The following is a 56761-nucleotide window of genomic DNA, read 5'->3' as shown; positions in this document are numbered from 1 at the left end:
GCGCCGGGCCCGGCTGCGGCTGCGCTTCCGGTGCAGGCCTGGCCCCGTCCGGGCCGGTCAGGCCCTCGTCCTCCGCCGCCATCGCGCGCCTTCCTTCCGATTGCCGCGGTCGTCGCCCCGGCCGGGCCGTCCGTTCCGGGCCCGGGCGCGTGGAGCGCTGTCGGAGCGCAACCGTACCGCCGTGGACCGACGGCACCGGGCGCGGGCCCTCGCTGGACGGATCCGGGCCGCTCGCGCGGGTGGTGCACGCGCCGTACAGAGCCCGGGGCCGACCCGGCGCCCGCCCGGGGCCGGACGCACTCGTGGGCGGTGCCGATGGCGGCACCGCCCACGAGGCCGGCTTCACGGTGACCCATTCCGCTGGCCGGTTGAAGCGCTTGTCCGATCTCCCCGGTCCGTACCCGGACGGTCCTGCCGCCCGGCGACCGTTGCGAACCCCTCCGCGGATGTTCAGCCCACCCGCGTCCGACCACCTCCGGCGCCCCCGCCGGTGATGGTGCCGGGAGGGGTCAGCTGAAGATCGGGGCGAAGATGACGTTGATGTTCTTGTTGCCCTGGCCGGCCAGGATGTTGCCCGCGTTGTCCTTCGACGCGAGGGTGTTGCTCTGGTTCGAGGCGCCGGAGCCGGTGGCCGTCTGCTGGGTGGAGACGTAGTTGCCGTCGACCCCGCCGAACACGTTGCCGGAGCCGGTGTTGGACACCACGCCGGCGTTGGAACCGGCCGCGGCACCCGCGCCGGAGTCGGCGGCGGCGGCACCGGCGCCCGCCAGCAGCAGACCCGCCGCCAGCGGAGCGGCGAGCAGGAACCCGGTCACCCGACGGGTGTTGATGCGAGCCATCTGAGCCTCCAAGAAGCTGTTAATCGTGCATTGGTCGAGCATGGATGCGGGGGTTCGCCGGCCAGACGAACTCCTGCGGGCTGCGACGCCGGGAGACAGACTTCCGCAACAAATCGACAAAGCACTAGCCAGCGGAGCAGTTTTCGCCCGTTCGCGTGATATCCACCGAGGCCGCGCATAACGGGAGGCGATCCGGAAAGTGCGCCGACACACCGCCACTGACCTGGGATTTCGCCCGAACGGTGGCTCTTTCACGGCCGCCGGGAAGCGGCGCGACGACGCCGAGGCGAACCACCGGGCGCACCACCCCGGCGCAGGGCCTCGTGGAACACGCCCCCGAAAAGTTCGACCACCCTTCCATGTCGACTTTCCAGCCATTCCCGGACCATCGGACAGTCATACCGAAAAGGCGGGCGCCATCGGGCGCGGAAATCCAGTTCCCCTGGAAATCTGCTTGCTCTGAAAATCAGACCATCTTGCCCGGATTGAGGATTCCCAGCGGGTCGAAGACCGCCTTCACCTGCCGCTGCAGCTCCAGTCCGACCGGACCCAGCTCCCGGGCCAGCCAGTCCCGCTTGAGCAGCCCCACCCCGTGCTCCCCGGTGATCGTGCCGCCCAGCTCCAGCCCGAGCGCCATGATCTCGTCGAAGGACCGCTGGGCCCGGGCCGTCTGCTCCGGATCCGCCGCATCGAAGATCACGATCGGGTGGGTGTTGCCGTCCCCGGCGTGGCTGACCACCCCGATGGTCAGCCCGTGCCGCTCGGCGATCACCGCGACGCCGTCGAGCATGTCGGCCAGCCGGGAACGCGGCACCGCCACGTCGTCGATCATCGTGGTGCCCAGCCGGTCCAATGCGGGCAGCGCCGACCGCCGGGCCGCCAGCAGCAGATCGGACTCCGCCTGGTCCTCGGCCGGCACCACCTCGGTCGCCCCCGCCACCCGGCACAGCTCCGCGACCCGTGCCAACTCGGCCACCCGGTCCGGCCCGTCGAAGGCCACCAGCAGCAGCGCCTGGGTCGACTCCGGCAGGCCCATCTGTCCCAGTTCGTTGACGGCCCGGACCGAGACCGCGTCCATCAGCTCCATCAGCGAAGGGGTCAGCCCGTGCTCCATCACCGCGCAGACCGCCGCACCGGCCGTGGCCGCGCTCGGGAACTCCGCCGCCAGCGCCAGCTGCGGAGCCGGCGCGGGCCGCAGCGACAGCACCGCCCGGACCACCACCCCGAGCGTCCCCTCCGAGCCGACCAGCAGCCGGGTCAGGTCGTACCCGGCGACCCCCTTGGCCGTCCGACGCCCGGTGGACAGCAGCCGCCCGTCCGCCAGCACCACGTCCAGCCCGAGCACGTACTCGCTGGTGACGCCGTACTTCACGCAGCAGAGCCCGCCAGCGCCGGTGCCGATGTTGCCGCCGATCGTGCAGGACTCCCAACTGGACGGGTCCGGCGGGTAGTGCAGCCCCACCTCCTCGACCGCACGCGACAGTTCGGCGTTCACCACGCCCGGCTCGACCACCGCGACGCGATTCACCGGGTCGATCTCCAGGATCCGGTCCAGCTTCACCAGCGACAGCACGATGCAGCCGTCGATCGCGTTCGCCGCCCCCGACAACCCGGTCCGCGCCCCCTGCGGCACCACCGGCACCCGCAGCTCGGTGGCGGTGCGCAGCACGTGCTGCACCTGCTCGACGGTCTCCGGGAACACCACCACGGCGGGCACCCCGGCGGCGCAGAAGCCCGCCATGTCATGGCTGTAGGCGGCGGTCACGTCCGGATCCACCACCACCGCGTCCGCCGGGAGGCCCTGCGCCAGCCGGTCCGTCAGATCACTCATCGCCGCCTCCACTCGCCGCCCGCCCCGCCACCTCCGCACTCTGCCCGGCGGGCAGGGGGCGGGCAAGTGGGCCTCGGGGCGGAACGGTCGCCGCGGGGAGCGGGCGGCGCCCCGCCGCGGGGTCACGGTGGGGCGCCGCCGAGGAGCTACCTCCGGGTGACCGGCTCCTGGAGCTCGACGACCCAGCCGGACACGTCGTCCGGGCACTCCAGGTAGCGCTCGCGCGCGTACCCGGCCGTGCGGTAGCCGTTCTCCTCGATGAAGCGGGCCAGCGCCTGGAAGCTGCCGAGCGCGTCCTCCATCGAACCGCGGTGGACGATGGTCACCGCCTCCTCGATCGGCGCCAGGTCCACCACCTCGAAGTCGTCCCGGCCGCCGCGCACCGAGGGCGCGACCTGGACGGCGGCCACGACCACCACCGAGCCGTCCCGCTCCGGCGAGTCCTCGTACCGGGCGACGGACGGGCCGACCTCCTCGATCCCGGCCTCCGCCAGCCGCCGGCACAGCTCGTCGAACAGCGGGCCGACCACCGGCGTGATGTCCTCGGGCGCGTAACCGGCCGCCACACCGGACAGTTGGGCCACCCTGACGGACGGCACGGGCTTCACCACGACATCGTGCTGGGACATGTTCCCCTCGCTCTCGATCGTTCGGAGCCTCGCCTCCACCCGGGCCAACCGCCGCTCGTCCGCGGCGATCGCCTCGGCGAGTTGGGCCCGTCGCAGCCGCAGCATCCCGCGCAGTTCGACGGCCTCCGGCCGCTCGTCCAGAACGGTCCGGACCTGCTGCAGCGTGAAGCCGAGCTCCTTGAGCGCGATCACCCGGTTCAGCCGGGCGAGTTGACCCGCCTCGTAGAAGCGGTACCCGGTGGCCGGGTCGACCCGGGCGGGCCTGAGCAGCCCGATCGCGTCGTAGTGGTGCAGCATCCGCACCGACACCCGGCCGTGGCTGGCGAAGTCTCCGATGTTCAACATGGTGCTCCCACTCCACTGCCTCCCACGGTGTCAGGGTCAACCCCGCCCGGGAACCGCCCCGGGAAACACCGAAGGCGGGTGCCGAGTGGTCTCGGCACCCGCCTTGAGCAGGTGGTTCTCCTACCAGCGGAGAGCGTGGGATTCGAACCCACGGTGACGGGTCACGCCACGACAGTTTTCAAGACTGTTCCCTTAGGCCGCTCGGGCAGCTCTCCAGGCGGAGGTCAGCCTAACGGGTCCGGCGGGCTTCGGTGCACACGATTGCGTGCACCCGGGGGTCACCCGCGGGTCACTGGTCGCCGTCCCGCTGGCCGAGCGTGACCTTGGTGTTCATGGTCTGGCCGTTGCGGGTGTACTCGACGTCGACGGTCTCGCCCGGCTTGTGCGTCCAGATCCGGCTGACCAGGGCCGGGCCGTTCTCGATCGGGGCACCGCCGAGCTTGGTGATGACGTCGCCCGGCTTGAGGCCGGCCTTGTCGGCCGCGCCGCCGGGGGTGACGGCCGGCTGGCCCTGGACGTCCTTGGTCTGGATCTGCGCGCCGTCGCCCTTGTAGTCGTCGTTGCGCAGCACGTCGAGCTTGGCGTAGACCGGCTTGCCGGTCTTGATCAGGGTGTCGGCGACCCACTTGGCCTGGTTGATCGGGATGGCGAAGCCCAGGCCGATGCTGCCGGCCCGGCCGTTGGCGGAGGCGTTGGACTGGATCGCCGAGTTGATGCCGATCACCGCGCCGCTGGAGTCCAGCAGCGGGCCGCCGGAGTTGCCGGGGTTGATCGAGGCGTCGGTCTGCAGGGCGTTCATGTACGACGCCTGCGAGCCGGTGTCGTCGCCGGAGGCCACCGGACGGTCCTTGGCGCTGACGATGCCGCTGGTGACGGTGGACTCCAGGCCGTACGGGGCACCGATCGCCACGGTGGCGTCACCGACGTTGACCTTGTCGGAGTCGGCCAGCGGCAGCGGCGCCAGCTTGGCCTTCGGCGGGTTGTCGATCTTGACCACGGCGACGTCGTAGCCCTCGGCGTGGCCCAGCACCGAGGCGCTGTAGGAGGTGCCGTCGGCGAACTTGACGGTCAGTTTGCCGCCGCTGCCGGTCAGGGTCGGCGCGACCACGTGGTTGTTGGTGAGGATGTGGCCCTCGGTGTCGAAGACGAAGCCGGTGCCGGTGCCGGACTCGCCGTTGCCCTGCGCCTTGATGGTGACGACGCTGGGCAGCGCCTTCTGCGCGATGCTGGCGATCGAACCGGGGACGGGCTCGTTCTTCTGGGTGTTGCTGGCCTGGACGGTGGTGCTGCGGTGGTCGTCCGCCAGGCTGGGGCTGCCGGTGCGGTCGGTGGCGACCACGCCGATCGCGCCGCCCGCGACACCGGCGACCAGGGCGACGGCGGCGAGCAGGGCCACCAGGCCACCGCGCTTCTTGCGCGGGCCGCCGGGGCCGGTCGGACCGCCGGGGTACTCGGCCGGGTAGCCGAGCGGGCCGCCGGGACCGCCGGGGTAGCCCGCGCCGCCGGAGCCGGTCTCCTGGCCGCCCCAGCCGCCGAGCGGCTGGCCGGCGCCGAAGGGGTGGTGGGCGGGGCCGGCGGGCGCGCCGGGGGCCGGGGCGCCGTACGGCTCCTGCCCGTGGGCGGCCGGGGCGCCGTAGCCGTCCTGGGCACCGGCGGCGGGGACGCCGTGGGCCGGGGTCGCGTACGGGTTGGTGCCCGGGACGCCCGGCGCCAGGGCGGGCGCGGCCGGGGCGGCCGGAGCCGCGACCGGGGCGGGCGCGACCGGCGGCGCGGGCGGCAGCACCGGCGGCGGGGCGTCGATGTAACCGGTGACCGGGTCGACGGCGGGCTCCTCGACGGCCGGCGCGGCCGGGGCCTCCGGCGCGGGGACCTTGGTGAAGGCCATCGTGGGCTGGTGCCCGCCCTCGGCCGGAGCGGCCTCGACCTCGACGGGCTCGGCCACGACGGGCTCGGCGGCCGGCTCGGGCACCCGGCTGAACGCCATGGTCGGCTGGTGACCACCGTCGACGACGGGCTCCGCGTCCGCCGTCGGCCCGGCCACCGGCTCGGCGACGACGGGCTCCGCGGCCGGCTCCGGGACCCGGCTGAACGCCATGGTCGGCTTGTGACCGCCCTGAGCGGTGCCCTCGGACGCGGTAACGGCCGCCTCCGGCGCCCCCGCGGGCTGCTCCCCCTGCGGCCCGGCGGGCCCAACCTCGCGCTCGGTGCTCACGGACGACCTCCATAGCTGACAGAACCAAGGACCATAGTTTTTCGCACTGCCGATTCGATTGCCGTAAGGACCCCTCTGAAGAACTCATAAGAATCCTTAGGCGGCACCGACGACCGGGGCTCCCCACCCCCGCCCGGCGTCCCGCGATGCGGACCGCGCACCTGGTGGCCTTTGGCGTTCGTACCCGTGCCGGTTAGCCTGTCGCTCCAAACTGACACGCGGGAGCTTGGACCGACCAGGCTGAGAGTGCGCATGTCGACCGTACGCCAGGCGAGTGACCGGCGGACCGTCGAGGGGGCGCTGACCGCCGGAACCTGTCCGGGTAATGCCGGCGTAGGGAGTATCGGCCATGCCGCCTGCTTCGTCATCCTCTTCTCCGGGCGCGCCCGCGTCCAAGGATTTCCCGCCGGCCTCCGGCGCGACCGCGGTACTCGACTATCGGGTCGAGGCGCCGCTGGTGCTGGACACCGAGCCGCCGCGCACCCTGCGCTTCCGGGACCACTTCGCGCTCTGGATGAACCTCGGCGTCAGCCTGATCGGCTTCTCCACCGCGGCCACCGTGCTCGGCACGAAGGGCAGCGAGCTGTCGCTGGCCGCCGCGGTGACGGCGATCGTGACCGGTACCGCGGTCGGCACCGCGATGCTCGGCGTCGCCGCACTGATCGGCGCCCGGACCGGCGCCCCGGCGATGGCCAACCTGCGTGGCCTGTTCGGCACCCGGCTGTCCTACCTGCCGACGGTGCTGAACATCGTCCAGTGCATCGGCTGGGGCGTGTTCGAGCTGCTGACCATCGCGGCGGGCGCCCAGACCGTCGCCCACACCACCGGCTACCGCTGGCTGTTCGTGCTGCTCGCGGGCGCGCTCACCACCGCGCTGACGATCTGGCCGCTGGGCTCGATCGCAGTGCTGCGCCGCTTCGTGGCCGGGGCGGTCGCGGTCGCGATGGTGTACTTCACCGTCCAGCTGGGCCGACAGGGCGTGCCGGACCCGGGCGCGGGCAACTGGCACGGCTTCCTGGGCGCCACCGACGCGATGATCGCGGTGTCGATCTCCTTCGTCCCGATGGCCGCCGACTACACCCGGCACTCGCGCACCCCGCGCTCGGCGTTCTGGGGGAGCTTCTCCGGCTACACCGTCGCCCAGGTCTGGTGCTACGTGCTGGGCCTGATGGCGCTGCTGCAGTCCGACGGCGACCCGAGCCGGATCTTCGACTCCTTCCTGGGCGTCTGGGCCGGCTGGCTGTTCCTGCTGGTGCTGGTGCTGCGCGAGACCGACCAGTCCTTCGCCAACGTCTACTCGACCGCGATGTCGCTGCAGAACCTGCTGCCGCGGGTGGACCGCCGGGTGCTGAGCGGCGGCATCGGCGTGCTGACCACCGTGCTGGCCCTGCGGATCGACCGGTTCACCGACACCTACAGCAACTTCCTCGGCCTGATCGGCTCGGTGTTCGTGCCGCTGCTCGCCGTACTGGCGGTGGACTACTTCTTCGGCGCCGGCCGGCTCGGCTGGGACCTCTCCGAGCGGGCGCCGTCCCGCTGGCCGATGCTGCTGCCGTGGGTGCTGGGCTTCGCCGTCTACCAGTTCATCGCGCCGACCGCGGTGGCCGACTGGTGGGTGGACTTCTGGACCTCCGCCCAGCAGGCACTGCACTTCACCCCGCAGGAGTGGACCTCGGCCTCGCTGTTCGCCTTCCTGGTGCCGGCCCTGGCCACCTGGGCGCTCACCCCGCTGACCCGGCGCGCCGCCCGGGGCTGAGGCCCGGTGGGCCACGGGGCCGGGCCCTCCCGTCCGGGAGTCGGCCCGGCCCCGCAGGTTGGCGCCGTCTTCGCCCCCGCTTCACCTGCGCCCCCTATCGTTATGGCCGTGACCAGCCAAGACCCGTCCAAGCCGCGCACCGTGCCGTCCGTCCAGGTGATCGCCCACCGCGGTTCCTCCCACGCCCTGCCCGAGCACACCCTCGCGGCCTACCGGCGCGCGCTCGACGAGGGCGCGGACGCCGTCGAGTGCGACGTCCGGGTGACCGCCGACGGCCACCTGGTCTGCGTGCACGACCGCCGGATCGGCCGGGTCTCGAACGGTCGGGGCACCGTCTCCGCGATGACCCTGGCCGAGCTGGAGGCGTACGACTTCGGCGCGTGGAAGACCGGCCGGCCCAGCACCGACCCCGAGCTGCGCGGCGTGCTGCGACTGGAGCGGCTGCTGGAACTGGTGGTGGACTGCGGGCGCCCGGTCGACCTCGCGATCGAGACCAAGCACCCGGTGCGCTTCCGCGGCCGGGTCGAGGCCGAGCTGCTGCGGACGCTGGAGCGGTACAAGATCGGCACCGCCCCGGACGGCGAGCGCCCGTCCGCCCGGATCATGAGCTTCTCCTCGATCGCGCTGGACCGGGTGGCCGCCGCCGCGCCCGACTACCGCCGGGTGTTCCTGATCGAGCGGATGCTGCCGCTGCTCGGCCGGCTCCGTCCGGGCCGACCGCTGCCGGGCGGGGCGCGGATCGCCGGTCCGGGCATCGAGCTGATCAAGGCCAAGCCGCAGCTGGTGCCCCGGCTGCGCGAGCTGGGCCACGAGGTGCACGTGTGGACGGTGGACGAACCGGCCGACGTCGAACTCTGTCTGGAGCTCGGGGTGTCCGCGATCATCACCAACAAGCCGGCCGAGGTGCTGGCCCAGCTCGGTCGGTGACCCGGAACGGGGTCCACTCCCGTACCGGTGGAACCTGATCGCTCCGGTCGGCAATCAAACCTTCCGCGCACGGTATTGCCGGAATTCTTGCGTTCGGGCGACGGAGGGTGAGCACGGAATGACCTCTTGTCGACCCTGAGTCGCGCCGCTCGAAATGGGCTCGCGGGATCCCCCGATGGTCGTTTCCGATGCATTACCAAGGGGCATCCATCCCTCGGCATACGCTGAAGGAGGTCCGGGGGTGGCGTTGATGGTGGCGCGTGAAGTGCCGACTTCATCGACCATGGCAGTGCCGCACGGCCCAGCGAGTGTCGGGGTCGCACGGCGCCGACTGCGTCGAGATCTGGGTGACCGGCAGATACCGGAACCGGTCATCGATGATGCTGTTCTGATCCTTTCCGAACTGTTGAGCAACGCCTGTCGATATGCCCGTCCGCTCGGCCCGCTGCCCGCCCTGGGCCGCTCGGCCCGGGCCGAGGTGGTGGACCAGCTGCTGGTCGGCGTACCCGCCGGGACGCACCCGGCGCCGGGCGGCCGGGAGCGCGAGGACGGCGCGACCGAGCCGGACGGCGGCGTGCTGGTCCGCTGGCAGATGCACGCCGACGGCCTGCTCACCCTGGAGGTCACCGACGGCGGCGCGGCCACCCGGCCGCTGCCCGCCAGTCCCTCGCTGACCTCCGGCGGCGGCCGCGGCCTGAGCATCGTCGACCAGCTGGCCAGCGACTGGGGCGTCCGCGACGCGCCGGGCGAGGTCACGGTCTGGGCGGCGCTGCCCGCGCGCGCCCGGCACGCCCGGCGCACCGGGGGCGACACCGCCCGCAGCGCGTAGGGCGCGTCCCGCCCCGCCCGACGAGCCGATCCGGAGGCGCGTCGGGCCCGGCCGGGCGCGGTCGGGCACGCGCGGGCCCGACCGGTCCCAGCTGGGCGCAGTCGGGCGCGGAGAACTGTCAGTAGGCTTCCCGGTGAAAAGGACCACCGTCCCCGGGAGAGCCGCAGCATGGGCAAGAAGGCCGCCAAGAAGGCGCCGCAGCGCCAGTCCACCACCGCCGTCACGGGCGAGATCCCCGTGGTCGGGGCCCGCGAGGACTGCCCCTGCGGCTCGGGCCGCCGCTACAAGGCGTGCCACGGCCGGGAGGCCTCGCACGCGGTGCAGGAGCTGGTGCACCGCCCGTTCGAGGGCCTGCCGGGCGAGGCCGACTGGGTCGCGCTGCGCGAGCTGGTGCCGGCCGCCACGGTGCCGCTGACGCTGGCCGCCGGCGTGGCCGCGACCGCCGAGGGTGACGTCCCGTCGGTGACCCTGGCCACCGTGCTGCCGCTGGCCTGGCCGGCCCTGCGCCGCCAGGACGGCTCGATCCTGCTCGGCCTGCAGACCCAGTCCTCCTCCGGCGACCTCAGCCGGGACCTCGCGGACGCCCTGGAGCTGGCCCTGGCCACCGAGCCGGGCAGCCCGGTCCCGGCCCGCCGGACCGTCCCGGGCGGCCGCCGCCTGCAGGACCTGCTGGACGCCACCGCCGCGTTCGCGCCCGCCGTGCACACCGGCTTCGAGTTCTGGCTGGAGGACGCCGAGACCGCCACCGGCGAGGTCGCCGCCTCCCTGGAGCGCGCCAACGCCTCCGCCATCCCGACCGAGAAGCTCGCGAGCGTCGACGCCGCCTACTGGTGCGGCACCCCGGACAAGAACCACCTGCGCTGGGTGATGACCGTGCCCGAGGAGCAGCTGCTGGACGCGCTGGCCCGGCTGAACGCGGCCGGCGAGGCCTCGCTCGGCCAGGACACCCGTCTGGTCGGCTCGTTCCGCGCGCACGGCCTGACCGTCCCGGTCTGGGACCTCCCGCTCGGCATGACCGCCGCCGACTGCGAGAAGCCGGCCGCCGAGTTCGGCGAGCGGCTCGCCGCCGTCCTCTCCGACGGCACCCCGCTGACCGCCGAGGAGCGGCGCGCCCGCGCGAACCTGGTGAACCGTCAGGTCACCTTGAACTAAAGCGCACCGGATCCGGGTGATACGCGTCACATTGTCGCCGCGAAGCCGCAATTTCCGGGCCTGGAGGGCGTCTTGGAAATTGGCGCCGGCGCGGATCCTTGTTACTGTCTAAAGAGTCCGGCCGCTGGTGCATCCCCCGTCGCCAGCGGCCGGATCTTTTGTTTTCCGGAACGCCCCGCACCGCGGGGCCCGGAGTCCGGCTCCGGCCCGGCGGTCCGTCAGTACGCCGAGCGGCCACTGTCCAGCCGGACCGTCGCCTCCACCAACTCGCCCAGCAGCGGCCCGACCTGCGGCAGCCGGACCCCACCGTCCGCGGCCGGCCGCGGTGCCAGCACCCAGCGCACCCTCCCGGCCCCGCCGCCGGGCGGCAGCGGCAGGAAACCGCCCGGCCCGTGATAGCGCAACGAGCCCGGCACCCAAGGGAGTTGGGCGAGCATCTCGCCCAGGGCGTCCAGCGAGTACGGGGCCACCAGCAGCGCGTAGCGCCCCGGCATCGCGAGCACCGGACCGAGCGGCAGCCGCAGCGCGCCCAGGTAGACCAGCGCCCGGGCACCGGCCGCCGCGGGCAGGCTGACCGCGGAGACCGCGGTGCCGGTGGCCGCCAGCACCGGCGCGTCCGGGTTCTGCCGCTCCCACCACCAGCGCACCATCCGGGCGTCCGTGGTCGCGGCCAGCAGCGAGGGGTCGTGCGGATGGGCGCCGGGGGCCGGACAGTCCGGCTCCCCGCAGGAACAGCGGCCGCCGCACAGCACCGTGCCCGGCACCACCGGCCAGCGGTGTTCCACGGCGGCCGTCAGGGCCGCGGCCAACCGGGCGGACGACTCCTGCGACTCCCGGGACTCCTGCACCTCGTGCGACCGGCTCTTCGGGCTCTTCGGGTTCTCACGCATGGCGCTCGTTCCTTTCCCTGACCGCTCGGTTCGCTCCGCCCCACCGACGTCCGTCGGGACTCGCCACGCGGGCCCGCGGCGGCACGGCCCCGGGAGGACGCGAAGCGGGGCGGGCGGCATGGCGGACGGCGCGGCTACGACGTGGAGCACGGTGTGGAGCACGACATGAGAAGGGCCGCGCACTGGAACAGCCCTTGGAACGAGAATCCCGTATGCGACCGGATGGACGCCGCCCGGGCGCGCTTGGTTCCACCGTACGAGTGAGAGACTTCCGGCCAGCCGGGAGCGCGGGCGGCGCGGACATACGATCCGGACGGCCGCCCGGTCCGTTCCCTCCGTTCTGCCCGCTCCCGGCTCCCTCCATGCCTCCGGCCCCGACCGGCGCGCGCACGAACCGTGCACGCCCTCCGACCGGGTCGCGCCGATGTGGAACCGGCCACCGCGTCGTCCTGGATCTGGACATGCCCCGAATGGCCTGTGTAGAAGTGGTGGCATTGCTGTCGATCAATGACGAGTAGTAGCGAATCGAGGCGAAACACGCCCTTCGGCCGTACTCGCTCCACATTGGGCCGTTATCTGGGGGTTCCGCATGGCACGTAGCACCGCGTCAGGAGTGGCGGCATGACCAAGTCCCACCCGTCGGCGTCCCAGCCGTCGACGCCGACCGCAGAGCCGGGTGAGACCGGCTGCGCGGGCGGGCTCACCGTCCTCGACCCGGTCCTCGACCCGCCGCCGGGCCTGCCCGGCCCCGCCGACGCGCCGGAGGCCGGCGCCGACGACCCCACGGCACCCTCCACCGCGGTGCAGGACCGTTTGGCCGGACGCCTGTCCGATATCACCAGCCTGCACGAGCACACCGAGCGGCTCGCCCACGCCCGCGGCCTCACCGCCACCCTGGACGCCGTGCTCGCCTCCGGCGCCGCCCTGCTCGGCGCCGGCCGCGGCGTCCTGGTCACCCTGCTGCCCGGCGGCGGGCCCGGCCAGCCCGTCGGCCTCGGCCTCGACCGGGCCAGCCTCGGCGCCCTGGAGACCGTCCCGACCGAGCAGAGCCTGCTCGCCCGGCTGCTGCGCGACCAGGACCGGCCCGAACAGCTGCACTCCGTCGACCTCGCCGAGGACCCGGCGGTCGGCAACCGGCTGCGCGAACTCGCCGTCCACCTCGGCCTCGGCGGCGCCTACGGCCTCCCGCTCGCCACCGCCGAGGAGGGCCCGCTCGCGGCCGCCGTCTGGTTCTACGACCGGCCCGCCGAACCCACCGAGTGCCAGCGCGAACTCGCCCGCCACTACTGCGGGATCGCCGCCCCGCTGCTCGCCAAGCAGCTGGAGGCCGACCGCACCCGGCGCACCACCGAGGCGCTGCGCCGCGGCCTGCTGCCGGACCACCTGCCGCAGACCGCCGGGCTGCGGCTGGCCGCCCGGCTCCTCCCGGCCGGCCTGGACCGCTCCAGCGGCAGCGACTGGTACGACGCCATCCCGCTGCCGGACGGCACCGTCGGCCTCACCGTCGGCTCGGTCTCCGGCGACGGCCTGGGCGCCGGACCCGGTTCCGCCCCCGGCGCGGCCGCCGCGATGGGCCGGATCCGGGCCGCGCTGCGGGCCTACGCGGTGCTGGAGGGCGAGGACCCGGTCTCCGTCCTGGGCGACCTGGAGCTGCTGCTCAAGACCACCGAGCCGACCCGCACCGCCACCGCCGTCTACGCCTGGGTCGAGCCCGAGGAGCGCCGGGTCACCCTCGCCGGCGCCGGGCACTGCCCGCCGGTCCTGGTCGGCCGGCACGGAGCCGAGTTCGTCGAGACCTCGCTCTCCGCGCCGCTCGGCATGCTCGCCTGCTGGGAGGCCCCCGGGGTCGAGTTCACCGCCGGGCGCGGCGACACCCTGCTGCTCTACACCGAGGGCCTGGCCCGCCGCTGCGGCCCCACCCTGCACGCCGGCCAGGCCAACCTGCGCCGGGCCGCCGCCGACGCCCCGCGCGACGTGCGGATCGACCCGGACCGGCTCTGCGCCCACCTGCTGGCCGTCTGCCCCGCCCCGAACGCCGCCCCCGCCACCGACGACCTGCTGTTGCTGGCCGCGCGCTTCGAGTGACCGTTCGAGCAACGGTTCGAACCCGGAACGAACGGGCGGCCGGGCGTCCGTACCATGGACGCACGGCCGCCCACGGGTGTCGCGACCCGACACCTCCCCGAGGGCGGCGGTACCACCCCCAAGGAGGCGTTGCACGTGACCGAGGACCGGACCCCCGCGGTGGCCGAGAACCCCGAGGCCGAGGGCGGCGAGGAGTCGCCGCAGTTCAAGGGCCGCAAGAACGGTCTCTACGGCGAGATCTCGGACGAGCTGGCCGCCTCGATGAAGTCCGGCTGGGCCGACACCGAGCTGCACGGCCTCGCTCCGCTCGCCCAGGCCCGGTACGCCGCCGCCCGCCGCGCCGCGCTGTCCGCCGCCCACCCCGGCGTGCGGCTGGTCGTCCCGGCCGGCAACCTGCGGGTGCGCTCCAACGACACCGACTACAACTTCCGCGCCTCCAGCGAGTACGTGCACCTCACCGGTGACCGGACCGAGGACGCGGTGCTGGTCGGCGAGCCCACCGGCGACACCGGCCACGAGTTCACCCTCTACCTGCTGCCCCGCTCGGACCGCGAGAACGGCGAGTTCTGGCTGGACGGCTACGGCGAGCTGTGGGTCGGCCGCCGGCACAGCCTGAGCGAGCAGGAGCAGCTGCTCGGCCTGCCCGCCCGCGACGTCCGCAAGGCCGCCGAGGAGCTGGCCGAGCGCGCCCGGGACACCGCCGTGCCGACCCGGATCGTCCGCGGCTACGACGCCGGCCTGGAGGCCGCGCTCGCCGACGTGCTGGACGCCGACCGGGACGCCGAACTCAAGGAGTTCCTGAGCGGCCTGCGGCTGGTCAAGGACGAGTGGGAGATCGGCGAGCTGCGCGCCGCCTGCGACGCCACCGTCAACGGCTTCACCGACGTGGTCCGCGAGCTCGGCCAGGCCGTCGCCACCTCGGAGCGCTGGATCGAGGGCACCTTCTGGCGCCGCGCCCGGGTCGAGGGCAACGACGTCGGCTACGGCACCATCGCCGCCGCCGGCCCGCACGCCACCACCCTGCACTGGGTCCGCAACGACGGCGACGTGCGCCCCGGCGAGCTGCTGCTGCTGGACGCCGGCGTGGAGACCCACACCCTCTACACCGCCGACGTCACCCGCACCCTGCCGATCAACGGCTCCTTCACCGAGCTGCAGCGGAAGATCTACGACGCGGTGTACGACGCCCAGGAGGCCGGCATCGCCGCGGTCAAGCCGGGCGCCCGCTTCCGCGACTTCCACGAGGCCTCGCAGCGCGTCCTCGCCGAGCGGCTGCTCGCCTGGGGCCTGCTGGACGCGTCGGTGTACGACGTCGAGAAGGTCCTGGAGCTCGGCCTCCAGCGCCGCTGGACGCTGCACGGCACCGGCCACATGCTCGGCCTGGACGTCCACGACTGCGCCCACTCCCGCACCGAGGAGCACGTCGACGCCCTGCTGGTGCCCGGCATGGTGCTCACCGTCGAGCCCGGCCTGTACTTCCAGCAGGACGACCTGACCGTGCCGGAGGAGTACCGCGGCATCGGCGTCCGGATCGAGGACGACATCCTGGTCACCGCCGACGGCAACGAGAACCTCTCGGCCGGCCTGCCGCGCCGCTCCGACGAGGTCGAGGCCTGGATGGCCTCGCTCGCCTGAGCCGGCCGCGAACCCCGGGCGAAGGGCCCGGCCTCCCCGTGCGGGGAGGCCGGGCCCTTCGGCGCTACCAGACCAGCTTGAGCGAGATGTCCTGGTGGCCGAGCGCGGTCAGGTCACCGCCGTGGTACGGCAGCACGGCCTGCGCCCGCAGCGGCATGTCCCCCGGCCCGCTCTTGGGCCCCATGGTCAGCCGGTAGGTCAGCGTCCTCCGCTGCCCCGGAGCGAGCGCGAACAGGTCCTGGTCCGAGGCCTGCGCGTAGGCCATGCCGGCGTCCGGCGACATCGGCTTGGTCGTCCAGCCGCTGTCGGTCTGCCGCTCCAGCTTGCCGTCGTTGGGCAGCTGCGTACCGGGCAGGGTCGGCGTGCCCGCGTAGCGGTCCGTGAAGACCAGGGGTTCCACCTGGGCGTACGCGTGCTGGCTGGTGTTCTGGAAGGTCACCGTGAAGGTGGCGACCGCGCTTCCCACCCGCAGCGACTGACCGGTCGTGAGGCCGTCGATGCTGACCGCGATGTCGTTCGCGGTCGGGGCCGCGCTGTCGTTCGCCGCGGGGGTCGCCGACAGCGTGGACTCGCGATCGCCCACGTCCAGGCTGTCGACGATCGACGCCAGCCCGGCCTGGTAGTCGTCCTTGAGACCGACCGCCGAGACGAACACCTGGTCCTGGGGCACGGCCCAGACCTGCGCGGTGAAGGCGTCCTGGCCACAGGTCACCTGCCACTGCGACCTGACCCCGGGGCGGCCGGCGACCGTGGGGGTGCTCTTCGTCGGCCCGACGGCCTTGACCGACTCGCCCGCGGCCGGCGGGTGCGGGTTGCCCCAGACCGGACAGTCGGGCTGGTGGCCCCAGCCGCTCTGCGCGTCGAGGTCCTCGACCGCCGGCCATCCCGGCGACCCCGGGTCGAAGACCGCCAGGTCCACCCCGTACGGCCGGCAGTCCTGGGCGGTGGCCGTCTGCGGGGCGCCCGGGCTCAGCACGCACAGGTGGAGGTCCGCCTTGCCGTAGGGCTGGACCCGCCAGCCCGCCGGCACCTTCAGCTTGACGCCGCGGAACTCGACCGGCGTGCTCGGCCCGGTCGGCGCGCCACCGGTCGACCGGGACGCCGTCGAGGGGGAGCCGGCGGCCGGCGTGTCCGTCCCCGCCGCGGCGCTCCCGGTGGCGCTCGGCGTGGCCGTCGGGGAGGCGGTGGCCGTCGGGCTGGGGGAAACCGTCAGGCTGGCGGCCGGGGGCGGGGGGACGTCCCGCTTGGCGACCGGGTCGCCGTGGAAGGCCAGCAGGCCGATCGCCGCGGAGGCGGCCAGGGCGAAGATCGGCACGGCGGTCAGGTACACCGGGCGCAGTCGCCGCACCCGGCCCTTCGGGGGCGCGGCCGGGCGCAGGCTGTGCGGGGTGATCACGGACGTCCGTGCGGCCATCGCCTCACGGAGCAGCCGTTCCATCGGGGTCTCGGCCGGGCCGTCGCGGTCAGCGCCGCCCGAGCGGGGGAACTCGTCGGTCATCGAACCTTCTCCAGATGCTTTTCCAGGGCGTCCAGGGCCCGGCTGGCGGTGGACTTCACGGCGCCCCGGGACAACCCCAGGGCCTCGGCTATCTGCGCCTCCGACATGTCGGACCAGTAGCGCAGCACCAGCACCTCGCGCTGGCGGGGGGTCAACTCCTGCAGCGCGACGAGCACCCTCCGGTGCTCGTCGTTGAGCACGGCGTGGTCCTCGGCGGAGGGCGCGTCCGCCTCGTGCGGGGGCACGTACTCCCGGGCGGTCCTGCGGCGGCGCAACATCGAGCGGGCGCCGTTGACCACCGCGGTGCGGAGGTAGCCGAGCGCGTTGTCGAGGTCGTCCAGGTTCTCGCCGTAGCGCTGGTAGAGCTGGGTGAAGGCCTCCTGCACGACGTCCTCGGCCAGGTCCTGGTGGTCGACCAGCAGAACGGCCATCCGGACCAGGCCCAGCCGGTGGGCGTGGTACAGGTCGGTCAGGGTGGGCCGCTCCTCCGCGGGCTTGCGGCCGCCGCGCAGCAGCCGGAAACCGGAACGGCGCTGCGCCACCTGCTGTTCGGCGGCGGGCACGGTGCCCGGCTCGTCGACCTCCTGGGCGCCGAACAGTGCGACGACCACGCCGCGGACGGCACGGAGCCCGCTCGCTCCACGGAATCCGCGGACGGAGGGGCCGCGTCCCGGCCGTGGCGCGGCGAACGGCCCGATGGCCATGGACATGTGCGGTTCTGCTTTCCCCCGGGACGGTGACGGCGCCTTCGCCGGACCGTCGATTCACCTGATCAAGATCGTGATCGGGGAGATCCTCGCAGCCGCCCTCGGCCCGGTTCCCTCCACCCCCGTACTGATGGACGTGTGACGGGGGTGGAGGTTGCAGGCGGGTTCGAAGAACTTTCCGGGATGGCCGCGACGGCTACACTCACCGGGATTCCGCCACCCGTGAGCAGGGGGTTCGCATGGCCGAGCAGACCACCGAGCAGATCGCCGGACCGGCCACCGGCCGGATCGCCGAGCAGACCGCCGAGGACCGGATCGCCCGTCCCCGCCCGGTGCCGGTCACCATCGGCCGCCGCCCGGAGCCGGTGCACGACGTCGCGGTGTACGCCTTCGAGGGCATGGCGCCGTTCGAACTCGGCGTGGTGGTCGAGGTGTTCGGGCTCGCCCGGCCCGAGCTGGGCGGGCTGCTGGCGGCGCCCTGGTACGGGCTGCGGGTGTGCGCCGACCGGCCGGGGACCCCGCTGGACACGGTGGGCGGCTTCGCGCTGACCGCCCGGCACGGCCTGGACGACCTCGCGGCGGCCGACACCGTCGTCGTCCCCGGGGTGCGCAACGCCTTCAGCGGCGAGGTCTCCCCCGGACTGGTCGAGGCACTGCGGACCGCGCATGAGCGCGGCGCCCGGATCGTGTCGATCTGCTCGGGCGCCTTCGCCCTGGCCGCCGCCGGACTGCTGGACGGCAAGGAGGCGACCACCCACTGGCGGTACGCCGAACTGCTCCAGCAGCGTCACCCGCGGGTGCGGGTCAACCCGGACGTGCTGTACGTGGACAACGGCGACGTGCTGACCAGCGCGGGCAGCGCCGCCGGGATCGACCTGTGCCTGCACCTGGTCCGCCGGGACCACGGCGCCAAGGTGGCCAACAGCGTGGCCCGGCGCTTCGTGGTGGCGCCGCACCGGGACGGCGGGCAGGCGCAGTTCATCGAGGCGGCGGTCCGCCCGGTCGAGGAGGACGAGGACGGGGTCGCCCGCAGCATGCAGTGGGCGCTGGACCACCTGGCCGACCCGCTGACCGTCTCGGTGCTGGCCCGGAGCGCCCGGATGTCGGACCGGTCGTACCTGCGGCACTTCACCGCCCGCAACGGCACCAGCCCGATGCGCTGGGTCGTCACCCAGCGCATCGCGGCCAGTCTGGCGCTGCTGGAGTCGCCGGAGGGGTCGGTGGAGGAGATCGCCGCGGCGGTCGGCTTCGAGAGCGCGGCGACCTTCCGGCACCACTTCGGCCGGGTGATGCGGACCTCGCCGACCGCGTACCGGCGTTCCTTCGGGCGCGGGGTCGCGTAGGCCCTCCCCTCCGAGGGCCTTCCCTCCGGGGGCCTTCGCCGTTACGCGTTCTCGCGCCGGTCGGCGTTGGCGACGATGGCGTCGTGCAGCCACTGCGCCAGGCCGGGGGCGAGCTCCTCGTAGGTGTTGGTCCAGCGCGGGTCCTGGACGTACAGGCTGCCCAGGCCGCGGTGGATGGTGAACGTGCAGTCGTAGAAGTTCCGGCTGATGTGCTGCCGGTGCTCCTCGGCGAGGTCCGTGGCCACGGTGCCGTCGGCGGGCTCGCCGGCGGTGAGGGCCTCGACCAGGCGGGTGTTGAGCGCGGTCATCTCGCCCTGGATCCGCTGCCAGTCCTCCTTGCCGTAGGCGCCGGTGCGGCGCTGGGACTCCGCCCAGGCCTCGGTCCGGCCCCAGCGCTGTTCGGCCTCCTGCTCCCACTCCTCCCGGTAGCCCTCACCGAAGATCTCGAACTTCTCCTCCGGGGTCAGCTGAACGCCCATCCTGCGTGCCTCCATGGCGTGTTCGACGGCGGTGGCGAGTTCCTGGAGGTGCCTGATCCGGTCGGTCAGCAGCGCGTGCTGCCGCCGGAGGTGCTCGCTCGGGCTGACCGAGTCGTCGTCCAGGATCGCCGCGATCTCCTCCAGGGCGAATCCGAGCTCGCGGTAGAACAGGATCTGCTGCAACCGGTCGAGGTCGGCGTCCACGTACCGGCGGTAGCCGGACCTGGTGCGGCCCGCGGGGGACAGCAGCCCGATCTCGTCGTAGTGGTGCAGGGTGCGGACGGTCACCTTGGCGATCTTCGCCACGGCGCCGACCGGGTAGCCCTCGTCCCCGTTCATCCGGAACTCCTCCCTGGTGGTGACCACCACCCTCCGCTCTCACGTCGCGTGAGGGTCAAGCCGTGGCCCCGGGAGGTCGGCTCAGGCGCCGACCAGCTCCCGCTCGCGCCGCCGGGCGGACCGCCGGCGGCCGTCCCCGCCGCGCTGGGCCGGTGGCCGGGGCCGACGGGTCTGCTGGGTGGGCCAGAGCAGCACGTAGGCGGCGGAGACCACCACGAAGGCGAGCCGGACGAAGCCGCGGGCCGCGTCGGAGGGCAGCAGCAGCGTGCCACCGTACAGTGCGACCAGCGCGATCCAGCTCCACCACGGCACCAGCCGCTTCTGCCCGACCGCGTCCCAGAGCAGGGTGCCGAGCAGGATCGAGGCCGTGTAGTACGTGTAGACGCTCGGGTCGAGCAGGATCCGGGCGTCCGCGCCGAGCAGCACCACGGCGGGCCAGCGGCCGCGCCAGACCGCGATGCAGCCCAGGCCGATGCCGAGCGCGAACTGGGTCGGGCGGTCCCACCAGGGGGTGGACGGATCGGTCACCCCGAACCAGCGCAGCGCCGAGGCGGGCTGGTTCGGGATGGTGAACTTGGCCGCCGCCATGGTGTCCAGGTTGCCCAGGTAGAACGGCAGCCAGGCGATCGCGACCAGGAAGCAGAACCAGAGCACGGTGCGCAGCCAGGCCGGCCGGGGCAGCGCCAGGATCAGCGGCGCGAAGGCCAGCGCCCAGGGCTTGGAGTCCACCGCCAGGGCCAGGAAGATCGCGACCTGGACGGGCTTGCCGCGGGCCAGCGCGTGTGCGGCGAGGGTGGTGAAGAACAGCGCGAGGACGTCGTCCAGGTGCGCGAAGCGGACCGACACCTCGACCCACATCGGGATGAACGCCAGGCCGGCGATCAGCAGCCGCTGCTGGAGCCGGCGGTGGTTGGTGCCGGTGCCGAGGTAGTACAGCGCGGCGGTGCGGCCGACCAGCACCAGCATCACCAGGCCGAGCCCGGCGCTCACCGCCTCGGCGATCAGCTGGCCGATGTGCGGCGGGAACGGGGCGGTGAGCCGGGCCGCGGCCAGGCTGACCGGGCCGATCTGCAGCTCCGGGTGGTGGGCGTAGAGCGAGAGGCCACCGTCGGACTGGTGGCTGAAGAGCAGTTGTTCACCCTGGCGCAGGTAGTGCCAGGAGAAGCCGCCGCTGGGCTCCACCAGGAAGAACCAGAGCACGGTCCATGCCGTCAGCAGCACATGGTGCCTGCGGAGTGGCAGGCCCGCGATCCGACCGGTCGCGGACTCGTAGTCGGTGGTGGTCTGTGCCGTGCGCAGTCCCCGCACTTGTCCCTCTCCCCGCCGTTCCGCCCCCTCCGGCCGGACATCCTATGTGACGGAGGAGAACGGCCCGCGCCGCCCGAAGGTTCGACCTCGTGGACGGCACGGGCGGCGTGGCCGGGCCCTGGTCAGCCAGGGCACGGCCGCGCCGATCGGGCTCCGGTCAGCCCTGCTGGGCCGACTTGCGACGACGCAGCACCACGAGGGTGCCGACACCGGCGAGCAGGACGGCGCCGCCGGCGGCCGCGATCGCGGTGGTGTCGTCACCGCCACCGGTGGTGGCGAGGGCCTTGTCCGCGCTGTCGGCGGCGGTCTTGGCCTTGGTGACGACGGCCGGGGTGATCTTCGGCGGGGTGACCTTCGGCACGTCCACCGGGAAGTCGATCGGCTGCTGGGCGCCGTCGGTGCTGCTGCCGGACGGGGCCGGGGTGGTGGTCGTGCCGGAGCCGGAGTCGGTCGGGGAGGCGGACGGCGAGGCGGTGCCGGTGGCCGGGGTGGTCGGGGTCCCGGTGGTCGGGGCCGCGCTGGTGGGCGCGGTGGTCGGGGTCCCGGTGGTGGGCGCGGTGGTGGGGGTCCCGGTGGTGGGCGCGGTGGTGGGGGTCCCCGTGGTGGTCGGGGTCGGGGTCGGCTTGCCGGTCTTGGTCGGGGTGGGGGTCGGGCTGGGCTTGCCGCCGCCACCGGCCTTGATGGTGAAGCCGGCGCCCTTGATCCCGTCGCAGCTGAAGTGGCCGTTGTCGGACTCGTCGTCGGCGTTGGCCTCGTAGACCACCGGCACGACGCCGGCCTTGCCCAGCGGGGTGTCCTGGGTGAAGGAGACCCGGATGTCGATGTCGATCCGCTTGCCGGGGGCGACGTACAGCAGCGCGTCGTCGGCGGCGTCACCGGCCTCGTTCACGCCGCCGAGCAGGATCAGCACCGCGCGGTCGTCACCGTCACCGCCACCGGGCGCTATGGAGCCGGTCTTCCAGGTGCCGCCACCGGGCAGCCCGGACGGCAGCTGGTACTCGACCTTGAGGTCCTTGGCCTTGAGCGTGCCGGCCTTGTTCTTGAACTTCAGCAGCGGGAAGGCGACGAAGTCGTTCTTGGTGGAGTTCTGGATCCGGTAGGAGAAGACGCGGGCGTTGCCGCCGGCGACGAAGGTGTCCGGAACACCGCGCACCGAGAGGTCCAGGCTCTGGTGCTTCGCCTGCGCGGCCTGAACGGCGGCGGACGGGGCGGCGGCAGACGGGGCCGCGGCGGACGGGGTACCGGCGACGCCGACGGCCATGGCGCCCTGGGCGCCGGCCAGTACGAACGAGGACGCGAGCGCGGCGGCGCCGGCAAGGGCAAGACTGCGACGAATCGACAAGGAGACCTCACGGAAGTGTCCGGGCGAGGCCCGGGCGCGAGGGACGGGCGCAGACGCCGCATGCCCCCCGCGAAGCTGAAATTCCGACGGAGAGTACCGAACGTTTCAGCCACTTCGGAAGGCAGGTGCCCTGTTGTGGGTCGTTATCCGACCGGGGACGTCCGAATCGCCCAACTCCGTCCTGCGGTAGGGCTTTTGCGCTGGCCCGAAGATGGCCGCAAGGTGACGGGTACACGTCCGGAGGACGGTACCGCACGGGCGGGGATGGCGTGAATCCATCGGTCCGCCCGTGCGGTCGGCCCGCGAGGGTCGGTTCGTGGCGGTCAGTTCGCGGAGGTCAGCTCGCGGAGGGCAGTTCGCGGAGGTCGGTTCGCGGCGGTCAGCTCGCGAAGAAGGACTTGGCCGCGATCAGCGCCTGCTCGTCGTTCAGCACGTCGCCCGGGCGGGTGCCGTTGCCGATCAGCGCGCCGCCCCAGCGCATCTCCATGTAGTCGGCGATCAGCTTCAGCGTGCCGATCATCGGCTCGGCCTTGTCCTCCGTGCCGGCCAGGACGGTGACGTCCCACAACGTGCCCCCGCGCAGGGCCGCACGGAGGTCCACCCCGGGCACCCGGAACCAGGCCGACCAGTAGTCGAGGTAGAGCTTCACGCTGGTCGGCAGGGTGTACCAGTACACCGGCGCGACGAAGACCAGGTCGGTGGCCGCCTGGGTGGCCTCCAGCAGGGTCCGCTCGTGGCCGACCGGCTCCGGGTAGCTGCCGTCGCCGGTGTGCCGCAGGTCCTGGAAGGGCGGCAGCGGGTGGTCCGCGAGCCGCAGCCACTGCTGCTCGGCGCCCTCGGGCAGGCTCGACTCGGCTGCCAGCCGGGCGAGTTGCTCGGTGTTGCCGCCGACGCGCGAACTGGCGTCGAGGAACAGGAAACGGCGCGGCGCCTCGGCGCCGGACGACTGCTCGGTCATCGGGTACTCCCCCTCGTCAGGTACTGCGGACAGAGGGGCGAGCGTCCGTGGCGCGCCGGGTATTCCGCGCGCCCTGACCGGGTCCGGTCAGGGCGTCCGACCATGATCCGGACCGGGCGTCCGGTCGGGATCCGGCCAGGGCGTCCGGTCGGGATCCGGCCAGGGCGTCCGGTCGGGATCCGGTCCGCGGCTCAGTCCGGCAGGCCGGCCCGACGGCGGGCGACCTCGGCGACGGCAGCCCAGTCCTTCTCTCCGTCGCCGTGCGCCAGCGCGTCCAGGAAGGCGTCCCGCAGGATGCCGCCGAACGGCAGCGGGACGTTGCGCGCGGCCCCGGCCTCCAGGGCCAGGCCGACGTCCTTGAGGCCGAGCGGCAACCGGAACCCGGCCGGTTCGTAACGGCGTTCGGCCACCATCGAGCCGTAGCCGGAGTAGACCGGGCCGGGGAAGAGCGTGCTGCTGAGCATCTCGACCAGGTCCGTGGGCCGCACGCCCTGGGCCTCGGCCAGCGCGCACGCCTCGGCCATCGACTCGATCGCGCAGGCCAGCAGGAAGTTGGTGCTGATCTTGGCGGTGTTGGCCTGCCGGGGGTGGTCACCGAAGTGCCAGACGCGCTCGCCCATCGCCGCGAACAGCGGCCCGGCCCGGTCCAGCAGTTCGGGCGCGCCCGCGACCAGGATGTTGAGCTTCCCCGCCGCCGCGACCGGGGGCCGGCCGAGGACGGGCGCGGCGACGTACCCGATGCCGTGCTCGGCGTGCAGCTCCTCGGCGCGCTCGGCCAGCGCGAGCGAAATGGTGGCCATGTTGACGTGCAGCGTGGCCTTGGCGCCCGCGAGCAGCGCGGGGTCGAGCAGCAGCCCTTCCACCGCCTGGTCGTTGGCCAGCATGGAGACCACCGTGTCGGCCGCGAACACCTCGGCGAGCGAGCCGGCCGCCTCGGCGCCCTGGGCCACCAGGGCGGCCACCGGCTCGGGTGAGCGGTTCCAGACCCGTACGGCGTGACCGGCCCGCAGCAGGCTGCCCGCCATGCCCTGGCCCATCGCGCCCAACCCCACGAAACCGACCGTCGCCCCGCTCATCCGCGCACTCCCGTCGCCGCAGCCATCCGTACGTTGGTCCGTCCGGAGCCGACTGTACGTCAGGTGAGCGAGCGGATCTGGGCCCGGCGAGCGGCCGGGGTCCGGCACGCGGGGCGGGTACCGCGCGCCGGTACCGCTAGGCGACCCGGACCGGGCGGCGGAGGCGGCCCGCGGCGGCCCCGCGCTCCAGCTCGGTGACCACCCGGTGGCGCAGCAGCTCGTACTGGGCCTGGAGCCGACCGGGGCGGGCCGGGCGGGCGACCGGGCGGCCGGGGCCGACCAGCTCCCCCGGGCCGAACTGCTCACGGGTGAGGTCGATCTCGAAGCCGGTGGCGAAGCGGTTCCACCAGTGGAGGTCCGTCCGGACCCCGTCGACGTGCACTTCGCCCATCATCAGCTCGCCGCCGAGCAGGTCGTGCACCACCATGGCCGTCACCCCGCACTGGCCGCGGGCGGGATTGTCGGGACGCCAGTGGGCCAAGTCCTCGGGCGCACAAGTGTCGACACCCCAGGAGGAGCGGATCGCACGTTCGATGTCGTTGAGGGTCCACGCCGTCATACCGGGAAGCCTGCCACGCGGCACTGACAACGACACCGGCTTTTCAAAGGGTCATCGCCTGTTCTGCGGCGACCCTCCCCTTGTTCACCCGATCGAGGACGGCGCGCGGCGCCGACCGCGGGCCGGTACGGGGGCGGGAACGCGGCCGGCCGGTCGGCCGCGGGGGCGGTCCGACCGGCCGGGGCGGGTCACTTCGCCAGTGCGGCGACGCCGGCCTGCGCGAACTGCTCGTCCAGGTCGCCGCTGGGCGCGCCCGCGACGCCGATCGCCGCGACCGGGGCGCCCTTGGACTGCACCGGGGCACCGCCGGCCAGGAACAGCGTGCCCGGGATGTCCTTGAGGTTCGGGGCCTGGGCGAGGCGCTTGGCCAGCTCCGAGGTCGGGGCGTTCCAGGAGACCGCCGTGTAGGCCTTGCGCTCGGCCGACTCGGGCGCCTGCGGGCCGGCACCGTCGCCCTTGAGCAGGACCCGGGTGACGCCGTCCCGGTCGACCACGGCGACCGAGACGTGCTGGCCGGCCTTGGTCGCCGCGTCCAGGGCGGCCTGGGCGGCGCGGGTGGCGGCGTCGATGGTCAGACCGGTGTTCTGGGCGAGGTTCTTGTTCTGCGCGTCGACCTTGGCGGCGGCCGGCACGGCCGGGGTCTCGGTGGTCTCGGCGTTGGCCGAGACGGCGCCCACGCCGGCGGCGGCGAGCGCGGCGACGGCGACGGTGCCGGTCAGCACCCGGGCGCGCACGGAGGTCTTCTTCATGGTCCAGCTCCTCAACTCAACGGGACCGCGCGGTCCGTGACGGGGTTCGCGGGGTCCGTGACGGGTTCGCAACGGGGGTTCGCGGGCCGGGCGGCGGGGGGACCGCCCGGCTCTGCTTCGATCCTCCGGCCGGACCCGGGCGCGCGGCATCGACGGTCCGGTGCGACCGTCCGGGCATGATGGAGGACGGCGCCGTCAACCGATCGGCTGATGCGGGACCGGGCCGGACGGGCCACCATCGAGGGATCGGCGCAGGTCGACGCAGGTCGGCGCAGGTCGGCGCAGGTCGGCGCAGGTCGGCGCACCGGCATCGGACCGGGCCGAACCGGGGCCCCCGCGGGGAGACCGGTGGCGAGCAGCCGTAGCGAGAGCCGTAGCACCAGGAGTCCCCCGTGCAGCAGACCCGCCCGTCCACCGGACGCCCGCCCCGCGGGCGCGACGCCGGGGACCCGGACGCCGGCCGGCTGGCCCTGCTGCTGGACTCCGCCTTCCTGCTGCTGCTCGCCGCCTCGCTCAGCCGCTACCTCACCCATCACGCCGGGAGCCCGCGGATCCCCTGGGTGGTCGGGCTGAGCGCCGCGCTGGCCGTCGCCAAGCCGGCCGCGTCCTGGCTGGACCACCGCCGTCCGGTGGCGCCGGACCGGCCGCGCCGGTGGCCGCTGGCCCCGGTGGTCGCGCTCTGGGTGGTGCTGGTGCTGCTCGCGCCGAGCTTCGCCTGGTGCGCCGTCCCGCTGATCTACACCGCGCTGCGCGCCCTGCCCGCGCGGGCGGCGATCCCGCTGGTGGCGGCCCTGACCCTGCTGGTGGTGATCGCCGAGCTCCGGCTGCCCGCCACGGCCGACGCCACGCTCGTCCTGCTGCCGCCGGCGGTGGCCGCGCTGGCCACCGGGGTGTTCCTGTTCATGGCCCGGCAGGCCGCCCGGCAGCGGGTGCTGATCGCCGACCTGGTCCGCACCCGGCGCGAACTCGCCGCCACCGAACGGCGGGAGGGCACGCTCGCCGAGCGCGAGCGGCTGGCGATGGAGATCCACGACACCCTGGCACAGGGCCTGTCCAGCCAGCAGATGCTGCTGCAGGCCGCCGACCGCACCTGGGAGGCCGACCCGGCCACCGCCCGCGGTCACGTCCGCACCGCCGCCGAGGTCGCCGCCCGCAACCTGGCGGAGGCCCGCCGCTTCGTCCACGACCTCGCCCCGGTCGAACTCGCCGACGGCGGCACCCTCGACCGGGCGCTGCGGGCCCTGGCCGAGCGGGAGTCCGCCGAGAGCGGGCTGCCGGTCCGCTTCCACCTGGACGGCACGCCCGTCCCGCTGCCGACGGCCGTGCAGGCCGCGCTGCTGCGGATCGCCCAGGGTGCGCTGGCCAACGTCCGGGAGCACGCCGGGGCCTCGACGGCCGCGATCACGCTGTCCTTCCTGGGCGACCAGGCCGTGCTGGACATCGCCGACGACGGGCAGGGCTTCGACCCCTCGGCGGACCGTCCCCGCACCGCCGCCGGCGCCCGCGGGTACGGACTGTCGGCCATGCGCGCCCGGCTGCGGCAGCTGGGTGGCACGCTGACCGTGGAGAGCACCCCCGGCGAGGGCACCGTCGTCTCCGCCGCGATCCCCCTGGAGCACCGATGAACGCGATCCCCGTCCGACTGCTGGTCTGCGACGACCACGCGGTGGTCCGGGCCGGCCTGCTGGCGCTGCTCGCCAGCGCGGGCGACATCGAGGTGGTCGGCGAGGCCAGCACCGGCGAGGAGGCCGTCGCGCTGGCCGCCGAGCTGGCGCCGCAGGTCGTCCTGATGGACCTCCAACTCGGCGACGGCATCGACGGCGTGGAGGCCACCCGGCGGATCACCGCCGCCCCGGGCGGGCCGCACGTCCTGGTGCTCACCACCTACGACACCGACGCCGACATCACCCGGGCCATCGCCGCGGGCGCCACCGGCTACCTGCTGAAGGCCGAGCGACCGGAGGAGCTGTTCGCCGCCGTCCACGCGGCCGCCCTGGGCCGGACGGTACTCTCGCCGCCGGTCGCCTCCCGGGTGATGGCGCAGATGCGGGCTCCCGCGCCCCAACTCACCGAGCGCGAGCAGGACATCCTCGAACAGCTGGCGCAGGGGCTGGGCAACCGGGAGATCGCCCGGGCGCTGTTCATCAGCGAGGCGACGGTGAAGACCCATCTGGGGCGGATCTACGACAAGTTGGGTGTGGACACCCGGGCGGGCGCGGTGGCGGTGGCCAAGGAACGCCGGCTGCTGCGCTGAGGGGTCCGCGCCGCCGCGCGACCACTGGACGTACATCACTGCGCTGGGCACTCGCGCGGTGTCACTCCGTGCTGCCATGATGCTCGGAATGTCGGATTCCAGGTGCGCGCCCTCCGCGTCCGAGGGTGGCCAGGAACGTCCGGGAGTGTGCACGCACCACCGCACACCACCCTGATGTGCCCACAACTGCCTGGTGGGACGGCCGTCACACCATCCCGACCGGGCCGTCACGATTGTGGATTTTCCGTGGATCCCACTATTGACAAACCAACCACGCGGTTTGTTAGCGTGAGATCACGACGTCCCCGGGGGTGGGGGCTCGCCGGGGTCTGTGCGAACGCTCTCGCCGGAGGGTGATGCCAGGGGGGAACGGCGGGGCTGCCGGGGTGTCGGGGGGAGCGGCAGCGCCGAAGCCGCTCGCGGAGGCGGCGTGGAGCGGGTCCGGGGGGACTCGCTCCACGCCTCCCCCAACCCGCTCACCGCTCACCGCTCACCGCTCGATCACACCAGCGCACTCCAGTACGCGCAGTGCACATGGGGCAGCGGCGCCGGGTCGGGCTCGCCCGCCCCCGGCAGCGCGGGCACCCGCTCCGAGCAGGCCACCCCGTACAGGCTCGCGGTCAGCCGGATGTCACCGAACTCCCCGAAGCACAGCACAAGTTGGGAGCCCGCATGGGTGGTGGCGGCCACCCCGGGCCGGTCCCGCCCGGCGTTCAACGAGGTGATCGTCCACCCGCGCCGCCGCCACTGCCGCTCCACCGCCGCCGCCAACTCCGGCCGCCGGCCCGGCGATACGACGGTGAGCAGATCCCGTCCCCGGGTGACGTACCAGCGGACCCCGGGCCCGCGCCGCCCCGGCCCCAACAGCCGCAGCCCCGCCCGCGGCACCGCCTCCTGCCAGGCCGGCAGCGGCCGGATGGCGTCCACGGTGTCCCGGAGCAGCGCCTCGCAGTGCTCCCCCGCGTCGAGTTGATCGGCCGTCACATCCGGCGCCAACTCCGGCCACCAGTCCGGAGCGGCCGGCGCGGCACGGCGGAAGCCGTCCGGGCAACCGAGGTTCAGTTCCGCACCACCTGACTGCACTGGGCTCTCCGTACTCCTCCCGGCGTTCAACCCGGGCAGGCATTCCGTCACTCCTTGGACGGTGGCCGGGCACGGACAGTTCCGCCTTTGCCCGACCTCGAATTGCACTACACGGTGCAGTTGAACCACTGATCTGCACCGTGTAGTTTACTTCTCGTCGCCACCGAGGCCCGGAACACCCGGGCCTCCACCGCCCACCAGGGCCCCGGACCAGGAGGAACCCATGCCCACCATCACCGTCGGCACCGCCCGCATCCCCTACCGCGTCGTCGGCGACGGCCCCGACACCCTCGTCCTGGTGCACGGCACCGGTCCCGGCTCCGGCATGTGGGACTACCTGCTGGACTCCTTCACCGGGCGCTACACCGTGCTGCTGCCCGACCTCTCCGGCAGCGAGGCCGCCGAGGACGACGGCGCCCCGCTCACCCTGGAGACCCTCGCCGAGCAGGTCAACGCCGTGATCGACGACGCCGGCCGCGGCCCGGTCGACCTGCTCGGCTTCTCACTCGGCGCCGTCGTCGCCACCGCAGCCGCCGGCCGGCGGCCCGACCAGGTCCGCCGCCTGATCGCCACGGCCGGCTGGATCGGCGCCGAACAGGACGAGTACCTGCGACTCTCGATGGCCACCTGGCTCTCGCTCGCCGACGACCCCACCGCCTTCGGCCGCTACGCCACCCTGACCGCCTTCAGCCGCGGCTTCCTCAACCGCATTGGCCGCGAAGCCGTCGAGAGCAACACCGCCTACATGCAGCCGACCCCCGGCACCCTGCGCCACATCGCCCTCGACCTCGACCTGGACCTCACCCCGTACCTCCCCCGCGTCCAGGCCCCCACCCTGGTCATCGGCTGCACCCAGGACGCCACCGTCCCGGTCGAGAACACCCGCCGCCTCCACGCCGCCCTCCCCGGCAGCGGCTACGCCGAGTTCGACACCGGCCACATCGTCCTCGCCGAGGAGCCGACCGCCTACACCCGGACCGTCCTCGACTTCCTCGCCGCCGCCTGACCCGCCGCCCCCGCGCCGCGCCGCCCGTGCCGCGCCGCGAAAACACGAAAGCCGCAGGTCATGTGACCTGCGGCTTTCGGTACAGAGCGGGCGACGAGAATCGAACTCGCGCTCTAAGCTTGGGAAGCTCATGTTCTACCATTAAACTACGCCCGCCTGATGAGCCGTCAGAGACCGCTCAATCCAGTGTCACTGTACCCCATTCGCGACAGTGGTTGCACGGCCGCTCGGGGGCCGTGGCGGAGCCGGGTGGGGGCGGGGTGGAGGCGTACTGTTTGGGCCGCGTGCGAGTGCCCCCGGTGGGTGTGGGGTCGGGGCGGCGAGCCATGGTGTGGAATGTCCGGAACATCCCCTAATGTGACGCTGTCCCGGGGCCTGGCCGCCGGGGCGCGATGAGTACGGGTGAGTACTGGGTTAGGGATGGGAAGGGGATCGATGGAGCAGCGCACCGTCGTTCGTTGTGCCGAGGGGCACCTGTTCAGCACCACCACGTTCCCGATGCAGAACCTCGGTCCCGGGCGGCTCGGGCCCGGACGGTTGATCCGCTGTCCGCAGTGCGGACGGCTCCGGAGCTCGGTGCAGGCCGACGTGCGGGAGTTGTCGACGGCCCAACTGGCGCAGGCGCTGCGGTTGGAGGCCGCGGAGTTCCTGGCCTGACGGCCGACGGGAGGACACCGGGGCCCCGGACGATTCGTCCGGGGCCCCGTCGTGCACGTAACCTCGAAGCGTGCTGCTCTCTGACAAGGACATCCGGACCGAAATCGACCTGGGCCGGGTCGGCATCGACCCGTTCGACCCGGCGATGATCCAGCCGTCGAGCATCGACGTGCGTCTCGACCGCTTCTTCCGCGTGTTCGAGAACCACAAGTACCCGCACATCGACCCCTCCGAGGAGCAGCCGGACCTGACCCGGCTGGTCGAGCCGGACGGCGACGAGGCGTTCATCCTGCACCCCGGTGAGTTCGTGCTGGCCTCGACGTACGAGGTCATCACGCTGCCCGAGGACGTGGCCTCCCGGCTGGAGGGCAAGTCGAGCCTGGGCCGGCTGGGCCTGCTCACCCACTCCACGGCGGGCTTCATCGACCCCGGCTTCAGCGGTCACGTGACGCTGGAGCTGTCGAACGTCGCGACGCTGCCGATCAAGCTCTACCCGGGGATGAAGATCGGGCAGCTGTGCCTGTTCCGGCTGTCCTCGCCGTCGGAGCACCCGTACGGCTCCGCGCGCTACGGCTCGCGGTACCAGGGCCAGCGCGGTCCGACGCCGTCCCGCTCGTACCTGAACTTCCACCGCAGCAACGTCTGAGCACGGCACGACGGAGCGCACGCACGGCGGGCGGCCACCCCTCATCGCGAGGGGTGGCCGCCCGCGGCGTCGTTCAGGCCCGCTCGGGGCTGGTGACGGCGACCAGCTCGGCGCCGTCCTCGGACAGCCGCAGCTCGGTGCGCAGCGCGGCGAGCTCGCCGAGGTGGTGCAGGTGGGTGCCGCCGCAGAAGATCTGCGCGCCGCCCTCGGGCAGCTCGCAGTGCCACTGACGGCGGGCGGTCAGCTCGGGGCCGGGGACGTCGATCCGGACCGGGGCGTCGGCCGCGACCCAGGCGGCGAGCCGGGCGTTGACGGCCTCGGTGAGGGCGGGCAGGGCGTCGGCGAGGGCCGGGAAGTCCTCGGTGGCGTCGACGGTGAAGCCCTTCTTCTTCAGTGACTTGCCGAGCCGGTAGGTGTCCGTGCTGGCCTGGGTGTCCATCACCGAGGAAGCCATGGCGAGGCTGTCGAAGTCGGGGTTGCCGAAGGCGTCCGAGCGGCCCGGGTCCTTGCGCCAGCGCGGGGCGAGCGCGGCGTTCAGGGCGAGGGCGAGCAGGTGGCAGCCGCTGTGCGAGGCGCTCAGGGCGGCCCGGCGGCCGGTGTCCACGGCGAGCACGGCGGTGCGGCCGGTGAGGTCGCCGGGGTCGGTGGCGAGGACGTGCAGGACCAGCCAGGACCACTCCTCGTCCCCGCGCTTGACCGGGATCTCGGCGCCGACCAGCGGGGCGCCGCCGTCCGGGCCGACCGCACCGGTGAGGCAGTCGACGACGGCCAGCTCGGTGCCGTCGACGGTGAGGGTGCCGTGGTCGGCCGGCTGGTCGGGCCAGGTGTGGTCGAGCGGGTGGAACGGGGTGGCCGCGGTCACCACCGCGTAGCGGCCGTCCGCCAGCGGGTGCACCGCCAGCACCGGGGACTCTCCGGTCACCGCCCCGGCCGGGAAGCTGACGTGGGTGGTGGGGAGGGTCATGGCTGGCTCCGGTGGAGGTGGACGAACGAGGGCGGGCGGGCCCGGGGCCTCGCGGCCGGACCCGCCCACCATTCTGCCTGTCGCCCCTCGGCCGGGGGCCGGGAGGTTGATCATCGACGGGAGGCCGGTCACCGCTCCGGCGCCACCGGGTCGCGGCGCCCCCGGCCCGGTCAGCCCAGGGTCGGCAGCTTGATCAGCACCAGCAGCGCGAGCAGCTGCACCGCCGCGGCGCCGGCCGCCTTGCCCCAGGGCAGGTCGTGCACCCGCCGGACCATGCTGGTCAGCAGGTACGCGCAGAGCATCCAGGTGAGCCAGCCGACCACCTGGACCACCGCGCTGCCGGAGGGCAGCACCAGGTCCAGCACCAGCCGGGGCGCGTCGGTCAGCCAGCCGATCAGCACGGCCAGGCCGACCGTCGACTTCCACGGGCCGTCGCCGCCGAGCTGGCGGGCCAGCGCGTAGGTGACCCCGCCGAAGACCGCGCCGGCCACGGTGAAGCCGATGGCGGCGGCGACCAGGCCGGTCAGCGCCACCGAGAAGGTCGAGTTGACGATGTCGTCGTGGGTCAGCCCGATGCCGAGCACCGCGAGCACGCCGTAGAGCAGCGAGACGGTGAGGGCGGGCAGCCAGACCTGGTGGTCACGGGTGCGGTCGAAGGTCGCGGTCGGGTCGCGGAAGATCCCGACGAACAGCTCGCGCCACTGCGGCCGGGGGCCGGTGGCGTGCGGGGCGGACTGGCCGCCGGCCCGGTAGACGGTGACGTTGTCCTGGCCGTACGGCGGTTGGGGCTGCCGGCCGTGGTCCTGGCCGTACGGCGGCGGCTGCTGCCCGTAGTCGTCGCCGTAGTGCCCCGGGCCCTGGCCGTAGTGGCCGTGGTCCTGGCCGTGGTCCTGGCCATACGGCGGTTGCTGCTGCCCGTACGGGGCACCGCCCGGGTACTGGCCCTGGCCGCCGACCGGGAAGGCCCGGGTGTTGCCGGGCCGGTCGGCCGCGTACGGGTCGTACCCGTCGCCGACCGTGCCGCCCGGGCCGTTCGACGGACCGCCCGGGTTGCCCGGACCGCCCGGACCGCCGGCCGAGGCCGTCGGGTGCGCGGTCGTGAAGTACTCGGGCCCGTCCACGGACCCGTCCGTCCGCCCGTACCCCCCGGGCGCCCCCGCCGGCGGCGGCGGAGGGCCCGGCCACCCGCCGTGCGGACGGTCGGCGCCCTGACCGCTGTCGTATCGATTACCAGCCACGCTCCGAAGGTACCCGTCCGGCCCAGCGCGCGTCGGCCCCGGACAGAGCCGGGGCCGGTTTGCAGCGAGCCTGAGACGAACGGGGCCGAAAGCCGTCCGCCGGAGCGGTCGGCGGACCGCCGGCAGGCGGTCCGGAGGGCCCGCCGCTACCGCTGGGCGGAGACCGACGGCCCGTGCACCGCGGCGGCCGCCGTGGTGCCGGCCGGGCAGCCGCCCGGGCCGGCCGTGGTGCGGACCGCGCCGACCGGCAGCAGGGTGCCGCAGGCGATCCGGATGCCGTTCGGGAGCTCGTTGTCGGACTCCACGATGGCGCCGTCGCCGATCACCGCGCCGTCCAGCGCGGAGCGGTCGCCGACGCTGGCGAAGGCGCCCACGATCGAGTCCTTGACCAGGCTGTCCGGGCCGATCACCGCGCCGGGCAGGATCACGCTGCCCTCGACGATCGCGCCGGCCTCGACCACCGCGTCCGCGGAGACCACGGTGCCGCCGCTGAGCACCGCGCCGGGGTGGACGGTGGCGCCGGGCAGCAGCAGGGCATCGCCGGTCGGGCCGGGGACGGCCGGGGAGTCGACCTTGCCGAGCACCAGGTCGGCCGAGCCGCGGACGAACGCGGCCGGGGTGCCGAGGTCCAGCCAGTACGAGGAGTCGACGACGCCGCGCAGCAGGGCACCGGTGGCCAGCAGCTCGGGGAAGGTCTCGCGCTCGACGGACACCTCCCGGCCGGCCGGGATGCGGTCGATCACGGACCGGGTGAAGACGTAGCAGCCGGCGTTGATCTGGTCGGTGACGATCTGCTCCGGGGTCTCCGGCTTCTCCAGGAACTCCAGCACCCGCCCGTCGGCGTCGGTCGGGACCAGGCCGAAGGCCCGCGGGTCCTCCACCCGGGTCAGGTGCAGGGTGACGTCGGCCCCGGCGGCCACGTGGCCGTCGCGCAGGGCGGCGATGTCCAGGCCGGAGAGGATGTCGCCGTTGAAGACCAGGACCGGCTCGTCCGGGCCGCAGGTCAGCCCGGAGGCGGCGTTGCGGATGGCCCCGCCGGTGCCCAGCGGCTCGCGCTCGGTCAGGTAGACCAGCTCGATGCCGTACGGGGTGCCGTCCTGGAAGTGGTCCTCGAACACCTCGGCCAGGTAGGAGGTGGCGAGCACCACCCGGGTGACCCCGGCGGCGGCCGCGCGGGCCAGCTGGTGCGCGATGAACGGGACACCGGCCACCGGCAGCATCGGCTTGGGGGTGTGGGTGGTCAGCGGACGCAGTCGCGTGCCCTTACCACCGACGAGCATGATCGCCTCGGTCATGGTCTGCGCTGTTCCCCTTGTGCTCTGTGCGGCCCGGCCCGGCGGGCCGATACCTCCGTCGGTGGTCTGGTCCCGTCCGAAACGGGTCGACCGGCTCGTAGCCGGTCCGGCGCCTACTGTATTTCCTTCCGACCGGATACCCGTCCGGCAGCCGTGCGATCAGCGTCACTCGCCGTCCGCCCGCCGTATCGCCGTTCGTCGCCCGGGGCACCGAAAAGCCCGGCCCGGCGGGCGCGTTGGCGGCGTCCACCGGGCCGGGCGGTTGTAGCAGAACTGTCGAACAGCGGGTGCCGCTACGCGTCCACCGTCGCGGGCTCCTCGGTCTCGGCGGGCGGGGCCGCCTTCACCGAGTCGAGCAGCAGCTGGGCCACGTCGACCACCTTCAGGTGCTCCTTGGCCGCGCCCTCGTTCTTCTTGCCGTTGACCGAGTCGGAGAGCATCACCAGGCAGAACGGGCAGGCGGTGGAGACGATGTCCGGGTTGAGCGACAGCGCCTCGTCCACGCGCTCGGTGTTGATCCGCTTGCCGATGCGCTCCTCCATCCACATCCGGGCACCGCCGGCGCCGCAGCAGAAGCCGCGCTCCTTGTGGCGGTGCATCTCCTGCTGGCGCAGACCGGGGACCTTGTCCATGATCTCGCGCGGCGGGCTGTAGACCTTGTTGTGGCGGCCCAGGTAGCAGGGGTCGTGGTAGGTGATCAGGCCCTCGACCGGGTTGACCGGGACGAGCTTGCCCTCGTCGATCAGGTGCTGCAGCAGCTGGGTGTGGTGGATCACCTCGAAGTGCCCGCCGAGCTGCGGGTACTCGTTGGCGATGGTGTTGAAGCAGTGCGGGCAGGTGGCCACGATCCGCTTGGTCGGGGCGTCCTCCAGCGCGGCGTTCAGGGTCTCGACGTTCTGCGCGCCGAGCATCTGGAAGAGGAACTCGTTGCCCAGGCGGCGCGGGGAGTCACCGGTGCAGGTCTCCTCCTTGCCGAGGATCGCGAACTTCACGCCCGCGGTGTGCAGCAGCTCGGCGAAGGCCTTGGTGGTCTTCTTGGCGCGGTCCTCCAGGGCGCCGGCGCAACCGACCCAGTAGAGGTACTCGACCTCGGCGGGGTCGATGGACTCACCGATCACCGGCACCTCGATGCCGGTCTCCTTCTTGAGCTCCTTGACCCAGTCCAGGCGGGCCTTGGTGGCCATGCCCCACGGGTTGCCCTTGTTCTCCAGGTTCTTGAGCATCGTCCCGGCCTCGGTCGGGAAGTTGCTCTCGATCATCACCTGGTAGCGGCGCATGTCGACGATGTGGTCGATGTGCTCGATGTCCACCGGGCACTGCTCGACGCAGGCGCCGCAGGTGGTGCAGGACCACAGCACGTCCGGGTCGATGACACCGTTCTCCTCGGCGGTGCCGATCAGCGGGCGCTCGGCCTCGGCCAGGGCGGCCGCCGGAACGTCCTTGAGCTGCTCGGCGGTGGCCTGCTCGGTGCCCTCCATGTCCTTGCCGCCGCCGGCCAGCAGGTACGGCGCCTTGCCGTAGGCGTGCTCGCGCAGGCTCATGATCAGCAGCTTGGGCGAGAGCGGCTTGCCGGTGTTCCAGGCCGGGCACTGCGACTGGCAGCGGCCGCACTCGGTGCAGGTGGAGAAGTCGAGGATGCCCTTCCAGGAGAAGTGCTCGACCTGGGAGACGCCGAAGACGGCGTCGTCGGCCGGGTCCTCGAAGTCGATCGGCTGGCCCTTGCTGGTCATCGGACGGAGGGCGCCGAGGGCGGTACCGCCGTCCTCCTCGCGCTTGAAGTAGATGTTGAAGAAGCCGAGGAAGCGGTGCCAGGCCACGCCCATCGAGGGGTTGAGGCCGATGGTGATCGCCCACGCGAAGGAGATGCAGATCTTCGCGGTAGCGAAGATCCAGATCAGGTTCTCCAGGGTGCCGTGCGACAGCCCGCTCAGCGCGGTGACGATCGGGTACGAGACCAGGTGCGCCGGGCCGTAGGAGTCGACGCCGTTGATGGCGCCCTCCAGGGCGCGCAGCATCAGGATGCAGAGGCCGATGCCGAGGATCGTGTACTCGACGTAGAAGGCCTGCCAGGCGATCGAGCCGGCGAACCGGGACTTGCGACCGGACCGGGACGGCAGGCTCATCAGCCGGATCACCATCAGGGTGGCGATGCCCAGCGTGGTCAGGGTGCCGACCAGCTCGACGAAGAGCTGCCAGACCACCCAGTGGCCGATGATCGGCAGCTCGAACTCGGCGTCGAAGAGCTGCCCCATCGCGTTGACGATGGTGAGCACCAGGCTGAAGAAGCCGACGGCGACGAACCAGTGGGCGATGCCGACGATCCCCCAACGGTTCATCCTGGTGTGGCCGAAGAACTCGGTCGCGACGGTCTTCACGCGCTGGGCGGGCTGCCCGAAGCGGGTGGAGTCCGGCGCGCCGGTCAGCACGACCCTGAAGATGTGCCACGCCGCACGGAGGGCGAGCGCGGTGCCGATCACGAAGGTGACCAGCGAGATGACGATCGCTGCTAGTTGCATCGCTCTCCGTCTCCTGCGGCTTGCGGTTGAGCAGTGTCTGCGGTTCTGGGGTTTTCCGAAGTGATTGTACTGGTCGGTAACTTGCCGGGCCGACGGCCCGGACATTACCGGTGGGCAACAGTTCTCCAGAAGGTTCCCAAGGTATGGCGGCAGTCACGTGACGGCGCGCCCGCCAGCGGGGGCCTCAGCAAAGTTGAGCGATGAACACTCATAGCTGTTGACGCCCACCGTCGGGTCGTGCATCCTTGAGCCTGTAAAGCTCAACTCTTCCGTGGAGGTATCTACGATGGCACGCGCGGTCGGCATCGACCTCGGTACGACGAACTCGGTCGTCAGCGTTCTGGAGGGTGGCGAGCCCACCGTCATCACGAACGCCGAGGGTGCGCGGACCACGCCGTCCGTCGTCGCCTTCGCGAAGAACGGCGAGGTTCTGGTCGGCGAGGTGGCCAAGCGCCAGGCGGTCACCAACGTCGACCGCACCATCCGCTCGGTGAAGCGCCACATGGGCACCGGGTGGAAGATCAACATCGACGGCAAGGACTTCAACCCCCAGCAGATCTCGGCCTTCGTGCTGCAGAAGCTGAAGCGCGACGCCGAGGCCTACCTGGGCGAGACCGTCACCGACGCCGTCATCACCGTCCCGGCGTACTTCAACGACTCCGAGCGCCAGGCCACCAAGGAGGCCGGTGAGATCGCGGGCCTCAACGTCCTGCGCATCGTCAACGAGCCGACCGCGGCCGCCCTCGCGTACGGCCTGGACAAGGACGACCAGACCATCCTGGTCTTCGACCTCGGCGGCGGCACCTTCGACGTCTCGCTGCTGGAGATCGGCGACGGGGTCGTCGAGGTGAAGGCCACCAACGGTGACAACCACCTCGGCGGCGACGACTGGGACCAGCGCGTCGTCGACCACCTGGTCAAGGTCTTCCAGGCCGGCCACGGCGTCGACCTGTCCAAGGACAAGATGGCCCTGCAGCGTCTGCGCGAGGCCGCCGAGAAGGCCAAGATCGAGCTGTCCTCGTCCTCCGAGACCTCGATCAACCTGCCCTACATCACGGCCTCCGCCGAGGGCCCGCTGCACCTGGACGAGAAGCTCACCCGGGCCCAGTTCCAGCAGCTGACCGCGGACCTGCTGGAGCGCTGCAAGGTCCCGTTCCACAACGTGATCAAGGACGCCGGCATCTCGCTCGCCGAGATCGACCACGTCGTCCTGGTCGGTGGCTCGACCCGCATGCCCGCCGTCGCGGAGCTCGTCAAGGAGCTGACCGGCGGCCAGGACGCCAACAAGGGCGTCAACCCGGACGAGGTCGTCGCCATCGGCGCCGCGCTCCAGGCCGGTGTCCTCAAGGGCGAGGTCAAGGACGTCCTGCTGCTCGACGTCACCCCGCTGTCCCTCGGCATCGAGACCAAGGGCGGCATCATGACCAAGCTGATCGAGCGCAACACCACGATCCCGACCAAGCGCTCCGAGATCTTCACCACGGCCGAGGACAACCAGCCGTCCGTGCAGATCCAGGTCTACCAGGGCGAGCGCGAGATCGCCGCGTACAACAAGAAGCTCGGGATGTTCGAGCTGACCGGCCTGCCGCCGGCGCCGCGCGGCCTGCCGCAGATCGAGGTCACCTTCGACATCGACGCCAACGGCATCATGCACGTCGGCGCGAAGGACCTCGGCACCGGCAAGGAGCAGAAGATGACCGTCACCGGCGGCTCCTCGCTGCCGAAGGACGAGGTCGACCGCATGCGCCGCGAGGCCGAGCAGTACGCCGAGGACGACCACAAGCGCCGCGAGTCCGTCGAGACCCGCAACTCCGCCGAGCAGCTCGTCTACTCGACCGAGAAGTTCATCGCCGACAACTCCGACAAGCTGCCGGCCGACGTCAAGACCGAGGTCGAGACCGCCATCGGCGAGCTCAAGGAAGCCCTCAAGGGCGAGGACATCGCGAAGATCCGCGAGGCCTCCGAGAAGGTCTCCACCACCGCCCAGAAGCTCGGCCAGGCGCTCTACGCCAACGCCGACGCCGCCGGTGCCGGTGCCGCCGCGGCCGGCGAGTCCACCCACGCCAAGGAGGACGACGTCGTCGACGCCGAGATCGTGGACGACGAGAAGCCCAAGGGCGGTGCGTCGGCATGACGGACAAGCCGCAGGGCGGCAAGCCCGGCGACGACTCCGCCGAGGAAGCCGTGATCAAGGCTGCCGAGGAGGCCGCGGCCGGCGGTGCCGGCGAGGGCTCCGAGGACGCCGCCTCGGCCAAGCGCGAGCTGGCCGAGCGCACCGCGGACCTGCAGCGACTGCAGGCCGAGTACCAGAACTACCGCAAGCGGGTCGAGCGCGACCGGCTGACCGTCCGCGAGATCGCGGTCTCCAACATCCTGGAGTCCCTGATCCCGGTCCTGGACGACATCGGCCGCGCCCGCGAGCACGGCGAGGTCACGGGTGGCTTCAAGTCCGTCGCCGAGTCCCTGGAGACGGTCGTCGCCAAGCTGGGCCTGCAGCAGTTCGGCAAGGAGGGCGAGCCCTTCGACCCGACGCAGCACGAGGCGCTGATGCACAGCTACTCCTCGGACGTCACCGAGGACACCTGCGTGCAGGTGCTCCAGCCCGGCTACCGCATCGGCGAGCGGATCATCCGCCCGGCGATGGTCGCCGTCGCCGAGCCCCAGCCGGGCACCCAGACGACGCCCGGCCCGGACGCCGAGGCCAAGTCCACCGACAAGGACAAGTCCGACGGTGGCTCGGACAGCTGACAACCTGTGACAGCTGACAACCAGTGCGCTGCGGAGTCACACGCCGGCCGGTACGGCGGCCGACTCCGCAGCGCGCTGTCAACAGCGCTTCCTGCAACCGCTGTTGACAGCGCAGTGACGATGGACATCAGGAGGTGGCGGAAGCCGTGAGCGAGCGCAGCGAGCGAGCCATCAAGGGGCGCGTGAACCGCTCAGCGGCTGCCGAGCGGAACGAGGTGGGCGCATGAGCGGCAAGGACTTCGTCGAGAAGGACTACTACAAGGTCCTCGGCGTGCCCAAGGACGCCACCGCCACCGAGATCAAGAAGACCTACCGCAAGCTGGCGCGCGAGTTCCACCCGGACGCGAACAAGGGCGACGCCAAGGCCGAGGAGCGCTTCAAGGACATCTCCGAGGCGTACGACGTCCTCTCCGACGAGAAGCGCCGCAAGGAGTACGACGAGGCCCGCAGCCTCTTCGCCAACGGCGGCTTCCGCACCGGCGGCCCGGGCACCGGCAACTACGGCTTCGACTTCGGCGACCTCTTCAACGGCAGCCAGGGCGGCGGCGGCAGTGGCGGCGGCCTCGGCGACGTCTTCGGCGGCCTCTTCAACCGCGGCGGCGCCCGGCAGGCCCAGCCCCGGCGCGGCGCCGACGTCGAGACCGAGGTGACGCTCTCCTTCGAGGAGGCCGTCGACGGCGCGACCGTCCCGCTGCGGATGACCAGCCAGGCCCCCTGCCGGCTCTGCAACGGCACCGGCGCCAAGACCGGCACCACCCCGCGGGTCTGCCCGACCTGCGTCGGCGCCGGCACCGTCAGCCGCGGCCAGGGCGCCTTCGCGCTCTCCGAGCCGTGCAAGGACTGCCGCGGCCGCGGGATGATCGTCGACGACCCGTGCCCCGACTGCCACGGCAGCGGCCGGGCCAGCTCGGCCCGCACCATGCAGGTCCGCATCCCGGCCGGCGTCCAGGCCGACCAGCGGATCCGGCTCAAGGGCAAGGGCGCCCAGGGCGAACGCGGCGGCCAGCCCGGCGACCTCTACGTCACCGTGCACGTCGACCCGCACCCGGTCTTCGGCCGCAAGGGCGACAACCTCACCGTCACCGTGCCGGTCACCTTCCCCGAGGCCACCCTCGGCGCCACCATCGAGGTGCCCACGCTGAACGGCCCCGCCGTGAAGCTCAAGCTCCCCCCGGGCAGCGCCAACGGCCTCACCATGCGCGCCCGCGGCAAGGGTGCCACCCGCAAGGACGGCACCCGCGGCGACCTCCTCGTCACCATCGAGGTCGTGGTGCCGCAGCACGTCACCGGCGACGCGCTGGACGCACTGGAGCAGTACCGCGAGGCCACCGCCTCCGACGACCCGCGAGCCGCTCTCTTCCGGGCGGCGAAGGGAGCGTGACGACCAGATGTCCCCGACTCCGATGAACCCGATGCAGCCGATGGACCCCGACGGCCCCATCGGCCCCGGCCTCGGCGAGGGCCTGCCCGGCAACGGCCCCCGCCGCCCCCGGCGCGCCACCGCCCCGCCGCAGTACGTGCTCACCGAGGACACCCCGGTGTACGTCATCTCGGTCGCCGCCGAACTCTCCGGCCTGCACCCGCAGACCCTCCGCCAGTACGACCGCCTCGGCCTGGTCAGCCCCGACCGCACGGCCGGCCGCGGGCGCCGCTACTCCGCCCGCGACATCCAGCAGCTGCGCGACGTCCAGCGGCTCTCCCAGGACGAGGGCATCAACCTGGCCGGCATCAAGCGGATCATCGAGCTGGAGAACCAGGTCACCGCCCTCCAGGCGCGCATCACCGAACTGGCCGACTCCCTCGAAGGCGCCGCCTCCGCCCTCCAGCAGCGCGAGGCCGCCGTCCACGCCTCCTACCGCCGCGACCTCGTCCCGTACCAGCCGCCCACCCCGCAGTCCAGCGCCCTCGTCGTCTGGCGCCCCAAGCGCTGACCGGGGACCCGCACCGCACCACCAGCCGCCGGCTCCCTCCTGTTCGGGGGGTGCCGGCGGCTGGGGTGTTGGTGAGAGAGTGCTGCGACGGGGAACATCGATCGCCCGATGCCCAGGACGACTCGCAGCCGGATCCCACGGGCCGCTTAAGATCCTTGCTGCAGTAGCCATCCGTCGCGTTGACTAACTGGTCCGGTCAACACTAGGAGAACGAGAATGAGTGGGCGAGAAGGAGCAGGTGCGGCGCCAGGCGGACTCCGCGTCCTGTCGGAGGATGCCCGCACGCTCTATCTGAAAGCCGTGAGCGAGAGCGGCCGGCTGAACCGTAATGGCTGTGCATCGGGCGAGGGTTCCGCCCTCCAGGAGTTGCTGGACCTCGGACTGCTAATCGTCGACAACGAAGAGCCGGACGCCTATTTCGCCGTCGATCCGACCCAGCTCTCCGCGAGCCTGAGTTCGGCATGGCAACGCCAAGCTCTGGATCTCCTCGCCCGTGCGGTGTCACTCCCGACGGAACTCGGAGAACTTGCCGAGGCTTTCCACGCCCCGAACCAAGCCGGGGGCGCCATCGAATATGTCAGAGGCCGCGCCCTGATCAATCAGCGGCTCCAACAATCCGCGGCCGGCGGATGGACCGAAGGCCTCGCCATGCAGCCGGGCGGCCCGCGCCCGGCCGAGCTGCTGACCGCTTTCCTGGACCGTGACCTCGACATGCTCCGCCACGGTGCGTCGATGCGCACGATCTACCACGCGAGCACGCGCTACCACCAGCCGACCCGGGATTACGTCGGACAACTGGCCAAGGCGGGGTGGCAGTTCCGGACCCTCGACGAGCCGTACACCCGGCTCATCGTGGTCGACCGGAAACTGGCGGTGATTCCCGTCGCGGGCGACAGCATCGCCGCCTTCATCTACGACCCCGCGGTCATCAACTTCGTGGCCGAAGAGGTATTCGAACGAAGTTGGAACCGGGCACTCGATTTCGACGGGGACCGCACCGTCCCACGCCAGGTCGTGTCGCAGCTCCGACAGACCATCGTCGAGCTCCTGCTCTCCGGAACGAACCATCGCGTCATCGCGCGACGGCTCGGCATCAGCGAGCGGACGCTCGCCCGGCACATCGCCGAGATGAGGGAGGAGTACAACGTCGACTCCCTCTTCCAACTTGGTTATGTGCTAGGCCGCTCCCCGCGAGAAGAAAACGAATAGGAAACCCCCTTCAAAGGAGCGGCTTCCCCAGCACCACGTCAGCCGTCGGACCGGCTGACGTTCAGCTCGGTCGTCGGCCGCACCGGACCGATCGACCTCGCCTCACCAGTGGATGTCGTCGCTCACGGCCACTGCCGCCGTCGTCGAGACCCCGGTGTGCGCGCTGCCGACAGCGGCCTGAACCCCAGCCAGTACAGCCGCGCCGAGGACAACCGAAAACGCAACTGTGCGGACGAGTCGGTACATACGGGACACGGACCCACCCCTCCTTCTCCCTAGAGCTCTATTGAGCTGAATCTAATAGCACTAGCGTCCACATGATGCCGCAGACGGCACATCGGTGTCACCTCCCCCGCATCGCTTGGAGCGTCATCTCTCTGCCAGTCATCCAGATGACAGGGCAGGACGCTGGACGGGGCTACGACCGCTGATAGACGATCATTTCGCCCCCCGAGGGTGCAGCGAGAAACCCACACTTGCCGCTGTACCGTCAAATATTCGCCTGATGCCTTCGGCTATTCGAAGCAGCAACCAACCGCAGCGCCCGCCGGCATCGCACCCCTAACCGGTCGGCCTTTCCCCGGAGTCGACATGACCGAGCCCTACCTGCGTCACAACGACAGCCAGGCCCCTGAGGGTCGGCGTGCACGTGTCTTCCTGGCCGCGCCCCTGATGCGGCTCACCGGCCCCGCGGACAGCGTGGTGACGCTCGCCAGCCGGACGCGGCTGACGACGCTCCGCACCACCCTGCTCCGCAGCGGTGCCGCCGTGTACAGCGCGCACCACAGCGACGCCTGGACCGTCGCCGGTCGTGCCCCCGAGCCCCGGGTGCCCTCCGACTTCCGGGCGCTGCAGTCCGCGGACCTGGTCTTCGCCTACGTCGGAGCCCCGCTCTCGGCCGGGGTCAGTCTCGAACTCGGTTGGGCGTCGGCGCTGCGGAAGCCGATCGTCCTGCTCGTCGACGAGGCCATCACCCACAACCCGCTGATCGCCACCATCGAGCAGGTCGCCCCCGTCCTGCCGCTGGTCTTCGACGACACCTGGTCCCAGGAGGCCCTCCACCACACCGTGGAGACCGCACTCGACTGGGCCGGCATGGCGCTCTCCCTCCGCGAGGGCTTCTGGACCGCCCCCGGCGACCGCTTCAACGTCCCCCGGCAGCAGACCGCGGTCACCGGCTACTGGCCGACCGGCGCCGCCACCGGCTGAGCGGGGCTCACCCACCGGACTCCCCCGTCCGGGCTCCCCGCATCTGCCAGCCGAGTTGGAACAGCGTCTCGGCGTCGTACACCTCACGCAGCCGGGCGATGTGACCGGCCACGGTCCGCTCGCTCAGCCCCATCCGGCTGGCGATCGCCCGCTGCGTGAGCCCCCTGGCGAGCAGGCGCCCCACCTGCTCGTGGGCCACCGGCGTCGCGGCCGCCGCCAGCGACTCCCAGTCCACCACCTGCGCCTGACGCCACTGCTGCTCGAACACCCCGACCAGATAGCCGACCACCGCCGGGTCCTCGACCACGGCGGCGACCGTGTGGTCGGCGGCGGCCGGGATCAGGGCCGCGGTGCGGTCGAAGATCAGGGTCTTGGTGAAGGGCCCCTCCAGCAGCCGGATCGGGGCCCCCGCCCGGGTCGATCGCAGCGCGTACTCGACCGTCCGTGGATCGGAACAGGCCGCCGGCTCGAAGACGGTGTGCATCACCCCGCCCGCTTCGAGGTAGCGGTGGGTGTGGTCGAGCGTGTCCCGCATGTGCCCGTGCGGGCGGGGCCCGCCCGGCTGGGCGGCGAGCACCTCGTGCGGGTGGTCCTTGAGCAGCTGGGAGATCAGGTGCCGGATCTCCACCATGCCGACCACCCGCCGCACCCCGCCGACCGGCTCGGCCCGACGGGGCGTGGTGTCGTACGCCTGGGTCAGGTCCTCCAACAGGTCGGGGACCGCGGCGGCCCGGGCCAGCAGCCGGGCGCTCTCCTCCCGCAGCCCCGCACCGATCCGCTCACCGACGGCGCGCGGGTTCACCGCGCTGTAGGTGCTGTCGGCGCTCCGGAGGACGAGCAGGCCCAGACCGGCGAGCTGCCCGACGGCAGCCTCGTCCTCGGGACGGATGTCGGCGAGGCGGATCCGGCCGCCCTCGGCCAGGATCGCGCGGTAGAGCTCGCGGGCGGCGGCATCGGGCAGCTCGGGGTCAGCCATCGCGGGATCCCCTCATCTGCCAGCCGAGTTGGAACAGTGTCTCGGCGTCGTACAGCTCCCGGAGGCGGGCGATGTGCCCGGCGACGGTGCGCTCGCTGAGGTTCAGCCGGGCCGCGATCGACCGCTGGGTCAGACCCTTGGCGAGCAGCCGGCCGACCTGCTCGTGCACCGCGGACACGGGAGGACCGTCCGCCAGGGATGCCCAGTCGACGACCTCGGACCGGCACCAGAGCTGCTCGAACGCGTCGACGATGAACGCCACCGTCGCCGGATCGTCGACGACGGCGGCGCTGTTGAGGCCCGGATCGGCGGGGATGACGGCGACGGCCCGGTCGAAGACCAGGAAGCGCTTGAACGGTCCGTCCAGGGCCCGGATCGCACAGCCGAGCCGGCTCGCCGCTGCGGCGTAGGAGACCGACGGAGCGTCGGCCCGGGCATCACGCTCGAACAGGCACCGTATGGTGCCGCCGCGTTCGAGGAAGCGACGCGTGCGGACGAGGGACTCGGCCAGCTGACCGGCATCACGGGCGGCACCGGGTTGGGCGGCCAGGTTCTCGCCGGGGAACTCCTGGGTGAGCTGCTCCACTTGGTGCCGGATCTCGGCCTTGCCGGTGATGATCCGGGTGCCACCGTGACCGGGCTCCCGGCGGGGGGCGGTGTCGTAGGCGAGGGTGAGGTCGCGGAGTTGATCGGGGATCCGGTCCGCCTCGGCCAGCAGCCGGGCACCGGTGCGGCGGATGTCGGCACGGATCCGTTCGGCGACCGATCGCGGGTCGACGGCGCTGTACGAGTCGTCCACCGATTGCTGCACCAGCAGCCCGAGTTCGACCAGTCGATCGAGGGCCGCCCGGTCCGCCGGGAGGACCTCGGCGGCGCGGATCCGGCCGCCCCCGGCCAGGATCGCGCGGTAGAGGTCGCGGGCGGCGGCATCGGGCAGCTCGGGGTCAGCCATGGTGTTCTCCGCGGAGGTGCCAGCCGAGGTGGAAGAGGGTCCGGGCGCCGTAGCGGTCGCGCAGGCGGGAGATGTGGGCGGCGACGGTGCGTTCGCTGAGGCCGAGCCGGAGGGCGACGGCGCGTTGGGTGAGGCCGCGGGCGAGCAGCCGGCCGATCCGGACGGTGGTGGGGTGGGGTGCGTCGGGGTCGGGGTCGGCGGGGGTGGCGCGGGCCCAGTCCCGTTCGAAGTGGGCGACCAGGTAGCCGACGGTGGTGGGGTCGGTGACGACGGCGCCGCGGTCGGGGTCCTCGGCGGCGGGGATGACGGCGACGGCGCGGTCGAAGACCAGGACCTGTTCGTACGGTTCGTCGAGGACCCGGAGGTGCGCGCCCTGCCGGCTGCGGAGGGCGAGTTGGAGCCGTGCGTCGGGGTCGTCGAGGGTGGCCGGCCGGTGCAGGGTGCGCAGGGCGCAGCCCCGCCGGAGCAGGGTGAGGTCCTGGCCGAGGGTCCTGCGGAGCACCTCGGCGGGGTGGGGGTCGGAGTGGGTGGCGAGGAGTTCCTCCCGGCAGCCGGCGAGGAGTTCGGAGATGCAGGGCGGGACGGCGGCGGCGTCCTCGGGCGCGGTGGCGGGACCGGACGGCCGGTGGAGTTCCTCGTAGGCGTGGGCGAGCGGCCGGAGGGCCCCGGGGAGCCGCTCGGCGTGCACCAGCAGGCGGGTGGCGCGGTGGCGCAGTTCGGCGCCGATGCGGTCACCGAGGGCGCTCGGGTTGGCCGCGGTGTAGCCGGTGGGGGCGGGGGTGAGCAGACCGCGGGCGACGAGGGCGGCGACGGTGGGGCGGTCGTCGGGGGCGAGGTCCTCGGGGAGCAGTCGGCCGCCGCCGCGGACGGCCGCGAGGTAGAGGGCGCGCTCGGCCGGGCCGGGTTCATCGGTCATCGCGGGCGCCTCGCATCAGCCAGCCGAGCTGGAAGAGGGTCTGGGCGCCGTAGCGGTCGCGCAGGCGGGAGATGTGGGCGGCGACGGTGCGTTCGCTGAGCCCCAGGCGGGTGGCGACGGCGCGTTGGGTGAGGCCGCGGGCGAGCAGCCGGCCGACCCGGTCGGGGACGGTGCGGGCGGGGCCCTGGCCGAGGGCGGCGGCGGCTTCGGCGGTGTCGGCGCGGGCCCAGTCGCGTTCGAAGCCGCCGATCAGGAACGTGAGGGCGGCCGGGTCGCTGATGAACGCGGCGGTGCTGTTGTCGTCGTTGGCGGAGATGACGGCGACGCTGCGGTCGAAGACGATCAGCCGCTGGAAGGGTTCGTCGAGGACCCGGATCTGCGAGCCGTGCTGGGTGACCTGCTCGGCGTAGGCGATCGCGGCCGGTTCGGCGAGCGCGACCGGCTGGTAGATGGTGCGCAACGAGCAGCCGCGCTGGAGGAGTTGGACGTCCTGGGCGAGGGCGACCTGGAGGGTGTCGGCGGGGCGCTGGCCGGGTTGGGCGGTGAGCACCTCGGACCGGCAGTCGGAGACCAGTTGGGAGATCCGCTGGCGGATGTGGACGTGGCCCTCGACGTAGACCGCGCCGCCGGGGCGGCCGGACGGGCGGGGCATCGCGTCGTAGGCGCGGGTGAGCCCGTCGAGCGCGCCGGGGAGGTTCTCGGCGCGGACCAGCAACCGGGTGGCCTCGCTGCGGAGTTCGGCGCCGAGCCGGTCGCTGACGGAGCGCGGGCTGACCGCGGTGTAGCAGCGGTCCATCCGGTTGACCAGGAGCAGGCCGATGTCGAGGAGTTGCCGCAGGGCGGGCCGGTCGGCGTCGGTGGTGTCGGCGAACGGGATGCGGCCGCCCTCGGCGATGATCGCCAGGTAGAGCTGGCGGGCGGCATCGCCCGGTTCCTCGCCCTCCAGCGCCCCATGGTGCGGCGTGACCGCCGGTTCCGCCGCCACGTCGCTCTCTCCCTGCCGGACGCCTCTCCGCTGCCGTCTTCGCCACCGTCTTCCGACCGTGCGCGCGCCGTGCGGTGCGCGGGTACCGGTGACGGGCGTCTCACGGTACCGGTCGGACAGCGGACCCCCGGGTCCGGGTGCCGTCGCACCCTTGGTCCCGGGGGCCGCCATCGGTACGCCATGCCCTGGCGCTTCCGTCGAGGCGGAGCAGCAACGCCTCGCCGGCTCCGACCTGAGTCCATCACCACACATGGACCCCGGTCGGGGCTCTTCCCCCCCGTTCGACTGGCGCGGGATGTTGCACCCGTGGTCAGTTCCTGAAGAGCAAGTCGCCGCCGTCGGGCTGCGGTGCCCGGGCGGCTTGGCGTACCTCCACCCTCACAGCGTGACGGCCGGGGGACAAGGGCCGCCCGAGTGCAGGTTCGCGCAATTGCACTTATCTGCACGGCGGTGCGGCTGCGGGGCCGTGAGCGGCGGCCGGGATTCCGGTAAAGCCCGAGGCCAGCGGGGGGTGGGGGCGGTGGCGATCGGTTGGCTGTGCACCGTCACCCGGCGGGTGCGCACTCCTGCAACGCCGACGTGCTCGTGAGCGGGCGCACCGACAGCGGGCGGGCGCCCCGGTTCAGCCCGCCAGCAGCCGGCCGCGGAGCAGCCCGGTGGCGGTGCCGCCCGCCGCCAGCACCCAGGCGGTGCAGAGCAGCAGGTAGAGCCCGACGGCCAGTCCGGTGAAGCCGCCGAAGCCGGTGTGCCGGGCGAGCGCGGCGGCGCCGGTGACGCAGGTGCCGACCGGGAAGGTGAACGCCCACCAGGTCATCGCGAACGGCATCCCGGCCCGCCGGGCGCGCAGATTGGCGGTGAGCGCGACGGCCAGCCAGAGCATCGCGACGCCGATCACCGCGACGCCGTACAGCTCGGCCAGCGGCAGCAGGACGGGCGCCAGCGAGGGCAGCACCGGGCGGCTGGCGTCGGCGAGTTGGTGGATCGCGGTGACGGACTGGCCGAGCGGGCCGAGCACCAGGAACAGCGCGGGGGTGAGCACCAGGGTGGGCAGCTTGGTGTGGAACAGCCCGGTGAAGACCACCGGCAGCAGCACCAGGGTGGCCAGCAGGCCGACCCCGAACAGCGCCCAGCAGCCGTACAGCATCGCCTGCTGCGGCGTTCCGGCGGGCAGGTGCGGGACCAGGGCCGGGCCGCAGGCGGAGGCGACCAGCGGGGCGACCACGGGCAGCAGCCAGGTCGGGTTGGCCTCCAGGGCGGACACCGGGTGCCGGGTGATCATCAGGTACGGGATGCCGGCCGCGACGGTCAGCGCGTACAGCGTGCCGACGCCCCACAGCACGGCGTCCACGGCGACGGCGGGGCCGGTTCCGATCACCCGGGAGCCGAGCAGCAGGGTGCCGAGCCCGACCGAGAGCAGCGCCATCGGCGGGCAGCCGTAGAAGACGGCGGTGGCGGGGTTGTCCAGCAGCTGGGTGCGGGCCGCCTCGCGGTGCCGGGTGAGGTGCACCAGCCGGGCCCCGGCCAGCACCACCAGGGCGGTCGCGCCGAGCGCCCACATCAGCTCGCCGAAGCCGATCAGTCCGGGCACCCGCACCGGCAGGGCGGCGGCGCCGTTGGCCACGATCGCGGTGCCCATCACGGCGGCGTACCAGTTGGGGCCGAGCTGGGCGAGGTCGAGGCGGGAGCGGGCACCGGTGGTGGCGGGGGCCGCGGGGCGGGTGCGCAAGGGGACATCGGCCGAGGTGGACATGGTTCCACCGTCGCCCGCCGACCCGGGTTCCGGTAGCGCCGCGGCTTCTATGAGGACATAGCCTGAACCTATGGCCCTCTCCCCGCACGTCCCCGAACTCGGCGCCCTGGAACTGCTGCTCGCGGTGGCCCGCCTGGGCAGCGTCGGCCGGGCGGCGGCCGAGCTGGGCGTCAGCCAGCCGACCGCGAGCGCCCGGATCAAGGGCATGGAGCGGCAGATCGGGGTCCCGCTGCTGGACCGCTCGCCCCGGGGCAGCCGGCCGACCGAGGCGGGCCGGCTGGTGGTCGAGTGGGCCCGGCAGGTGGTGGAGGCGGCCCAGGCCCTGGACGCCGGGATCGACGCGCTGCGCGGGCGGCGGGACGCCAAGCTGCGGGTGGTCGCCAGTCTGACCGTAGCCGAGTACCTGATGCCGGGCTGGCTGCTGGCGCTCGCCGAGGCCAGCCCGGGGACGGCCGTGACGCTGCGGACGGCGAACTCGGCGGAGGTCGCCGGGCACGTGCTGGCCGGGGACGCCGACCTCGGCTTCGTCGAGGGCCCGACCACCCCGCCCGGACTGGCCGGCGCGGTGGTGGCGGCGGACCGGCTGGTGGTCGTGGTCGCACCCGGCCACCGCTGGGCGCGCCGCCGCACCCCGCTGACCGGGCCGGAGCTGGCGGGCACCCCACTGGTGCTGCGCGAGCCGGGCTCGGGCACCCGGGAGGTGCTGGAGATGGCCCTGACGCCGTACGGGGGCGCGACCCAGCCCCGGATGGAACTGGCCTCGTCGACGGCGCTGAAGGCGGCGGCAATGACCGGGGCGGGGCCGGTCTGCCTGAGCGAGCTGGCGGTGGTGGAGGAGCTGGCCACCCGGCGGCTGGTCGAGGTGCCGCTGGCGGAGGAACTGGACCTGCGACGGCCGCTGCGCGCGGTGTGGCCGGCCGGGCAGCGGCCGGGCGGGCCGGCCCGGGAGCTGCTCGGGCTGACCCGGCAGACCGGGCGCGGCGCGCGCACCGGGCGGACCGGACGTACCGGGCGCAGCGGGCGCACCGGGCAGGGCTCCTCGGAAGGCCCCGGGAAGGACTCCGGAAGAGGCTCTGGAAGGGCCCCTGAAAGGGCTCCGGGAAAAAGTTGAGCGGAATACGCTCAACTTAGTGCATGCTGTAGGTAGCAGCAGTGGAACACGACGAGGGAGGACCCCCCAGCAGTGGACGCGAGCAAGTTCACCACCAAGACGCAGGACGCCCTGTCCGCCGCGATCCGGCAGGCGGGCTCGGTCGGCAACCCGGACGTCAAGCCGGTGCACATCCTGATCGCCCTGCTGGAGCAGCCCGAGGGCATCGCCCGGCCCCTGCTGGAGGCGGTCGGGGCGAACACGGCCCGGATCGACGCCGAGGCCCGCCGCCAGCTGGCGGCACTGCCGAGCGCGATGGGTTCGACGGTCGCCGCCCCGCAGCTCGCCCGGGACACCATCGCCGTGCTCACCGAGGCCGGCAAGCGCGCCGACGACCTGGACGACCAGTACGTCTCGACCGAGCACCTGATGGTCGGCCTGGCCGCCGAGGGCGGGGCGGTCGCCGAGCTGCTGGTGCAGCAGGGCGCGACGCCCAAGGCCCTGCTCGCCGCCTTCAAGGACGTCCGGGGCAGCGGCAAGGTCACCTCGCCCGATCCCGAGGGCACCTACAAGGCCCTGGAGAAGTACGGCACCGACCTCACCCAGGCCGCCCGGGACGGCAAGCTCGACCCGGTGATCGGCCGGGACGTCGAGATCCGCCGGGTGGTCCAGGTGCTCTCCCGCCGGACGAAGAACAACCCGGTGCTGATCGGCGAGCCCGGCGTCGGCAAGACGGCCGTGGTCGAGGGCCTGGCCCAGCGCATCGTGGCCGGTGACGTGCCGGAGTCGCTGCGCGGCAAGCGGCTGGTCGCGCTGGACCTCGGCGCGATGGTCGCGGGCGCCAAGTTCCGCGGCGAGTTCGAGGAGCGGCTGAAGGCCGTCCTGAACGACATCAAGGCCTCCGACGGCCAGGTCGTCACGTTCATCGACGAGTTGCACACCATGGTCGGCGCGGGCGCCGGCGGTGACTCCGCGATGGACGCCGGCAACATGCTCAAACCGATGCTGGCCCGCGGTGAGCTGCGGATGGTCGGCGCCACCACGCTGGACGAGTACCGCGAGCGGATCGAGAAGGACCCGGCCCTGGAGCGCCGCTTCCAGCAGGTGCTGGTCGGCGAGCCCAGCGTGGAGGACTCGATCGCCATCCTGCGCGGTCTCAAGGGCCGGTACGAGGCGCACCACAAGGTGCAGATCTCGGACGCCGCCCTGGTCGCCGCGGCCACCCTGTCCAACCGCTACATCACCTCCCGCTTCCTGCCCGACAAGGCGATCGACCTGGTCGACGAGGCGGCCTCCCGGCTCCGGATGGAGATCGACTCCTCCCCGGTCGAGATCGACGAACTCCAGCGTTCCGTCGACCGGTTGCGGATGGAGGAGCTCGCCCTGGAGAAGGAGTCGGACCCGGCCTCGGTCGACCGGCTGGCCCGGCTGCGGCGCGATCTCGCCGACAAGAACGAGCAGTTGAGCGTGCTGACGGCGCGCTGGGAGCAGGAGAAGAAGAGCCTCAACCGGGTCGGCGAGCTCAAGGAGCGGCTGGACGACCTGCACGGCGCGCTCGAACGCGCCCAGCGCGACGGGGACTTCGAGCGGGCGTCCAAGCTGATGTACGCCGAGATCCCGGCCGCCGAGACGGAGCTCACCGAGGCCCAGGAGCGCGCCGCGGACCAGGACGCCTCCGCCTCGATGGTCAAGGAGGAGGTCGGCCCGGACGACGTGGCCGATGTGGTCGGCTCCTGGACGGGCATCCCGGCCGGCCGGCTGCTGGAGGGCGAGAGCGCCAAACTCCTGCGCATGGAGGAGGAGTTGGGCCAGCGCCTGATCGGCCAGGCGGAGGCCGTGCAGGCCGTCTCGGACGCGGTGCGACGCACCCGTTCGGGCATCGCCGACCCGGACCGCCCGACCGGCTCCTTCCTGTTCCTCGGCCCGACGGGCGTCGGCAAGACCGAACTCGCCAAGGCCCTGGCCGACTTCCTGTTCGACGACGAGCGGGCGATGGTCCGGATCGACATGAGCGAGTACGGCGAGAAGCACTCGGTCTCCCGGCTGGTCGGCGCCCCGCCCGGGTACGTCGGCTACGAGGAGGGCGGCCAGCTCACCGAGGCGGTCCGCCGCCGCCCGTACAGCGTGGTGCTGCTGGACGAGGTGGAGAAGGCCCACCCGGAGGTCTTCGACGTCCTGCTCCAGGTGCTGGACGACGGCCGGCTCACCGACGGCCAGGGCCGCACGGTGGACTTCCGCAACGCCATCCTGATCCTCACCTCCAACCTGGGCAGCCAGTTCCTGGTCGACCCGACCACCCCGGAGGACAAGAAGAAGCAGCTGGTGCTGGACACCGTCCGGGCCGCGTTCAAGCCGGAGTTCCTCAACCGGCTGGACGACATCGTGGTCTTCGAACCGCTGGGCACCACCGAGCTCAGCCGGATCGTCGACCTCCAGGTGGCCCGTCTGGGCGAGCGGCTGCGCGAGCGGCGGCTCACCCTGGAGGTCTCCGCAGCCGCCCGCGACTGGCTGGCGCTCACCGGGTACGACCCGGCGTACGGCGCCCGCCCGCTGCGCCGGCTGGTGCAGTCCGCGATCGGCGACCAGCTGGCCCGGGCGATCCTGTCCGGCCAGGTGCACGACGGGGACACCGTCCTGGTCGAGCGGGACGAGGAGAACGACCGGCTGACCGTCCGCGGCCGGGGCCCGCTGGAGAAGTGACGTAGCGGCGGCACTCCGGTCCGCCGGCCGGCCTGTTCGACGGGCCGCCCCTTCGCTTCGGCGCAGGGGCGGCCCGTCGCCGCGTCCGCACCCAGGCCTAGGGCCTGTCCGGCGGATCTTGGCGGATCAGCGCGCGGCTCCCCCAGCCTTCGGCCGGGAGGTACCCCCACTTCGCGCCCGGCTGGGCGTGCGCCCGAGTCGGCCTCGTACTGGACGTACTTGGGCGATTCGGGCGTGCGTCCAGGCGGGATGCCCGGCGTCGCGCGCCCGGCAAGATCCGCCGGACAGGCCCTACTCCCCCGCCCCCCGCTGCCGCCGCGAGCGGTCCCGCCAGGCGCGCGCCAGCCGGTACAGCTCCGCCCCCTGCGACTCCGGCAGGTTCCAGGTCTGGGTGAGCAGCCGCAGGGTGGACACCCGCGGGCAGGACACCCCCCGCTCCAGGTCGCGGATCGACCGCACGCTCAGCCCCGACGCCTCCCCCAACTGCTCCTGCGTCATCCCCCGGTCCAGTCGGATGTTCCGCAGCAACGTCCCGAGCGGGCCGCCCTCCCCGGTCACCGTAGGTGCCATCCCTACTCCCCCCTTCGGTTCACAACACCTCAACTCGCCTCGAACGCAAGGACTTTGTGTCAGGCCAGTTCCGTCGCACGCTAACCGCATCCGGCCCGCACGGCAGCCGAACCCGGGCTCCGGGCGCGTGACTTGGCTCACGCGGGCGCCCGGTCCGCGGAAGGGCGGCCGGACCCGGCCACCGTGCGTGACGACGGGCCCCGGGTGGCCTTCGCACACCGCTCGCACACCCCTCCGGACTCCCCGCCGCACACCCCTCCGGGCGCCCCGCAACCGCCCCTCCGGGTACCCCGGGACGAAGATCGACGCGCCCCCCGCCGCCCCTGTGAGCGGAGCCCCGAATGAGGCAGGATGGGAGGTGGAAAGGGCGGCCTCTCATTGCCGGCCACCACGTGCACTGAGGAAGAGGACCCCCATGAGCATCGACCCGTCGTCCATCCCGTCGTTCGGCGCGCCCCAGGGCGGCCAGCCCGGCGGCCAGGGCGGCCGGCCGGCCGGCCCTCCGCCGATCATCGTCCCGGACCAGGCCCTGGTGACCCAGCTGCTCGACCAGATGCAGCTCAAGCACGTCGTGGACGAGGAGGGCGACCTCACCGCCCCCTGGGAGGGCTTCCGCGTCTACTACATGTTCCGCGGCGAGCAGAAGGAGCTCTTCGCGGTGCGCGCGTTCTACGACCGCGCGTACCCGCTGGAGAAGAAGGGCGAGATCCTCGACCTGATCGACGAGTGGAACCGCGAGACCCTCTGGCCCAAGGTGTACACCCACACCCACGAGGACGGCGTGGTCCGCCTGATCGGCGAGGCCCAGATGATCGTCGGCACCGGCGTCAACCTGGACTACTTCGTCACCACCACCGCGAACTGGACCCAGGCCGCGGTCGGCTTCGAGCAGTGGATCGTCGAGCGCCTCGGCCTGCAGAACGAGATCGAGGGCGAGGACGGCGAGGGCGAGGACAAGGGCGGCGAGGAGGCCTGATCCAGGCCCCGGCCCCGCACCCACCCCCGCGGCCCCGGCCGCCCGGCACCCGCCGGGCGGCCGGGGCCGCGGCGTCCCCCGGGCCGCTCCCCGGCCGTCCTCGTCCCCGACCGCCCTTGCCCCCAGCCGTCCTTGTCCTCAGCCGTCCTTGTCCCCGGACCCCGGCTGCCGCAGGATGGCCCTGACGACGAGCCGTGACCGTGAGGAGCCACCGATGGGTACCAGGCCGCTGCTGAACCGCCGACTGGCCGGGATGGGCACGACGATCTTCGCCGAGATGTCCGCCCTGGCCACCGCCACCGGCTCGATCAACCTCGGCCAGGGCTTCCCGGACACCGACGGGCCCGAGGAGGTCCGCGAGGCGGCCGTACGGGCCCTGCGCGAGGGCCACGGCAACCAGTACCCGCCCGGCCCCGGCATCCCCGAGCTGCGCACCGCCGTCGCCGACCACCAGCAGCGCTTCCACGGCCTGACGTACGACCCGGACACCGAGGTGCTGGTCACCGCCGGTGCCACCGAGGCCATCGCCGCCGCCCTGCTCGCCCTGCTGGAGCCCGGCGACGAGGTGATCGCCCTCGAACCCTTCTACGACTCCTACGCCGCCTGCATCGCGATGGCCGGCGCCACCCGCCGCCCGCTCACCCTCCGGGCCCCGCACTTCCGCCCCGACCTGGACGAGCTGCGCGCCCTGATCACCCCGCGCACCCGGCTGCTGCTGATCAACACCCCGCACAACCCCACCGGCACCGTCCTCACCGCCGAGGAGCTGGCCGGCATCGCCGCCCTCGCCGTCGAGCACGACCTGCTGGTGATCACCGACGAGGTCTACGAACACCTCGTCTTCGGCGTCACCCACCACCCGCTCGCCGCCCTCCCCGGCATGCGCGAGCGCACCGTCACCATCTCCTCGGCCGGCAAGACCTTCTCCTTCACCGGCTGGAAGGTCGGCTGGGTCACCGCCGCCCCCGCGCTGGTCGCCGCCGTCCGCACCGCCAAGCAGTACCTCACCTACGTCAGCGCCGGCCCCTTCCAGTACGCCGTCGCCGAGGCGCTGCGCCTCCCGGACAGCTACTTCGACACCTTCCGGGCCGATCTGCTCCGCAAGCGCGACCTGCTGCTCGACGGTCTCGGCACGGCCGGCTTCCGCGCCTTCACCCCCGAGGGCACCTACTTCATCACCACCGACATCACCCCGCTCGGCGAGAAGGACGGCATCGACTTCTGCCGCTCCCTCCCCGAACGCTGCGGCGTCGTCGCCATCCCCAACGCCGTCTTCTACGACGACCCCGACGCGGGCCGCAGCCTGGTCCGCTTCACCTTCTGCAAGAAGGACGAAGTCCTCCAGGAGGCCGTCGACCGTCTCCAGCGGCTCTGACGAGGAGCCCATCGGCGCATCGTCGGCACTGTTCTCAACTAACGTTCCGACAGCGGAAGTTCACGTCCAATCAGCCCGGAACCGGTCGTCGGCGATCGACGACGGGCGGTCCGGGCCCGACGGCGCGGGGGGGGGGGGGGCCCCCCCCCCCCCCGGCGGGCCCCCCCCCCCCCCGGCCCCCCCCCCCCCCCCCCCCCCCCCCCCCCCCCCCCCCCCGGCCCCCCCGC

Annotated in this window: 48 protein-coding genes, 2 tRNA genes, 1 pseudogene and 1 riboswitch (1 of these 52 only partly in view); of the genes and pseudogenes, 23 read left to right on the top strand and 28 right to left on the bottom strand. The window is 72.9% G+C overall.

Annotation, left to right across the window (positions count from 1 at the left end; genetic code table 11):
- The 6 genes from ACIP4P_RS12100 to ACIP4P_RS12075 form a co-directional block, all read right to left on the bottom strand.
- On the bottom strand, positions 1-82 hold the 5' end (the start) of the coding sequence (locus tag ACIP4P_RS12100) for a pyridoxal 5'-phosphate synthase (RefSeq protein WP_400917106.1). The gene continues 695 nt to the left of window position 1, outside the view; 82 of the gene's 777 nt are visible here — the first part of the coding sequence; it begins with the start codon at positions 80-82; the stop codon falls past the left edge of the window.
- Between the two features lie 427 nt (positions 83-509).
- The gene (locus ACIP4P_RS12095; RefSeq protein WP_350514759.1) at positions 510-839 is read right to left on the bottom strand and encodes a hypothetical protein; all 330 of its coding nucleotides are present in this window, start codon (positions 837-839) and stop codon (positions 510-512) included.
- Between the two features lie 466 nt (positions 840-1305).
- Positions 1306-2670, bottom strand: a complete 1365-nt coding sequence (locus tag ACIP4P_RS12090; protein WP_400917104.1) for an FAD-binding oxidoreductase — start codon at positions 2668-2670, stop codon at positions 1306-1308.
- A 146-nt stretch (positions 2671-2816) separates the two neighbouring features.
- Complete coding sequence (locus ACIP4P_RS12085) at positions 2817-3644, bottom strand: MerR family transcriptional regulator (RefSeq protein ID WP_400917102.1); 828 nt, start codon at positions 3642-3644, stop codon at positions 2817-2819.
- A gap of 127 nt (positions 3645-3771) precedes the next feature.
- A tRNA-Ser gene (locus tag ACIP4P_RS12080) sits at positions 3772-3859 on the bottom strand.
- Positions 3860-3933: 74 nt separating this feature from the next.
- Positions 3934-5856 carry a trypsin-like peptidase domain-containing protein gene (locus tag ACIP4P_RS12075; protein WP_400917100.1) on the bottom strand — a complete coding sequence of 641 codons (1923 nt, stop codon included), beginning with the start codon at positions 5854-5856 and terminating at the stop codon, positions 3934-3936.
- A 208-nt stretch (positions 5857-6064) separates the two neighbouring features.
- Positions 6065-6213, top strand: a riboswitch (TPP riboswitch).
- Between ACIP4P_RS12075 and ACIP4P_RS12070 the strand changes: the two genes are divergently transcribed.
- The 4 genes from ACIP4P_RS12070 (at position 6206) to ACIP4P_RS12055 (ending at position 10520) form a co-directional block, all read left to right on the top strand.
- Positions 6206-7612 carry a purine-cytosine permease family protein gene (locus ACIP4P_RS12070; protein ID WP_400917098.1) on the top strand — a complete coding sequence of 469 codons (1407 nt, stop codon included), beginning with the start codon at positions 6206-6208 and terminating at the stop codon, positions 7610-7612. It overlaps the preceding riboswitch by 8 nt.
- Positions 7613-7714: 102 nt before the next feature.
- Positions 7715-8539, top strand: a complete 825-nt coding sequence (locus tag ACIP4P_RS12065; RefSeq protein ID WP_400917096.1) for a glycerophosphodiester phosphodiesterase — start codon at positions 7715-7717, stop codon at positions 8537-8539.
- Between the two features lie 241 nt (positions 8540-8780).
- Positions 8781-9368 (top strand): ATP-binding protein, encoded by a 588-nt coding sequence (locus ACIP4P_RS12060; RefSeq protein WP_400917094.1) that lies wholly within the window; start codon positions 8781-8783, stop codon positions 9366-9368.
- Between the two features lie 168 nt (positions 9369-9536).
- Complete coding sequence (locus ACIP4P_RS12055) at positions 9537-10520, top strand: DUF5926 family protein (RefSeq protein ID WP_400917092.1); 984 nt, start codon at positions 9537-9539, stop codon at positions 10518-10520.
- Positions 10521-10738: 218 nt separating this feature from the next.
- On the opposite strand, the gene ACIP4P_RS12050 is transcribed toward ACIP4P_RS12055, so the two are convergent.
- Positions 10739-11410: a bifunctional DNA primase/polymerase gene (locus ACIP4P_RS12050; RefSeq protein ID WP_350514765.1), complete on the bottom strand. Its 672-nt coding sequence runs from the start codon at positions 11408-11410 to the stop codon at positions 10739-10741.
- Positions 11411-12031: 621 nt separating this feature from the next.
- Here ACIP4P_RS12050 and ACIP4P_RS12045 point away from each other — a divergent pair.
- On the top strand, positions 12032-13495 hold the full coding sequence (locus ACIP4P_RS12045; RefSeq protein ID WP_400917090.1) for a PP2C family protein-serine/threonine phosphatase: 1464 nt from the start codon (positions 12032-12034) through the stop codon (positions 13493-13495).
- A gap of 135 nt (positions 13496-13630) precedes the next feature.
- Complete coding sequence (locus ACIP4P_RS12040; protein ID WP_400917088.1) at positions 13631-15130, top strand: aminopeptidase P family protein; 1500 nt, start codon at positions 13631-13633, stop codon at positions 15128-15130.
- 64 nt (positions 15131-15194) lie between these two features.
- On the opposite strand, the gene ACIP4P_RS12035 is transcribed toward ACIP4P_RS12040, so the two are convergent.
- Together ACIP4P_RS12035 and ACIP4P_RS12030 are read right to left on the bottom strand one after the other, a co-directional pair.
- The gene (locus tag ACIP4P_RS12035; protein WP_400917086.1) at positions 15195-16628 is read right to left on the bottom strand and encodes a hypothetical protein; all 1434 of its coding nucleotides are present in this window, start codon (positions 16626-16628) and stop codon (positions 15195-15197) included.
- Complete coding sequence (locus ACIP4P_RS12030) at positions 16625-17239, bottom strand: RNA polymerase sigma factor (RefSeq protein ID WP_400917084.1); 615 nt, start codon at positions 17237-17239, stop codon at positions 16625-16627. Before ACIP4P_RS12030 ends, ACIP4P_RS12035 begins: the two co-directional genes overlap by 4 nt.
- A 97-nt stretch (positions 17240-17336) precedes the next feature.
- Here ACIP4P_RS12030 and ACIP4P_RS12025 point away from each other — a divergent pair, with 97 nt between their 5' ends.
- Together ACIP4P_RS12025 and ACIP4P_RS12020 are read left to right on the top strand one after the other, a co-directional pair.
- Positions 17337-17477, top strand: a complete 141-nt coding sequence (locus ACIP4P_RS12025; protein ID WP_350514768.1) for a hypothetical protein — start codon at positions 17337-17339, stop codon at positions 17475-17477.
- Between the two features lie 97 nt (positions 17478-17574).
- Positions 17575-18678: a helix-turn-helix domain-containing protein gene (locus ACIP4P_RS12020; protein WP_400917082.1), complete on the top strand. Its 1104-nt coding sequence runs from the start codon at positions 17575-17577 to the stop codon at positions 18676-18678.
- Positions 18679-18719: 41 nt separating this feature from the next.
- Here the strand turns inward: ACIP4P_RS12020 and ACIP4P_RS12015 are convergent, their stop codons facing one another.
- From ACIP4P_RS12015 to ACIP4P_RS11985, 7 genes are all read right to left on the bottom strand, one after another.
- Complete coding sequence (locus ACIP4P_RS12015; RefSeq protein WP_400917080.1) at positions 18720-19496, bottom strand: MerR family transcriptional regulator; 777 nt, start codon at positions 19494-19496, stop codon at positions 18720-18722.
- Between the two features lie 81 nt (positions 19497-19577).
- Complete coding sequence (locus ACIP4P_RS12010; RefSeq protein ID WP_400917079.1) at positions 19578-20804, bottom strand: hypothetical protein; 1227 nt, start codon at positions 20802-20804, stop codon at positions 19578-19580.
- 157 nt (positions 20805-20961) lie between these two features.
- The gene (locus ACIP4P_RS12005) at positions 20962-22146 is read right to left on the bottom strand and encodes an LPXTG cell wall anchor domain-containing protein (RefSeq protein ID WP_400917077.1); all 1185 of its coding nucleotides are present in this window, start codon (positions 22144-22146) and stop codon (positions 20962-20964) included.
- A 379-nt stretch (positions 22147-22525) separates the two neighbouring features.
- On the bottom strand, positions 22526-23104 hold the full coding sequence (locus ACIP4P_RS12000) for a flavodoxin family protein (RefSeq protein WP_400917075.1): 579 nt from the start codon (positions 23102-23104) through the stop codon (positions 22526-22528).
- A 191-nt stretch (positions 23105-23295) separates the two neighbouring features.
- On the bottom strand, positions 23296-24180 hold the full coding sequence (locus ACIP4P_RS11995) for an NAD(P)-dependent oxidoreductase (protein WP_400917074.1): 885 nt from the start codon (positions 24178-24180) through the stop codon (positions 23296-23298).
- A 136-nt stretch (positions 24181-24316) separates the two neighbouring features.
- On the bottom strand, positions 24317-24739 hold the full coding sequence (locus ACIP4P_RS11990) for a hypothetical protein (RefSeq protein ID WP_350514774.1): 423 nt from the start codon (positions 24737-24739) through the stop codon (positions 24317-24319).
- Between the two features lie 188 nt (positions 24740-24927).
- Entirely contained in the window at positions 24928-25488 is a 561-nt protein-coding gene (locus ACIP4P_RS11985; RefSeq protein WP_350514775.1) for a heme-binding protein, read from the bottom strand.
- A 392-nt stretch (positions 25489-25880) separates the two neighbouring features.
- On the opposite strand from ACIP4P_RS11985, the gene ACIP4P_RS11980 reads away from it, so the two are divergent.
- Both ACIP4P_RS11980 and ACIP4P_RS11975 read left to right on the top strand, forming a co-directional pair.
- Entirely contained in the window at positions 25881-27113 is a 1233-nt protein-coding gene (locus ACIP4P_RS11980; protein ID WP_400917073.1) for a sensor histidine kinase, read from the top strand.
- Positions 27110-27742, top strand: coding sequence for a response regulator (locus ACIP4P_RS11975; RefSeq protein ID WP_400917072.1), 633 nt, complete (start codon positions 27110-27112; stop codon positions 27740-27742). Before ACIP4P_RS11980 ends, ACIP4P_RS11975 begins: the two co-directional genes overlap by 4 nt.
- A 501-nt stretch (positions 27743-28243) precedes the next feature.
- On the opposite strand, the gene ACIP4P_RS11970 is transcribed toward ACIP4P_RS11975, so the two are convergent.
- On the bottom strand, positions 28244-28825 hold the full coding sequence (locus ACIP4P_RS11970) for a hypothetical protein (protein ID WP_400917071.1): 582 nt from the start codon (positions 28823-28825) through the stop codon (positions 28244-28246).
- Positions 28826-29048: 223 nt separating this feature from the next.
- Here ACIP4P_RS11970 and ACIP4P_RS11965 point away from each other — a divergent pair, with 223 nt between their 5' ends.
- A complete protein-coding gene (locus tag ACIP4P_RS11965; protein WP_400917070.1) occupies positions 29049-29831 on the top strand; it encodes an alpha/beta fold hydrolase in 783 nt (260 codons plus the stop codon).
- Between the two features lie 85 nt (positions 29832-29916).
- Here the strand turns inward: ACIP4P_RS11965 and ACIP4P_RS11960 are convergent.
- Positions 29917-29987 (bottom strand) — tRNA-Gly (locus ACIP4P_RS11960).
- A gap of 264 nt (positions 29988-30251) precedes the next feature.
- Between ACIP4P_RS11960 and ACIP4P_RS11955 the strand changes: the two genes are divergently transcribed.
- The gene (locus ACIP4P_RS11955; RefSeq protein WP_350514780.1) at positions 30252-30488 is read left to right on the top strand and encodes a hypothetical protein; all 237 of its coding nucleotides are present in this window, start codon (positions 30252-30254) and stop codon (positions 30486-30488) included.
- A gap of 70 nt (positions 30489-30558) precedes the next feature.
- The gene (gene dcd / locus ACIP4P_RS11950) at positions 30559-31134 is read left to right on the top strand and encodes a dCTP deaminase (RefSeq protein WP_400917069.1); all 576 of its coding nucleotides are present in this window, start codon (positions 30559-30561) and stop codon (positions 31132-31134) included.
- 73 nt (positions 31135-31207) lie between these two features.
- Here dcd and ACIP4P_RS11945 read toward each other — a convergent pair whose 3' ends face one another.
- The 4 genes and pseudogenes from ACIP4P_RS11945 to ACIP4P_RS11930 form a co-directional block, all read right to left on the bottom strand.
- Positions 31208-32098 (bottom strand): metal-dependent hydrolase, encoded by an 891-nt coding sequence (locus ACIP4P_RS11945; RefSeq protein ID WP_350514782.1) that lies wholly within the window; start codon positions 32096-32098, stop codon positions 31208-31210.
- Between the two features lie 170 nt (positions 32099-32268).
- Complete coding sequence (locus ACIP4P_RS11940) at positions 32269-33219, bottom strand: Yip1 family protein (RefSeq protein ID WP_400917068.1); 951 nt, start codon at positions 33217-33219, stop codon at positions 32269-32271.
- Between the two features lie 347 nt (positions 33220-33566).
- Positions 33567-34631 (bottom strand): annotated as a pseudogene (locus ACIP4P_RS11935) (sugar phosphate nucleotidyltransferase); the annotation flags it as partial.
- 293 nt (positions 34632-34924) lie between these two features.
- Entirely contained in the window at positions 34925-37147 is a 2223-nt protein-coding gene (locus ACIP4P_RS11930; RefSeq protein ID WP_350514784.1) for a (Fe-S)-binding protein, read from the bottom strand.
- 286 nt (positions 37148-37433) lie between these two features.
- On the opposite strand from ACIP4P_RS11930, the gene dnaK reads away from it, so the two are divergent.
- From dnaK to ACIP4P_RS11900, 6 genes are all read left to right on the top strand, one after another.
- Positions 37434-39281 carry a molecular chaperone DnaK gene (gene dnaK / locus ACIP4P_RS11925; RefSeq protein WP_350514785.1) on the top strand — a complete coding sequence of 616 codons (1848 nt, stop codon included), beginning with the start codon at positions 37434-37436 and terminating at the stop codon, positions 39279-39281.
- Positions 39278-39895, top strand: coding sequence for a nucleotide exchange factor GrpE (gene grpE / locus ACIP4P_RS11920; protein WP_400917067.1), 618 nt, complete (start codon positions 39278-39280; stop codon positions 39893-39895). The genes dnaK and grpE overlap by 4 nt, the downstream gene beginning before the upstream one ends.
- Before the next feature lie 223 nt (positions 39896-40118).
- Positions 40119-41276, top strand: coding sequence for a molecular chaperone DnaJ (gene dnaJ / locus ACIP4P_RS11915; RefSeq protein WP_350514787.1), 1158 nt, complete (start codon positions 40119-40121; stop codon positions 41274-41276).
- 7 nt (positions 41277-41283) lie between these two features.
- On the top strand, positions 41284-41826 hold the full coding sequence (locus tag ACIP4P_RS11910; protein ID WP_400917065.1) for a heat shock protein transcriptional repressor HspR: 543 nt from the start codon (positions 41284-41286) through the stop codon (positions 41824-41826).
- Positions 41827-42042: 216 nt separating this feature from the next.
- The gene (locus ACIP4P_RS11905) at positions 42043-43035 is read left to right on the top strand and encodes a helix-turn-helix domain-containing protein (RefSeq protein ID WP_400917063.1); all 993 of its coding nucleotides are present in this window, start codon (positions 42043-42045) and stop codon (positions 43033-43035) included.
- Between the two features lie 591 nt (positions 43036-43626).
- A complete protein-coding gene (locus ACIP4P_RS11900; protein ID WP_400917061.1) occupies positions 43627-44244 on the top strand; it encodes a hypothetical protein in 618 nt (205 codons plus the stop codon).
- Positions 44245-44251: 7 nt separating this feature from the next.
- Here the strand turns inward: ACIP4P_RS11900 and ACIP4P_RS11895 are convergent, their stop codons facing one another.
- The 5 genes from ACIP4P_RS11895 to ACIP4P_RS11875 form a co-directional block, all read right to left on the bottom strand.
- Positions 44252-45220 (bottom strand): LuxR family transcriptional regulator, encoded by a 969-nt coding sequence (locus ACIP4P_RS11895; RefSeq protein ID WP_400917059.1) that lies wholly within the window; start codon positions 45218-45220, stop codon positions 44252-44254.
- Positions 45213-46172, bottom strand: coding sequence for a LuxR C-terminal-related transcriptional regulator (locus ACIP4P_RS11890; protein ID WP_400917057.1), 960 nt, complete (start codon positions 46170-46172; stop codon positions 45213-45215). Before ACIP4P_RS11890 ends, ACIP4P_RS11895 begins: the two co-directional genes overlap by 8 nt.
- Positions 46165-47088, bottom strand: coding sequence for a LuxR family transcriptional regulator (locus tag ACIP4P_RS11885; RefSeq protein ID WP_400917055.1), 924 nt, complete (start codon positions 47086-47088; stop codon positions 46165-46167). Before ACIP4P_RS11885 ends, ACIP4P_RS11890 begins: the two co-directional genes overlap by 8 nt.
- A complete protein-coding gene (locus tag ACIP4P_RS11880) occupies positions 47078-48073 on the bottom strand; it encodes a LuxR C-terminal-related transcriptional regulator (protein WP_400917054.1) in 996 nt (331 codons plus the stop codon). Before ACIP4P_RS11880 ends, ACIP4P_RS11885 begins: the two co-directional genes overlap by 11 nt.
- Before the next feature lie 622 nt (positions 48074-48695).
- Positions 48696-49823 carry a TDT family transporter gene (locus ACIP4P_RS11875; protein WP_400917052.1) on the bottom strand — a complete coding sequence of 376 codons (1128 nt, stop codon included), beginning with the start codon at positions 49821-49823 and terminating at the stop codon, positions 48696-48698.
- A gap of 70 nt (positions 49824-49893) precedes the next feature.
- On the opposite strand from ACIP4P_RS11875, the gene ACIP4P_RS11870 reads away from it, so the two are divergent.
- Positions 49894-50934 (top strand): LysR family transcriptional regulator, encoded by a 1041-nt coding sequence (locus ACIP4P_RS11870; RefSeq protein WP_400917050.1) that lies wholly within the window; start codon positions 49894-49896, stop codon positions 50932-50934.
- 72 nt (positions 50935-51006) lie between these two features.
- On the top strand, positions 51007-53613 hold the full coding sequence (clpB, locus tag ACIP4P_RS11865; protein WP_400917048.1) for an ATP-dependent chaperone ClpB: 2607 nt from the start codon (positions 51007-51009) through the stop codon (positions 53611-53613).
- 291 nt (positions 53614-53904) lie between these two features.
- Here the strand turns inward: clpB and ACIP4P_RS11860 are convergent, their stop codons facing one another.
- The gene (locus ACIP4P_RS11860) at positions 53905-54183 is read right to left on the bottom strand and encodes a helix-turn-helix transcriptional regulator (protein WP_350514798.1); all 279 of its coding nucleotides are present in this window, start codon (positions 54181-54183) and stop codon (positions 53905-53907) included.
- Positions 54184-54598: 415 nt separating this feature from the next.
- On the opposite strand from ACIP4P_RS11860, the gene ACIP4P_RS11855 reads away from it, so the two are divergent.
- Positions 54599-55159, top strand: coding sequence for a YbjN domain-containing protein (locus tag ACIP4P_RS11855; RefSeq protein WP_350514799.1), 561 nt, complete (start codon positions 54599-54601; stop codon positions 55157-55159).
- Positions 55160-55373: 214 nt separating this feature from the next.
- Positions 55374-56534 carry a pyridoxal phosphate-dependent aminotransferase gene (locus ACIP4P_RS11850; protein ID WP_350514800.1) on the top strand — a complete coding sequence of 387 codons (1161 nt, stop codon included), beginning with the start codon at positions 55374-55376 and terminating at the stop codon, positions 56532-56534.
- Positions 56535-56761: the final 227 nt, after the last annotated feature.

This window comes from Kitasatospora sp. NPDC089509, assembly GCF_044749365.1.
GTDB lineage: Bacteria > Actinomycetota > Actinomycetes > Streptomycetales > Streptomycetaceae > Kitasatospora.
Note: the sequence above shows the minus strand (reverse complement) of the source record. Positions and strands in the feature narration are given on the sequence as shown.

Coding starts and splice junctions, on each gene's coding strand:
- ACIP4P_RS11885 (WP_400917055.1), bottom strand. CDS start 47,088: ATGACCGATGAACCCGGCCCGGCCGAGCGCGCCCTCTACCTCGCGGCC.
- ACIP4P_RS11985 (WP_350514775.1), bottom strand. CDS start 25,488: ATGAAGAAGACCTCCGTGCGCGCCCGGGTGCTGACCGGCACCGTCGCC.
- ACIP4P_RS11890 (WP_400917057.1), bottom strand. CDS start 46,172: ATGGCTGACCCCGAGCTGCCCGATGCCGCCGCCCGCGACCTCTACCGC.
- ACIP4P_RS11860 (WP_350514798.1), bottom strand. CDS start 54,183: ATGGCACCTACGGTGACCGGGGAGGGCGGCCCGCTCGGGACGTTGCTG.
- ACIP4P_RS11910 (WP_400917065.1), top strand. CDS start 41,284: ATGTCCCCGACTCCGATGAACCCGATGCAGCCGATGGACCCCGACGGC.
- dnaJ (WP_350514787.1), top strand. CDS start 40,119: ATGAGCGGCAAGGACTTCGTCGAGAAGGACTACTACAAGGTCCTCGGC.
- ACIP4P_RS11995 (WP_400917074.1), bottom strand. CDS start 24,180: ATGAGCGGGGCGACGGTCGGTTTCGTGGGGTTGGGCGCGATGGGCCAG.
- ACIP4P_RS12095 (WP_350514759.1), bottom strand. CDS start 839: ATGGCTCGCATCAACACCCGTCGGGTGACCGGGTTCCTGCTCGCCGCT.
- ACIP4P_RS12055 (WP_400917092.1), top strand. CDS start 9,537: ATGGGCAAGAAGGCCGCCAAGAAGGCGCCGCAGCGCCAGTCCACCACC.
- ACIP4P_RS12020 (WP_400917082.1), top strand. CDS start 17,575: ATGGCCGAGCAGACCACCGAGCAGATCGCCGGACCGGCCACCGGCCGG.
- ACIP4P_RS12015 (WP_400917080.1), bottom strand. CDS start 19,496: ATGAACGGGGACGAGGGCTACCCGGTCGGCGCCGTGGCGAAGATCGCC.
- ACIP4P_RS11930 (WP_350514784.1), bottom strand. CDS start 37,147: ATGCAACTAGCAGCGATCGTCATCTCGCTGGTCACCTTCGTGATCGGC.
- dnaK (WP_350514785.1), top strand. CDS start 37,434: ATGGCACGCGCGGTCGGCATCGACCTCGGTACGACGAACTCGGTCGTC.
- ACIP4P_RS12000 (WP_400917075.1), bottom strand. CDS start 23,104: ATGACCGAGCAGTCGTCCGGCGCCGAGGCGCCGCGCCGTTTCCTGTTC.
- ACIP4P_RS11945 (WP_350514782.1), bottom strand. CDS start 32,098: ATGACCCTCCCCACCACCCACGTCAGCTTCCCGGCCGGGGCGGTGACC.
- ACIP4P_RS12045 (WP_400917090.1), top strand. CDS start 12,032: ATGACCAAGTCCCACCCGTCGGCGTCCCAGCCGTCGACGCCGACCGCA.
- ACIP4P_RS11900 (WP_400917061.1), top strand. CDS start 43,627: ATGACCGAGCCCTACCTGCGTCACAACGACAGCCAGGCCCCTGAGGGT.
- ACIP4P_RS11855 (WP_350514799.1), top strand. CDS start 54,599: ATGAGCATCGACCCGTCGTCCATCCCGTCGTTCGGCGCGCCCCAGGGC.
- ACIP4P_RS12085 (WP_400917102.1), bottom strand. CDS start 3,644: ATGTTGAACATCGGAGACTTCGCCAGCCACGGCCGGGTGTCGGTGCGG.
- ACIP4P_RS11990 (WP_350514774.1), bottom strand. CDS start 24,739: ATGACGGCGTGGACCCTCAACGACATCGAACGTGCGATCCGCTCCTCC.
- grpE (WP_400917067.1), top strand. CDS start 39,278: ATGACGGACAAGCCGCAGGGCGGCAAGCCCGGCGACGACTCCGCCGAG.
- ACIP4P_RS11850 (WP_350514800.1), top strand. CDS start 55,374: ATGGGTACCAGGCCGCTGCTGAACCGCCGACTGGCCGGGATGGGCACG.
- ACIP4P_RS11975 (WP_400917072.1), top strand. CDS start 27,110: ATGAACGCGATCCCCGTCCGACTGCTGGTCTGCGACGACCACGCGGTG.
- ACIP4P_RS12050 (WP_350514765.1), bottom strand. CDS start 11,410: ATGCGTGAGAACCCGAAGAGCCCGAAGAGCCGGTCGCACGAGGTGCAG.
- ACIP4P_RS12070 (WP_400917098.1), top strand. CDS start 6,206: ATGCCGCCTGCTTCGTCATCCTCTTCTCCGGGCGCGCCCGCGTCCAAG.
- ACIP4P_RS11895 (WP_400917059.1), bottom strand. CDS start 45,220: ATGGCTGACCCCGAGCTGCCCGATGCCGCCGCCCGCGAGCTCTACCGC.
- ACIP4P_RS12090 (WP_400917104.1), bottom strand. CDS start 2,670: ATGAGTGATCTGACGGACCGGCTGGCGCAGGGCCTCCCGGCGGACGCG.
- ACIP4P_RS11870 (WP_400917050.1), top strand. CDS start 49,894: ATGGCCCTCTCCCCGCACGTCCCCGAACTCGGCGCCCTGGAACTGCTG.
- ACIP4P_RS12025 (WP_350514768.1), top strand. CDS start 17,337: ATGTGCGGTTCTGCTTTCCCCCGGGACGGTGACGGCGCCTTCGCCGGA.
- ACIP4P_RS11965 (WP_400917070.1), top strand. CDS start 29,049: ATGCCCACCATCACCGTCGGCACCGCCCGCATCCCCTACCGCGTCGTC.
- ACIP4P_RS11905 (WP_400917063.1), top strand. CDS start 42,043: ATGAGTGGGCGAGAAGGAGCAGGTGCGGCGCCAGGCGGACTCCGCGTC.
- ACIP4P_RS11875 (WP_400917052.1), bottom strand. CDS start 49,823: ATGTCCACCTCGGCCGATGTCCCCTTGCGCACCCGCCCCGCGGCCCCC.
- ACIP4P_RS12065 (WP_400917096.1), top strand. CDS start 7,715: ATGGCCGTGACCAGCCAAGACCCGTCCAAGCCGCGCACCGTGCCGTCC.
- ACIP4P_RS11955 (WP_350514780.1), top strand. CDS start 30,252: ATGGGAAGGGGATCGATGGAGCAGCGCACCGTCGTTCGTTGTGCCGAG.
- ACIP4P_RS12035 (WP_400917086.1), bottom strand. CDS start 16,628: ATGACCGACGAGTTCCCCCGCTCGGGCGGCGCTGACCGCGACGGCCCG.